The sequence below is a fragment of the Neobacillus sp. 19 genome (assembly GCF_049463095.1).
Lineage (GTDB): Bacteria > Bacillota > Bacilli > Bacillales > Cytobacillaceae > Neobacillus.
Window position 1 is genome coordinate 1 of sequence record NZ_JBMPZU010000070.1, and the last position, 57,671, is coordinate 57,671.

Here is a 57,671-nt window from a genome sequence, read left to right on the forward strand (position 1 = left end):
AATATGGAAGAAAATAGTATTTCTATCTTTGACTTTCTCACAAAACATGAAACCATTATTAAATTTGACAACCCGGTCGGCGGACATGGCGGCGGCGATAACGGCATTATGAGAACGTTCCTTCGCGAAATTCAATTTGGAAATAGCGGGCACGGCGTTTCTTCTGCGTCTGCATCGGTAAGAAGCCATCTCATGGCATTTGCAGCGGAAGATTCAAGGCTTCAGCAGGGAAAATCAATTAATATTGACGATTACTATGAAATATTGGTAGAAAATTTCAAAGGATAAACGGCGGGGTTGAAAGCTATCTTCTTGGCAGTAATCAGGGGTTATTAACTCTTTATGGAAAGGATTATATAATAGGTTGATGGGTTGACAGGTTATCCCGTTGCCTTTATATTCGAATTAGTTAGAATTCTCTGTGTAGAACTAGCGCTGTACAGGGATAATAATGAAGGGTCCTTTTTTTATCGCTGAATGGAAAACGTTTGGATGTTATTATGAAAACACTCTCATGGATACTTGAGCAAAAGTTATAATAGCCAGCGTTCTATTAGTAGATGCGGACCTTTTCCGGCCATCGCATGGGAGCATCGACAGGTAAAAAAAAACCAAGCAGAACAAAGGTTATGAGTGACATCTAGAAAGGGAGAATACTAAATGGGAAATAGAGGATTTATTGGGGGATTCTATCAACTGGCTGAGAAAGTCATGAGAATTGCACAATTCCAATTGCTTTGGATAGGGTTAACATTTTGCGGAGGGATTGTGCTGGGGGTTATGCCCGCAACTGTTGGTCTCTATACGGTGATGCGTAAATGGATCGTGGGGAATGAAGATAACCAGTCATATGTCCGCTTGTATTGGACTGCATTTCGGAAGGAGTTTTGGAAGGCAAATGCTTTAGGGCTTATTTTGACCATTGCGGGCTTTCTGATTTACTTAAACTTTTCCCTCATCCGTTTCTCTCATGGATTTATGTATTGGTTTCTATTACTCTTTGTTTTCATGCTAAGTATTTTGTTTTTAATTATTCTACTATATCTCTTTCCTGTTTTTGTCCATTTTGAAGGTACATTCACTCGATATATTAGTATTGCATTATTACTGGGCCTATCATTCCCATTTCATACCCTGCTGCTGATCATTGGGTATTATGTGCTGTATCTATTATTTTTTACTGTACCTGGAATGATTCCATTCTTTAGTGTAGCGCTGTTCTCCTGCTTGTCCATGTGGGTATCTTTGAAGGTATTTCAACGTGTGGAAGGGAGAGAGGGAGACGGTGCTGTCAAAAGACAGGTAAGATTCAATGCATTATTTCAGAGAAATTCAACCCCTGCTATAAATAATAAAGGCGATTTTGGATCAAGTACTTAAGCAAGAATAGCCCATAGAAGGATGTGATAATGAGATGGAAAATTTACAAGGAACAACAGAAATAACAGGAAATCTAAAGGGACAAGTAGATGTAAACATCACACCCAAAAAGAGTATGATAAAAAGATTGTGGAAAGAGCGATACCTCTATCTTTTGTTACTGCCGGGACTCCTTTATTTTATTATCTATCGGTATATCCCGATGGCTGGAAATATCATTGCTTTTCAAGATTATAGCGCATTTCAAGGTTTTCTTCATAGTGAATGGGTGGGATTGAAACACTTTAAAACGATTTTTGAGGATCAAGAAGTCATTCGAGTATTGTGGAATACCTTATACCTGTCTTTTCTTCAAATCGTCTTTGCTTTCCCAATCTCTATTATTCTAGCAATCATGCTGAATGAAGTGAGATCAAGCTTATATAAACGAGTGATCCAATCCATCGTTTATGTTCCCCATTTCTTATCATGGGTGGTTGTTATCGGGATTGTCACGATTTTACTAAAATCAGATGGAATTTTGAACAAATTACTTGGAAGTGTTTTTGGGATGGACACAGTTCCTTTTTTACAAGACCCGCATTGGTTTATGCCGTTAGTGGTTCTAGAAGTTATTTGGAAGGAATCTGGATGGGGGACCATTATTTTCCTTGCTGCGTTATCTGGGATTAGCCCTAGCTTATATGAGGCTGCCGCTGTTGATGGTGCCAATCGTTGGCAACAGATATGGCATATTACATTACCTGCCCTAAAAAGTACCATTGTTATCCTATTAATTTTACGACTAGGCAGTGTGTTGGATGTTGGTTTTGAACAAATTTACTTAATGTTAACACCGTTCACGATGGAAGTTGGAAACGTACTTGACACGTTTGTCTACCTGAAAGGGATTCAAAACTCTGATTTTAGTTTCGCAACAGCGGTTGGGTTGTTTAAGTCTGTAATTGGACTGATCTTAATCGTTGCGGCCAACCGATTAGCGAAACGCTTCGGAGACGGGGGAGTCTATTAAGAAAGGAGTGGCTATACGTGCTAAAGAGTAGAACAGCATCAGAAAAAATAGTAGATACGACCAATATCATTCTTCTTGCGCTGATTGCACTGACCATGTTGTTTCCGTTTTATTATATGTTTGTTGTATCGTTTGCAACGTACGAAGAATTTGTCAAGACAGATTTATTGCTATTTCCGAAAACATGGGTGTTAGATGCATACGAGTATATTTTAGGCTCTAAAGAATTCGTCCGGTCACTTGGAGTTACCATTTATGTAACCGTAGTAGGTACATTAGTTAGTTTAATGTTGACGGCGATGATGGCCTATTCCTTATCAAGAAATATAATCGGTCAAAAATTTTATGTATTTCTCGTATTATTTACATTTGTATTCGGTGCGGGAATGATCCCAACCTATATGATTGTTCAGGCAACAGGGTTAATGGATTCTCTTTGGGCTTTAATTATTCCAGGTGCCATAAGCTCGTTTAATTTAATTGTCATGAGGCAGTTTTTTATGGCATTGCCAGTAGACCTGACAGAGGCTGCCATCATTGATGGAGCAAATGATTTGCAAATTTTCGCAAAAATCATTCTCCCACTATCGAAGCCAGCATTAGCGGCCTTTGGCTTGTTTTATGCAGTTGGTATATGGAATTCTTATTTTTCAGCATTACTTTATTTGAGTGATCCAGCAAAGTGGACAGTGCAGGTTGTTCTAAGGCAGCTGGTCATTCTAAACAAGGGCGATTTACTAGATGTTGGGATGCAGGCAGGAATGGATAATCCGCCGCCAGCTGAAACGGTTGGAATGGCAGCAATCCTCATTGCGACCGTTCCTATTCTGATCGTCTACCCATTCTTACAAAAACACTTTGCGAAAGGAGTGATGCTAGGATCGGTGAAGGAGTAGCGTTTATGCAGCTTATTAGTAGTAACTAAGTATCATATCAAGGGGGAAAAATTAGATGAAACGTTTTATGTCCATTACATTATCGTCTGTTTTATTGGCGGGTTCACTTGCAGCTTGTTCTCCAGATAGTGAAAAAACTTCATCAAATACCAACAAAAACGAAAAAATGGCCATCACTTGGTTTGATGGTACTTGGGAAAATCCAGTTCCAGAACCAGGTAATGAAGCGGCAAAAGCATTAAATAAAAAGTTTAATATTGACTTTAAACCACAGTACATCCCGTTTGACCTTTATGATGATAAACTGACAGTGAAAATGGCCTCCGGTGATATCCCGGATGTAATCGGGACAGAAGGCGCAGATACAAATTATATTAAGTGGGCGAAACAAGGTGCATTTTTACCATTAAATGATTATGTAAAGAAGTATGAAAACTTTAAAGATATCCCACAGTCTGTTTGGGATGCGGTAAGTTTAGATGGGAAAATATATGGAATTCCTCTTTTCTTCCCGGCTTCTGGCGGAAAGAAACCTATCATTCGTCAGGATTGGCTTGATAAATTAGGTTTAGAAATGCCTACAAACTATGAGGAGTTAGAGAAAGTCGCAATTGCATTTGCAAAAGAGGATCCGGACGGTAATGGCAAAGATGACACTATTGGTTTAGGACTTGCTAAAGGAATTGTGTATGACCCTGCATTCGGTGCATATTGGGGCAATAGCTGGTATCATAAAAATAAGGATGGCCAACTAATTCCAGGGCAAATTTCTGAAGGAAAAACAAAGAGAAAATTACTTCTCTAAGTGAATTGTTTAAAGCAGGTGCGCTGGATAAAGACTGGCCTGTTAAAGAATATAATGAAGTCTTTAAAGATTTTAATGCCGGTAAAGTAGGAATTTGGTATGAGCAGCCAGGAACCCAAAAGGGTGCACAACCTAATAACCTTGACTTGTCTACCTTAAGAAAGAACGCACCTGAGGCAAAAATTACAGCTATTCCTGCCTTCGAGCAGCCTGACGGCAAATCTGGTTATGTATACGGTAGTGGTTATTATCGAATTTGGATGTTAAGTTCAAAATTAAAAAATGATTCGAAAAAGGTTGAAAAGATTTTAGAAATGATGGACTATATGGCCAAGTATGTACCTGCAAGTGACCAAAAGCCAGATAATGAATATTTTGATTGGACAATGGGCGGCGAAGGCAAAGGATATACGATCGTTGATGGGCAGCCGGAAAAGTCGGCAGACTATAGTAAATATGCTCCATTGGCACTGTTTAACGAGAAACTTGGTGGATTTGCTGTCGGTGAAAAAGTCATGGAGGATTATGCAAAACAATCCAAGGCACCTGAATCAAAAGAATTTAATAGTGTAATGTATGATATGCTTTCAAAATCTAATTATTATATCAGCCCTGTTGGACGTATTCACTCAGATGTTTATAACGAAAAGATGGCTGCTTTAAACCAGTATGCAGCGAATGAATTAACTAAGATGATTGCAGGTCAAAGACCAATTTCTGAGTGGGATAAATTTGTAGATGAGTTTATGTCCAAAGGCGGAAAAGAAGTCATTACTGATGTTAACAAACTATTAGATGAAAGTAAGATTGAAGGAGAATGGCTTAGATAATAAGTAAGAAAATACGATCCTCTGGGAATCTTCGGAGGATTGTTTTTTTATAAAAAGGTGAGGAAAATGAATATACGACAACGAATAAAAGAACTTGACAACATTTGGTATCATTATAAAACTCACATTCTTATTGGAATTCTAATAATAGCTGCATTGGTTCCTCTTGCTTTTTTTGACAAGCATGAAAAGCCCACAGCATTAAATGTTACGTTTGTTGGTAATACAATAGAAGATAAGCAACAGCAGGCCCTTCAGAAGAAAGCTAATTTCCAAATGTTAAAGCCAGATTCGAAGTCTGAAATTAAGTTGAATTTTTGGAGAATAAATGGGAATTTAACCACCACACAGGATAATATGGATTTATATCAAAAATTGCTTACCCAAATTGCAGCAAAAGACATTGATATACTTGTTCTTGATAAAAGTGACTTTCTAGTCTTGTCACAACAAGGGGCATTTAAAGATTTGGATTTTATAAATAAAGTTAACCATGACAAAAAAAGCAATAAAAACGCAATTGATTTAACTGAACATGCGCTCCTCCGCCAAGCCGGATTTAATTCGGACAATAAGGTGATGGCCATCCTATCCAATACGAAAAAGGAAGAAACGGCGATAAAATTTGTTCAATGGTTTATGAAGCAGACAAATTAACATGCTCTCAGAGGTTCAGCTTGCTGCTAGGCTATAAACTGTTACCAAGATTTTTTAGGGCATTAGAATTTTGGAGGGAAATCATGATTACATATGATAAGAAAAGTTGGAAGATTAATAATGAACGAGTCTTTATTCTATCAGCAGCGATCCACTATTTTCGCCTGCCTAGAGCAGAGTGGGAGGAAGTGTTAGAGAAGGCGAAGGCTGGGGGATGTAATACAATTGAAACCTACATTCCATGGAATTTCCATGAAATGAAGGAAGGCGAGTGGGATTTCACGGGTGATAAGGATTTAGCCTATTTTCTGCAATTATGCGCTGACAAAGGATTATATGTGATTGCACGGCCAGGACCTTATATTTGTGCGGAATGGGATTTTGGCGGACTGCCTTGGTGGCTCTCTACGAAAACGGATATTCAATACCGTTCTCAGGATCCGCTATTTTTACAGTATGTCGATCAGTATTTTGATCAGGTCATTCCAATCATTGATGACTACCAACTGACAAAAAAGGGTACCGTTATCATGGTTCAAATTGAAAATGAATTTCAAGCATATGGAAAACCGGATAAAGCGTATATGGAATATTTACGGGACGGAATGACAGCAAGAGGGATTGAGGTTCCTTTTGTTACATGTTATGGAGGCGTAGATGGGGCTGTAGAGTTCCTTAATTTCTGGTCGAATGCCAAACATGCAGCCAAAACGTTGGATGAGCGTTTTGAAAATCAGCCAAAAGGAGTTATGGAGTTTTGGATTGGCTGGTTTGAACGATGGGGTGGAAATAGAGCAGATCAAAAAACCCCTGAGCAGCTTGAACGTGAGTGTTATCAGCTATTAATCAATGGTTATTCGGCGATCAATTATTATATGTATTTTGGCGGTACTAATTTCGATCATTGGGGCGGCCGGACGTCGGGTGAACAAACCTTTTCTACGACATCCTATGATTATGATGTGGCAATCAATGAGTATCTGCAGCCAACGAGAAAATTTGAAGTGTTAAAACGAGTACATGCCCTGATTAATTGGTTAGAACCGCTCTTTACCAATGCGGAACAAGCGAGTACCGATGTGAATCTCCCAGGTCACTTGACATCCCAGCGGATTGTCAGTCCCTTCGGTGAGGTCCTCTTTATCGAGAATAAACGAAATGAACGGGTCCAATCCCACCTTTTTCATCAGCATGAGAGAATTCCGTTTACGGTTGAAGCAAATGCGATTTTACCGATTGTCCGGAATGTAGTGGTGAGGGATGGCATTACCATCAAAGCGCTTACGGGCCAGACAACAGGTTTTGAGTCAACGAATGCGGTAATTTATCACGAGGAGGGCCAATGTTCTACTTTATTATTACAGCTAGATCAAAAAATCAGTGTCCATTGTCCACTGCCCAATCGTTATGAATGGGTTGAGGATGATCTTTTGCTATTTACCTTCTACCACGGAAACCAGCCGCAAACCGTTCAGCTTTCCTTTGAGGATGGTTCCGCCTATTCGCTTGACATTGTATCAAGATGTTCGTTGGAAGAACATGTAACTGAATTGGAGCAGGGTGCACCCCTTTCTCCGTTAAAATGGGAATGTGCTGATGAGCCTCTTTGTTTTTTAGCAGATGATGTGAAAATGGCTGAGAAGCCGCTTGATTTCAGTAGCTTTGGGCAATTTAGCGGCTATTTAGGGTATGAGAGTGAGTTTACGGCCCAAGAGGCGAAAAACACAACGATGGTCTTTCCGCGGATTGAAGATCCTGTGATGGTCTTTTGTAATGATACCTATGTCGGTAAGCTTAGTAAGATAGGGGCAGCAGCCATCGAGGTTACCGTTAAGGCAGGGAAGAATAAGTTAACCTGTCTCGTTCAAAATATGGGGCGTTTCAACTTCACTCAAGCGCTTGGTGAGCCAAAAGGCATAAGTGATGCACCTGCCCAAAATGCAAAGTATCTTTCATTGCTTGCAGGCTGGCAGGTGGAAGGGTGTGGCCGGCACCATCATTTATCGCAGATTCCATCCATTGGCGGGCGTATTGGTTTTTTACGATCTTTCCAAAATCTTGGGTATGACCGGGCAATTCTTGTCGGGGATGGAGTTTCTCTTGTAAGGGTAAATGGAAAACCAGTCAAGATGTTGATGGACAGCCAGACTGGCTGGTCGAGAGGCAGTGCGGTCTATGGAGTTGCGGATCTTAGCGATGTCCTTATACAGGGGGAAAATCTGTTGGATTTAGATGTTCAACATGTGTCGAGTATTCGCCGGTTTGACCTTTATTTATTTAACGAGAAGGAACAAATACTTGATTGGAAAATGAAATCCTTTGCCCAAATTGAGGAACAGAAGGATTGGGACGAACAGAATGATCCTCCAAAGGAATCTATTGCACCACGCTGGTACCGCAGCCGTTTTTCTTGGGATCCAGTGAATGGCTCTGTAGTGAAAGTCCGGTTTAACCACATGAGTAAAGGGTGCTTCTGGGTGAATGGCCATTGTTTAGGAAGGTATTGGAATATTGGGCCTCAGGAGGATTATAAAATCCCGGCATCCCTGCTCGCTGAAGAGAATGAACTGGTCATTTTTGATGAAGACGGTGTGACGCCGGCGGATGTGGTGATTCATTGTTATACACCATCCGTAAGGATATCAAAAGGCAACAGTCAGCAGCCAGTCTTGATGCTGGAAAATTAGGAAGGTTGGTACAATTTGATGAAACCGAATATCTTATTATTGATGGTTGATCAAATGCGCGGAGATTGTTTAAGTGTGCTGGATCATCCTGTCGTTGATACGCCCAATCTTGATCAACTGGCACGCAACGGGGTTCTTTTTCAACAGGCTTATACAGCTACACCCTCCTGTGTTCCGGCGCGGGCATCGGTATTAACGGGAATGTCGCAAACGGGAACAGGCCGTGTCGGCTATCAGGATAAAGTACCGTGGAATTATGAACATACGTTGGCAGGAGAGTTGACGAAAGCAGGGTACCATACACAAGCGATCGGAAAAATGCATGTCTATCCGGCAAGGAATTTACTCGGTTTTCATAACGTAGTCTTGCATGACGGCTACCTGCACTACAACCGTTTTAAACATCAAAATCTTGAAATAGAGTCCTATAATTACAGCGGTGATGATTACCTTCCGTGGCTGAAGCAGCAGGCGGGAGCACAGGCTGATTTGAATGACTTAGGATTGGATTGCAATGCCTCTACGGTAGCAAGACCGTGGCATTTGCCTGAGTCGATGCATCCCACGAATTGGGTCGTCACGCAATCGATCGATTTCTTAAGAAGACGGGATCCGTCCAAGCCTTTCTTTTTAAAGATGTCCTTTGTCAGACCGCATCCGCCGTTTGATCCGCCGCAGGCCTTTTTTGATATGTATAAGGATCTAGACCTTCCGGATTCACCGGTAGGCGATTGGGCAGAAACAGAGGATCCGGGGAAACAGGGATACAATCCGGTTACCTCGAAAGGAATTGTGCCGAAGAATCGCTTAAAGCGGGCACAAGCTGCCTACTATGCCTTAATCACCCATATCGATTATCAGATTGGCCGGTTTTTAATGGCGATGGAGGAGCATGGTGTGCTCAATAATACGGTTATTCTCTTTTGTTCGGATCACGGGGAATTGCTGGGAGACCACCATTTATTTCGTAAATCCTTAGCTTATGAAGGAAGTGCCAAAGTTCCCTTTATTCTCTCGGATCCTGGCAATCTCTTAAAGCTTCAGAAAAACCAGAAGGTGGATCGTGTAGTGGAGCTAAGGGATATTATGCCGACTTTATTAGATGCTGCAAAGGTGGATATTCCAGATAGTGTGGAAGGCAGGAGTGTATTACCCCTTTGCCGGGAGCAGCAGCCGGAAGTGGAGTGGCGTGAATATATTCACGGTGAACATACATTGGGAGAAAGCTCTCATCACTACCTGACAAATGGGAAGGAAAAGTATATTTGGTACTCTCAGACAGGAGAAGAACAGCTGTTTCATTTGGAACAGGACCCGCAGGAATTGGTCAACCTTTCAGCCAAAGCTGAATGTGCAGATCGCTTGCATTTTTGGAGAGAACGGCTCATAAAGGAGCTTGAGGGAAGGGAAGAAGGATTTACTGATGGGAAGAAGCTAGTTGTCGGTAGAAAAACAAAAGCATGCCTTGCTCATATCTCTAGCGAAAAGAAACCAAGTGTCTAATGGAAGGTAGATTACGATAAATTTCACATGCGTAATCATAACTATAAGGATAAAACGAAAACCGATCTTTCACGAGAGTTGTAAAGGCAGAAAAGAGAGAGTGCTTGTACGAAACAGCACTCTCTTTATTTATTGTTTAGGTAACCAAGAAATTTATAAAAAATGAACCTATGGATCACTTGGTATTAGTTGTCTGAATCCGGTTCCAGCGTCTTTTGTTCTGATCGTATCAACTTACTGTTTGTCGATTTTAATTTCAGAAATCGTCGGTGTTTTGCCTTCTGGCCATTCAATTTTTACATCCAAAATCTCCGGTAATTGTTTGGTATCAAAGGATTGATAGCCCGATTCGATGGTTCCGAGATGTCTCCAGCCCGTAACCGTTCTGACGGAAACCTTGCTGCCGGATAAGGTAGTTGGATCTTCTAAAATGGTAATTCCTGTTACACTTGCTCCCGCTTCACCGACATGATAGAGAATTTCCCCAGCTTCAGTTCCTGCCGGCATGAACTTCGTATTTAGTTTACCATCAATGAGATGATCCTTCACAAAGCCTATTTTAACGGCGGCATTCGTGGTAATCGTAGGATCATTGCTTTCAGGGTAGTACTTGCCATCGTTGATGACGATTTCCTGCATGCGAACCCACTTATCTGAGCCAACCTTTGTTCTTGTTAACTTAAAGCGCAAATACTTGGCTTTTTGATCTAAATCACGGACTTCTTTTGAACGATAAGGTGCTTCATATTGATCAAAAATCGCATCGCTTTGGTCTTCATTCGCCGCTTCGCCCTCGTTGGCACCGTCCTGGTTTCCGAAAGTCATCACGGACGTCCACTCGTTTCCATCTAAAGAGGCCTCAAGAATGGCATGTCTTGGAAAGTCATGTTCTCCTTCTGTAATTACTGCTTTCAGACTGTTCAGCGTGATTTCTTGACCCAAATCAAACGTCATATATTTCCCGCTTATTTGACTGTTTTTTAACCAGCCTGGTGTAGTAAGGTCGCCATCAAACAGTCCCAGCGGATTCTCCATGCTGGTGTAATTCGTTTCTTTCACAGATTTTGCTTCAACCTCAAACGAAGTCACTTTGAAACTGTCTAACGTAAATTCAACCGGCTTTGCCTGTTTGTTCAAAAGCCTTACATATCTGGCATCCGCTGGGCCGGTGTCACTTTCTACCTTTTTCCACTTAATACCGTTTAAGGAGGACTCCAATGTTAAACCCTTGACAGAAGGCGCCACAATCTCGGTCACATCTTTAATCCGGCTTAATTTTACCCCGAAATATTCACCTTTTTTGAGCGTAAACTTACCTGCATCGGTAATCGAGGTCACAGATTTCTCTTCATTTAATGATACATTTTTATAAGCGTCGACATTTGTAAAAATGCTTGCCTTTGTCACCGGTTTCTCAAGGTCTAGCAACGCTGCCACCTTTGGTGAAATTTTGCTCTCTAGGTTCGTAGTAAATGGCTGCAGCCGTTTTTTTGCTGGCTTTGTTTTCATTGTGCCGTTTAAGAGCGGACGGTCATAGTTTAAGCTTTGCTGGCGTAAAGCCGTTGCTTTGGCAAAATGATCCCATGTTTCTGCTTTATTGCCCGCTTCAATGGCCAAGTCTGTTTGAATAAACTCAATATCCGCCAGAACCATGTCTCGTAATGCGTTAACAAATGGTGCTAATTCTTCTTTTAACTTTTCGTTTTTCGTTTTTTCTAAAAATCCATCTGCGGCATCGGCAATTTTTTGCAGTTCTGCAATGGCTTCCGGTGCAGCATTTTTTAATGATTCCCCGTTATTCACCTTCGCAGTGACGGAATCTAATAAACTTTTAATCTCTTCACTTTCGGACAATTTAAGACCGTTCGGATCAGCATCGGACATATGTTTTGCTAAAGTATGAAGCTCTGCCGCTGCATCTGACTCGATGTAGTTAAAGCTGTCTTCCCAGCTTTTTTGCGCATTGAACGTTTCCGTGTTCCACGCATAATCGGCCACAGCGAAAATAGCAATCTTTGAAGCTTCTGCTTCCTGCATCGGGTTTGTTACGGCCCCGGCTAGATTTTTGATGCCAGGCTGGAGCATTTCGCCTTTTCCTAAGAATACGCGTGACATATCGACATCATTCACTGGCCAGTTTAGCCAGAATAATGGATCCCTTCTTTCGACGCCGCCATTGCTTCTAGTTTTAAACGTATCAATGGTCGACTGGACAATTGGTGCACAAGTAGTCGAGCCCGTCCAGAAAATTTGAATGTTTTTATCGAAGCCTTTTTCATAGTCGTTTAATTCGTTTGGATTCCACGCCCAGCTGGAATTGTAGCTCGCAGGACAGTACAAGATATCATAGACATCGCCCTTTGCCTTTGCCCATTCCGAAACTGAATGCATCAAGGCGACTACATAATTACGCGGCAGGCTGCCGACATCATCGCCTAACACACCGAACTGCCGCACGCCAACATCGTATAATTGGTCGAATTTGGCCAGCATCTTATCGGTGTTTTCTTGAAGTTTCAGCATCGGGTCGCCGCCGGTTTGCGAGATTCGTGCTACTTCTGCTAGTGGCGAAATCGTCCAAACGAAGCGGGTTTTATTCTCATTCCCAACTTGAGCCATTTCTTTAATTTCTGCTAGTTTCTCAGGTGGATAGAGTTCAGCCCACTTTTCACGGTGATACGGGTCGTCTTTTGGTGCAAATACATAAGAGGTCGCTTTAAATTGACCGGCAAAGCGCATCAGTGACATCCGATCCTCATTGCTCCAAGGAATACCGTAGTAGCCTTCAATAAATCCTCGGATTTTTGTATTGGCATAGTCATTAATCGTTAAATGCCGGACTTCTTTGTCAGGAGCTTGTGCCAGAATGGCATTTAACGTAACGACACCATAGAAGCTGGCATCTGTATCTTTTCCAACAATCGTCACTGCATTTTTTTGAATGTCTAATTGATAGGCATCAATTTTTGAAAAATCCATACCTTCGCTGTTTACGTTCGCAGCAGCATAGGTATCCACCGGGCCGTTCGAGCCTTTCGTACCTACTAAAATATTAATTTTGTCTGCTGAAGGCTGGGTTCCAATGTTCGGAGCCGGGTAGCCATTTTGTTTCAACGTGTTTTCTACTTTTTTCTTTGTTACGGAATCAATGGTGTCGTCGTAGATGACTTGAAGCGGTTTGTCTAATTTTAGTGCCCCTTCATGATAGGTGACATGATGTGGTACAGGGTAGATTTCATATTCGATTGGTGAATTTGTTTGTGCGGAAGCAGTAGGTGTAATCATCCCAATAACTGTAGTAAATACCATAGTAAAAATAATTCCTAGTTTAAGCCAAAGTTTTGTGTTCAATACCTTCCCTTCTTTCTGCAAAATTTGATGTGGCGGTATTTTTCTATCCTCCTTTCTCGTTATCTATAATTGGTTCTCTATTGAAAAATAAAAAGGCATGGAAAACAACCGAGAATGCTCTCGTTCTGTTTTCCATGCCTAGTATGATCTAGTCACATGAAACCAATTATATACCCTGATTGTAAATCGCTTACATTTCCAGCGTCAATACGATTCTGGGTTTTCAGTAAAATTTTACTAGAGGGAATTTACGAGTTAGGTATAAAGTAGCAAGAGGATAGTCCGATTGCTTCATTTCGCAAAAAAGTGAAGATTATCGCAAAAAAATGCTGGTAAATATGACTATTTTTTTGAATATTCATGATAATCTATAGATGAAGGGGTTTCCAAAATGTGAGAAAGTGGGAGGGTTGGCTGTTTTATTACTAAAAAATTTACTAAAAGGGAAGGTGTGTAAATGAACAAGACAATCAGCCGGATTTTTCTAATTATGGCACTGATACTTTCAAGCTTTCAAGTCCCAACCTACGGACAAGCAGCGGAAAAGACAAAGGCAACGACGGAAAATAGTGTGAAGTATGAGGGGGAGAGACGGATTAATTTTAACGGCAATTGGCGTTTTCAACGAGAAACTACTGGCAGTATCGCCGGAGCACAGAATCCCGGCTTTGATGATTCCTCCTGGCGGCAATTGAATCTGCCGCATGATTGGGGTATCGAATTAGATTTTAATAAAAATTCATTGGCGACGCACGAGGGCGGTTACTTGGACGGCGGTATCGGCTGGTACCGAAAAACATTCACCGTTCCGGAATCGATGAAGGGAAAGCGAATTTCCATTGATTTTGATGGGGTTTACATGAACAGCACCACCTATCTAAATGGGCAATTGTTAGGGACTTATCCGTTTGGCTATAATGCCTTTTCTTATGATATTACCGATAAACTCTATAGTGATGGCAGGGAGAATGTCCTTGTGGTTAAGGTCAATAACACCCAGCCGAGCAGCCGCTGGTATTCGGGGAGCGGGATTTACCGAAATGTGTATCTCACGGTGACAAATCCGGTTCATGTGGCAAGATACGGAACGTTTGTGACGACACCCAATTTGGAAACGGCATATGCAGCAGGCAAAGCTGATGTAAATATTAAGACGAAGGTCAGCAATGATTCGGGTGAAGCCGTGCAGGTTAAGGTGAAGTCGACAATTTATGACGCAGCTGGGAAAGCCGTGGCGACGGTGGAGTCTGAGGAAAAAACAGCAGCAGCGGGTGCGGAGACTCAGTTTGAAAATAACACAATCATCGAGCAGCCAAAGCTTTGGGATATCGACAACCCGTACAGATATAAGCTTGTCACTGAAGTAATCGCCCGCGGTCAAAGCGTTGATACATATGAAACACGCTTTGGTGCCAGGTATTTTAAATTTGATGAAAACGAAGGCTTCTCGCTAAATGGGAAGTATATGAAACTGCATGGCGTTTCGATGCACCATGATTTGGGGGCGTTAGGTGCGGCAACAAATGCGCGCGGAGTGGAAAGGCAAATGCAAATCATGAAGGATATGGGTGTTAATGCGATCCGAGTTACCCATAATCCGGCGTCACCGGAACTGCTTGAGGCAGCCAATAAATTAGGGCTATTCATTGTGGAAGAGGCTTTTGACAGCTGGGCCCAGTCGAAGAAGACCTATGACTATGGCCGGTTTTTCACAACATGGGCCGAGCATGACATTAAAGAGATGGTTGACCGAGGCAAGAACGAGCCTGCGATTATCATGTGGTCGATCGGAAATGAGATCTATGATACAACAAATGCTGCCGGGGTGGAAACGGCGCGTAATTTAGTCCGCTGGGTCAAAGAAATTGACACAACAAGGCCGACGACAATTGGCGAGGATAAGACCCGGGGCGATAAAGTGAATGTCACACCGATTAATAGTTATATTAAGGAAATTTTTAATATAGTCGATATCGTCGGACTGAACTACAGCGAGAACAATTATGCGGGATACCATCAGCAGAATCCGAACTGGAAGCTGTATGGCTCAGAGACGTCTTCGGCGACCCGTTCGCGTGGAGTCTACACCCACCCGTATCAGTATAATCAGAGCACCAAGTATGCGGATTTGCAGCAATCCTCTTATGATAATGATTATGTTGGCTGGGGCAGAACGGCGGAAGATGCCTGGAAATACGACCGCGACTTAAAGCATATCGCTGGGCAATTTATTTGGACGGGCTTTGATTATATTGGCGAGCCGACACCTTACTATAATGCCTATCCGGCCAAAAGCTCTTATTTTGGCGCAGTTGATACGGCTGGTTTTCCGAAAGATATTTTTTACTATTACCAGAGCCAATGGAAAAAGGAACCAATGGTGCACCTCTTGCCGCATTGGAACTGGACTGAAGGGGAAACGGTCCGTGTCCTAGCCTATACGAACGCTTATCAGGTGGAACTTTTTCTAAATGGCGAATCGTTAGGTGTGAGGAGCTATGAGAATAAAAAGACTTCATGGGGTGCTCCATATAAAGAAACGAAGGATGGAAGAACCTATCTTGAATGGGCAGTACCATTCAAAGCCGGCACATTAGAAGCTGTGGCCAAGGACGAAAGCGGCAAAGAAATTGCCCGCGATCAAGTGGTGACCGCCGGGGAACCGGCTGCTGTAAAATTAACGGCTGATCACAAGGTGATCACGGCAGACGGGGCCGATCTATCGTTTATTACGGCAGAAATCGTTGACAGTAAAGGGATTGTCGTCCCGAATGCCGATCATTTGATCAAGTTCAATGTATCAGGGCAAGGGGAATTGGCTGGTGTTGATAACGGAAACGCGTCCAGCGTGGAACGCTATAAGGACAACAAGCGCAAGGCATTTAGCGGAAAAGCGTTAGCGATTATTCAATCGGGCAAGTTATCTGGAGAAATCACCGTAACAGCTTCAGTTGCAGGACTTTCCGGCGATACCACGAGCCTATTTACCGTAGCGCCTGCAGATAGCGATAAAAAGACTGTCGTTGGGATGGATACTGTCCATTTGACGATTGATGTCGATCAAGAGCCAAAGCTGCCGACTGAGATTAAGGTTTATTACAGTGATGCTACAGTTGATGTGAAAAATGTGACATGGGATCCTATTGATCCGAAACTTTATAACTCTGTCGGGACATTTACGGTCGAGGGCAGTGTGGATGGAACCTCGCTTAAGGCCAAAGCAGTTGTGACCGTCAAAGGAATTGTCGCCGTGAAGCCGGTTTCTACGGCAACAAAGGTTGGCGTCCGTCCGCTGCTCCCGGATAAAGCGACTCTTCTCTACAGTGATGAAACGACCAAGGATGTGAATGTGTCGTGGGAAGAGATTCATGCAGACAAATTCGCGAAAGAAGGCCGTTTTGTCGTCGAGGGCAGTGTGGAAGAGACAGACTTGAAGGCAAATGCCTTTGTCAGGGTAACAAACGAAAGTAAGCCGGTTAATATAATGCTTCCGGCACAGGGTTCAACTTATCCGCAGCTGGAAGCCACTTTTACCAATCCGGCTGACAATCTGCAGCATTTGAACGATGGGATTAAGAGTTATACCAATAGCCCGGTCAATCGCTGGACGAACTGGACGAGAACGCCGCGTGACGCCGGTGACTCGATAACGGTTAATTTTGGCAAGCAGCATGTGATCAATAACTTAGATTTGTTTGTTTTTACCGACAGTGGCACGGTCGTTCCGGACACGGCAACTGTTCAATATTGGGACGGAACCGCATGGAAAGATGTTGAAAATCTAACGCAACCATCGCCATATGTTGTCGAGAAAAATGAAATCCGATTTGATGCAGTGACGACAGACAAGTTGAAATTCCATCTGATCCCATCTGTAAAAGGAAAATTCCTGGCCCTGACAGAGGCAGAAATTTATGCAGACCAGATTGTGATGAGTTCGACGGCTTCACTAAGCAGTATTACCGTCAATGGGAAACCGTTAGCAGGTTTTGATGCGGCTAAAAAGACATATGATCTTGTCTTGCCGTATGGAAGCGATCTACCGAAAATTGAGGCAGAGGCTGCGGACAATGCCACGGTTACAATTTTGCCGGCATTCACTTATCCGGGAACGGCTAAATTATTTGTGACCTCAGAAGATGGGAAGGTCACTTCAGAATACAGTATTCAAGTATCAATGGAAGAGCCGAAACTGGTAGCGGCGAAACTATCGGTGAATCAAACAAAGATTGTCGAGGACGATATCATCGACCTCAAGGTAGAGGGCACGCTTGAAAGCGGGAAAGTGATTGATTTGACCGACAGTGAGCCGACTTACGAATTTGACAATCAGAATATTAAAATTGAAGGGAACAAGCTGTACGCTCTTGAGACTGGTCAGGTTAAGGTGAAAGCGTTGGTGAATTATAAAGATGTGACCGTTACGACGCCTGAAATGACGATTTCCATCGCCAAAAATCCAGCACCCAAATACATTGAGCGCCTCGATCCGGTCAAGGTGACCGTAGAAAAAGGAGAATCTCCTAAACTTCCTGCAACGGTTGTGGCCCATTATAACAGGGGGATTCCGCGGGATGTTAAGGTGAAGTGGGATCGAATCAATCCGTCTCTTTATCAAAAGCTTGGTGAGTTTACCGTTTCTGGCAGTGTAGAAGGGACAGACATCAAAGCGCAGGCAACGGTTGTAGTGAAGGGTGCCGTTGCGATTGAGAATATAACGATGGCTGTATTGCCAAAGCAAACACCTGAACTTCCGGCAAAAGTTACGGTTTATTACAGTGATGGTACGGAAGAACTGGCAGCAGTGAAGTGGGAGGAAATCCCGGCAGATGAACTTGAAAGTGTCGGTGAATTTAAGGTTAAAGGCTCTGTGAAGGGTGTGAAGTTGAAAGCAACTGCTACGATTAGGGTCACCGATGAAGTCGGGGGCGAGCAGAATATCAGCCGGGCGAAAAACGGCTACGAATATCCGAAAGCAGAGGCTTCCTTCACGAATAATGGTCCGGGGTCGAGTGACAGAATTGAAGCCATCAATGATGATGTTATTTCGTACGATGCGGTGCCGCATAATCGCTGGACGAATTGGCAGCCAGTGCCACGTTCAGGTGACTGGGTTTCTATTACCTTTGGAGACTTTGAACCTACGGAATATGATGTCGATAACATGGAGATTCATTGGTTCGCCGATCATGGTACATCGTATCCGAGTGACTTTAAAATCCAATATAAATCCGGTGATAGCTGGAAGGACGTCACTAACCTAAAAAGTGATCCAGCGACTCCAGTTGTGGGGCAGGCGAACGCATATACCTTTGATAAGGTGAAAACCTCCGCCATAAGAGTCGTAATGACGGCCCAAACCGGCAAAAGTTTGGCCATCACCGAGATTAAGGTATTTTCGAAATGGGCTAAGGCAAGTACCGAGCCGAAGGTTAGCGATATTAAAGTTGGCGGAAAAAATGTTCTCAATGACTTTGAACAAAAAGGCGATAACTATGAATTAACTATTGATGTGGACGACACGAAAGAATTGCCGAAAATCAACGCCAAAGGCAAGGATCATACAAGCATTACGGTTGTGCCAGTGGTTTCTGTTCCATCCACGGCAAAAATCATCGCCAAATCAGAAGATGGCAAGAAAGTAAGCGTGTATACCATTCATTATAAATGAAGCGTGGGGGCGGTTTAAACCGTCCCCATGTCTTTTTAATACACTTTGATTAATTGACTAATCAGATAGGTAAATTCTTTAACTGCTTCATCGGGTGAAAATTTTGAACGATTATTAAACAGGGTAATGAGCATGCCTTTCCACATTAAAATCGTGGTTCGTAACAAATAATCAATGTTTTCTTCAGAAATATAGCCTTCATCTGCTAGGCCTTGGACAATTTTGTAGTTACGTTTGTACAAATCATGCTCCAACACAATGATTTTGATTTCTTCCGGCAGTTTGACCAAATCGTTATGGTAGAGGTCATAATATCGATCAATTAAAAGGTTCGGATCTGTTCCTAAATCAGAGATAAAGATGGCATGAAAGATTTGTGGATTTTTAAAAGAGTGCTTACAAAAGCATTCCCACGTATTGATATAGCGTTCCACAGCATTTTTTGACGCATGCATCACGTTGGACAAATCCTCATTATAATCATTGAGAAAGCGCATTGAGGCAAAGAATATCAAGTGTGACAGTTCATCAAAATAATTGTAGATGGTTGAACTTGTATAGCCTGCAATGTCTCCAATTTTCCTGGCGGTAACCTTCTCTATTCCTTCATTTTCAATAATGCTCGCAGTTGCATCTATAAAAAAATTATACATTCTGATCGTTTGCATTTCTTTTCTGCTACTCACACGTACCCACTCCGTTCCAGCTTAACCTATTCTCTCTTGTAAGTATAACAAGAACAGGAGTCTATTTGTAAATAAACTCCCACTCTGGTGATAGATTTCTACGGTTGATTCAGTAATGGGGCCGCCTGATTATTCCTTACTGTCCTTCATCATAGGCTACAGCATCTACCTCTACTAATATATCTTCTTGGAAGGCGCCTATTTGGACAGTTGTTCGAACGGGTTTAGCTTGATGATTGATTCGTGTTAGATAGACTTCATTGAATTCATCCAATTGATTAATGTCACGTACAAAAGCAGATAGTTTAATAATCGAATGTAAACTGCCTCCAGCGGTTTTTAGCGCTTTTTCAAGGTTATCAAATGCTAAACGTACTTGTTCTTTAAACGAATGACCGAGATTTCCATCTTGATCCGTTCCTAATTGGCCGCAGGTCCAGATCAGGTTATTATATTTAACAGCTTGGCTATAAGGAAATGGGGCATCTCCGTCAAGCGGAAAATAGACTGGTTTGTTTACTGTTGTTTCTGCGCTCATACGATTCTCCTATTATCTGCATTTTCCGTTGCATGATTACCAAGTTCTTTTAAGATACGGTTTGCGGCAATTTCACCCGTTTCAATTGCTGTATCTGTATAGAAAGTTCCTAAAAAATCCCCCGCTAAATAGACCCTTCCTGATGGACGAGTAAGATGCTGCTGCACTTTACCTCTTCCAGGGAAGCAATAAGCTAAGCCCAATGGCCATTTTTGTATATGTGCTTCCACGACATGTTTACTAAAGTTAGGGAAGATTTCATCTAAATCTCGTAAATATATATTTTTGATTTCTTCCTCGGATTTATTAATTAACTTTTTTGCCAATGTGGCCGGTGAAAAGGTCATGAAACTGCTGCCTTGTTTTCTCTGTGTCTCTTTGCTCCTCACGATATTGGACATATTAAAGGCGACATTAAATGACCGTTTTGGAGTGGCAATCGCGTATGCATCATCCCATACTTGCTTTCCTGTCTCATTTGTAAGGAATGCAGCGCTTACATATGGACCATAGACGATTTTACCCAAAGCTTCTTTCATTTCGTCATCAATATCGACAGCAATCTTCTTTGTGATTGGGGCAGGGGTTGTAATCACCACATATCTTGCTTCTTCCTCGAAGGTCTTTCCGTCTTTTGAATAAATGACAACAACAGAATCCTTCTTATGGTAGACTGTTTCTACTTTAGTCCCAAGGGATACGCGCCCGTTTAGTAGTTCGGTGATTTTTTCTGCTAGTACAGAAGGGCCGCCGATAATATTTCGGGACAGGCCTTCAGAATCTCCTTTACTCCATACAAGATTAAAGTAGCCGACACCCGCACCCGCCGAAACATCTTCGGGGTCGCCGGCGGAACGACTAACGGTTGGTCTGAAAAGGGCATCTGCGTCATCTGGTAAATTGCCGACAAAATCAGTGAAGCTTTGATCATTCATGAAATCATAGACACGCTGCTGCAATGTCCAATAATCTTCATTTGGCTTACGAGTGACCATTTCGCCATATTTACCAACAGCACTCATGACTTTTATGCCTGCCTTCATTAATGCGAAGCGAGAATTCCAGGACATCGGAACACGGAATGGGTAGGTTTCCACGCGTCCTTTTAATAGCAGCTTTCCATTCATCGCTAAACCTGTTAATGTTCCTGGTACAGGCTCTGCTGCTACTTCGACATCCTTTAATAATCTGCCTGTTGCGGAGCTTGGGCCAGCGTACACATGGCCGCCCCAATTAAGCCAATAAGGTCCGCGTTTTTCCGAACGAATCCGACCGCCAACACGATCGTTGGATTCTAATACAAGGATATTTTGTTCACGCAAGCGCCAGGCAGCAGACAATCCGGCAATGCCGGCACCAATAATAATTGCATCTTTCATAGATAAAACCTCCAAGTGGTTATTATGTTCATTAAGTGAACATGTTCATAGGTAAAACATAACATACAAAAATCAAGAAGACAATAAATGTATTTAATTTTCATAAAATTTTAAATTATCCCATTTACAAAGAAAGCGTTTTCCACTATTATAGGAATATGTTAATTATATGAACATGTTCATGAAAAAGGAGGAATGATGATGGGGAAAATGTCAAAGGTAGATCGATTTCAGTGGCGCGTTACAGCGATAGCCTCAGGTGGTTATATCCTAGATGGCTATATATTAGGGATCATTGGACCTGTATTGGGCTTAATGAATAAAGAATTTACCTTAACAGCGGTAGATAATGGTTTGCTGGCAAGTTCGATTTTGGTCGGAATTCTATTGGGGGCAATGGTATTCGGATATGTAACCGATTTGGTAGGTCGTCATAAGTTGATGGTGTTAGATTTAATCGCTTTTATTACCATATCCGTGCTTCAATTTTTTGTAAGTAGTGCGGAACAATTAATTATTCTTCGCTTTTTAATGGGGATTGCGATTGGAGCAGATTATGCGATTGCCTCCCCATTGGTAGCTGAGTTTGCTAGTAAAAAGAACCGCGGTCCTATGTTAGCTTCTGTTTTAACCTCATTTTATATTGGTTATTTAGGTGCTGTCGTTGTCAGTATGTTTATGGTGAACCTTGGTGCTGACGCATGGAGATATATGTTGATTTCAAGTGCTGTCCCAGCGCTGCTGATTTTTATTATGCGACTTGGTATGCCAGAATCGCCTAGATGGCTCATAAGTAAAGGGCGAATAGAAGAAGAAAAGAAAATTATGGCAGACTATTTAGATGAACATTTAGATGTTTCAAAAATTAATATGGAAGTACCGAAAACGAAATATAGCACTATTTTTAATAAAAATTACCGAAAGAGAACGGCGTTTGCAGCGATTTTTTGGGCGTGTCAAGTGGCCCCATATTTTGCGATTTTTAGCTTTGCCCCAACCGTTCTTGAAGGGTTAAAAATTAAGGATCCACTTATTGGTGAAATAGTATTAAACTTCCTTGTATTAGGGGGAGCGATTCTTGGCTGTTTGATTATAAATAAAGTAACGAGACGGAAATTGGTGATCATTCCATTTGTGATAGCGATTATTCCTTTTCTAATGTTGGGATTTTTCCCGAATATGAATAGTACGCTAGTCATCCTTTGGTTCAGTGTCTATGCAATCGCCTACTCGATTTCGAGTATCTTGCAATCAGTGTATCCTCCAGAAATGTTTCCAACCGAGATTCGAGCCACCGCAATGGGCTTTGCAAGCGGCGGCAGCCGTGTCGGTGCCGCAATCGGAACCTTCTTGTTGCCGATTGGAATTGCCAATATTGGGATGGGGCCAACGATGCTATTTGGTGCCGGAGTTTGTTTAATAGGTGCTATCGTATCTTTCCTCTGGGCGCCTGAAACCGGCCACCTGACCATCGATGAGGCAAGTTTATCGGATATTAAGATTGATGATTTAAAAACAAATAATGATTTTGCGGCGCCAGTTGCGCGAAGAAAAGTCTAAGGGAATTCGAGCCAGGCATGGGCATTATGCCTGGCTTTGTTGATTTTAGGGACAAGGGGGAGTTAAGGTGGCGAGAAAAATGAGGAGCGTGACGGGGAAATAAGCCTGTTTGAAAGATTTTTAGTGTGCTAACGCGATGAAACCCGCTTGGATATCCATTTCTTCCAAGCGGGCTTCATTTTCTCATGTTCGCTCCTTCATCCGTTCCGGAAGAGTCTGGATTGATTGAACCACTAAATCCAGCTTCGATTCAATACGGTAAAGCAAATAAAGAGTTACAACAATCGGGAATCCTACCTGACTAATGATGGGAATGAGCTGTTCCACACTTTTCACCTCCTTTCCCGTTTTTTTTAAAAGAGGCCGGTTTCATAGGGAACCCGGCCTCTCTCACTTATTACGCAAGCTCGTAATCTGTTACATTACGTTCAATCACTCGAACCCCTTTGGGTGCAACAAACCGGCCACTTGCCGATGTGAAAATGTCAGATGCAATAATCTGCTCCATTGATAGCTTCACAAGAGCTTCATCAATCGGCTCTTTCGGATTCTCCAGAGAAATACGAGCAGTCTTCCCAAACTCCGTACCAAATTGCAATTCCAACGCCTTAGCCATACCAATCACCTCCTCGTTTTAGATTGTCCTATTCAGGTGTTGCTAAGGGTGTCAGGCACCATTCGTGGACACTGTCCATGTGGGGCGGACACTTCTGGTTTTACTTGATGGTTAAGCTAGGATTTCGGAGCTGTCGTTGCGCTCTATTTTGCTTAGTTCGTCTTTGCATAGTGCAACAACTGCTAGTGCTACCTGCGACAATTGATCTGGGGTCGCAGATTTTGTGACGTTGCTAAATGTTTTTGCTTTGAAGATCGGGTTTCCTTCTTCGTCATTCCCGGCCTTAAATACCAAGCGGAGCTTCGTTTCTTCTAATAATGCCTGTGCCATGTCTCTCACCACCTTTCACCTTCTATATAGATAAAAGTTGATAAAAAGGACAGGCCCTTTAATGTTTCTTTGACCAGTATTTGTCCGTGTGACTCTGATATGTTGTGAAAATGGATGGGGGGGGACTGCTTTTTTTTTAGTATTGTAATATTTTGAATTCCGTGATAACCTTGTTGCGGTATTATTTTGATTGAGGTGAGGGGAATTGAACAGCAAGACTTTTATCATGGCATCCATCACTGTTATCATTTGGGGATCCACCTTTGCCGCAATCCGGGTAGGCTTACAAGGAGGCTATTCCGCGGGTCACTTAATTCTCAGCCGTTATTTGATTGCATCGGCTATTTTTGCTGTGTATGCGTTATGGCCGGGCGTGAAATTTCGACTGCCGAAAAAAGAGGACCTGCTGCGCATATCCATTCTTGGCTGGGTCGGCATCAGCATCTATCATATTGGGGTAACGTTCGGTGAACAAACCGTGTCGGCGGCGACGGCCGGGATGCTTGTATCATCTGCACCTATTTTTACCGCCCTTATTTCCGTATTTATTTTAAAAGAACGAATGGGTTTGTTTGGTTGGATTGGATTAGCGTTAGGGTTTATCGGTATTGCCATTATTACAATCGGATCAGCAGGCCCGTCCTTACAATTATCGAAAGGGGCATTCTTAGTGCTCATGTCCGCTGTGGCCACATCGGTTTTGTTTGCTTATCAAAAACCGCTTTTGAGCCGCTATTCATCGATTGAATTAACAGCCTATTTCACGTGGGTCGGAATGCTGCCATTTTTTATTTTTTCACCGGGGCTCATTTCAGATATCCAACATGCGACCATGGAGGCCAATTTATCTGCCCTGTATATTGGTATTTTTCCAACGGCCATCGGCTATGTAACATGGGCGCTGGCACTCTCCTCCGGAAAGGCAAGCTCTGTTACGAGCATGTTATATATCGAACCGGTATTTGCCATTTTAGCAGCCGGAATTTGGCTAAATGAATGGCCAACACTACTTTCAATTAATGGCGGCGCGATTGCGATTGCCGGAGTCATTGTTGTCAACTTGCTAGGGTCGAAGCAGCCCGCCTCACGGAGGAAAGAGCATAAGGTGGAAGTAACTTAATCACGGGGCTGCCGATAAAGCTGTCTTCATAATATTAAACCAATAGAACCATGGGCTAACTTTGGTTCTATTGGTTTATCTGAAAAAGGGGAAATTGTTCCCCATAGCGAAAACAACCTTCTCCGGTGAAAAATCCTAGCTCCCTTAGTGACGCGGTGCGAATAACATCACTGTCACACCGACTAAACAGATCCCTGCACCGACCCAATCATATAAATCTGGAGTTTTTTTATCTATTCCCCAGCCCCATAAGACAGATAGAAAGATAAATACCCCTCCATAGGCGGCATAAACTCTGCCGAATGATGGAAACGCTTGGAATGTAGCAATAACACCGTATAATGCTAATGTTAATCCTCCAAAGAGACCCCAATAAGATGGCTTTCCTTCTCTTAGCCATAACCAAATGAGATAGCCGCCGCCAATTTCGGCTATTCCTGCAAGTATAAATAAAACAATTGCTTTAATAATTGAAAACACTCCTTAAATCTTTTTTCTGTATCGATATTATACCGTATCGTTGTTAAACAATCCGGCCATATTAACTTTACCGTGTCCGAAAAGTAGAGTCGTTTTTCTTATGCTTGACTATTTCAAAAATACCGACTATAATTTAGTAAATTTTCAAACTAAAAGCGTTGAAGAGGGAAAGTACGATTCAGTTATTTTTTAAAGAGAGCTTCGGTTGCTGAAAAGAAGCAAAAATACGAATCCGAACAATGGCCTCAGAGCTGCGTGCTGAAACAATCCGGTCCGATTGGAGTAGGTTCCGACGAGATTTGGTACTCGTTATCCATACCACAGTATATAGAGCAGCATTCATGCTCGCGTACTTGCAGAGGCTGTTTTGTGTGAGCAAACAGTAAATTAAGGTGGTACCACGTGGATCTAAACCACGTCCTTATCTATTTTTTCTAATAATAGATAAGGGCGTGGTTTTTTTATTTTTTCCAAATGGAACCCAAGCAAACATTTAAAAGACTGGAGGAAAATATAATGAATAACAATCTCGTGTTGCAAACTGATTTTGGTACAAGTGATGGTGCTGTTAGTGCGATGTACGGTGTGGCGATTTCCGTTAATCCGGCGATCCGGATTTTCGATTTAACTCATGACATTCCCCAGTATCATATTTGGGAAGGGTCCTACCGCTTATATCAGACGGTTTCTTACTGGCCGGAAGGAACGGTGTTTGTTTCCGTTGTCGATCCGGGTGTTGGTTCGGAGCGCAGAAGTATTGCCGTGAAAACGGCTTTAGGTCAATATATTATTACTCCGGATAATGGGACGCTGACCCATATTAAAAACTGCATTGGCATTCAAGAGGCGAGAATTATTGATGAGACGGTCAACCGCCTGCCGCATTCCGGAGAATCCTATACATTCCATGGCCGTGATGTCTATGCCTATACTGGGGCAAGGCTCGCATCCAACCACATTACGTTTGAACAAGTGGGTCCGGAGGTGCCGGTGGATTCCCTTATCGAGCTGCCAAAGGCGGAGCCGAGTATTACCAACCAAATACTCACAGGCCATATCGACATCCTTGATATTCGCTTCGGGAATCTATGGACAAATATTGACCGCGTGTTGTTTAAAGATTTCTCGGCAGAATATGGCGATTCCTTTGAAGTGACGATTGAAAATGATACCCGCCAGGTTTATAAAAATATTATGACCTATGGCCGGACATTTGCTGATATTCATTTAGGCGAGCCGCTGTTATATGTGAATTCGCTCGATAAAATTGGCGTGGCCATTAACCAAGGTTCTTTTGCTAAGGCGTACCATATTGAAACAGGGGCTTCCTGGAAAATATCTATTCGCAAAATACCAAAAATTGTTTACAATTGATTTAATAAAATACATCTTTTGGGGGTTGAGGAAGTGAAAGGAAATCAGTTATCTATTAAAACCATCGTGGCGATTGGGATTGGATCAGCTGTATTTGTCATTTTAGGGAGATTCGCGGTTATTCCAACAGGGGTGCCCAATACGAATTTTGACACGTCGTACGGCTTTTTAGCATTAATGGCTGTGATTTTCGGACCTGTTGCCGGCGGCTTGATTGGCTTAATCGGCCATGCCTTAAAGGATTTCATTTTCTACGGCTCGCCGTGGTGGAGCTGGGTGGTCGTCTCCGGAATCGTCGGGTTTTTAATCGGCCTTGTTTCCAAGAAAATCGATATCGAATCAGGCGTATTTACAGCGAAAAAAATCATTTTGTTTAACGTAACGCAAATCATCGTTCAGGCAATCGGCTGGTTCGCGATTGCGCCAAGCTTGGATGTCCTCATTTATGCCGAGCCAGTGAATAAGGTTTATCTGCAAGGTCTTGTCGCCGGCGGGTTAAACATGGCAACCGTCGCAATTCTTGGCACCTTGCTACTCAGCATCTATGCAAAAAGCCGGAGCCAAAGCGGCAGTTTGACGAAGGATGTTTAATGAGAAGGAGAAGTTTTTTCTTAAAAAGAAGAGCACTGTTTTACTAGGAGAAATGATATGAAAAAGCCGGTTATTCAATTTGAAAACTACAGCTTTCAGTACCGAAGCCAGACGGAACCGACGTTACATGAGATCACTCTTACGATCTATGAAGGGGAAAAGGTTCTCATCGTGGGTCCCTCTGGTTCGGGGAAAAGTACACTAGGCCATTGTCTCAATGGCCTTGTTCCCTTTTCTTATAAAGGGAAGGTGTCAGGTACGTTGAACATCTGCGACGAAAATGTGCAGAAGTTGAACATCTGCGACGAAAATGTGCAGAAGTTGGACATTTTCTCGCTGTCCAAAAAAGTTGGTACCGTCCTCCAGGATCCCGATGGACAATTTATCGGGTTAACGGTTGCCGAGGATATCGCATTTGCCCTCGAAAACGATGCCGCCCCGCAAACACAGATGATTGATAAAGTGGCGGAAGTCTCAAAAATGGTCGGAATGGAAGGATATTTAGACTCCTCGCTGCACCATCTTTCCGGGGGGCAAAAGCAGCGGGTCTCACTCGCTGGTGTTATGGTCGACGATGTGGAGATCCTTTTGTTTGATGAACCGCTGGCCAACCTTGATCCGGCCACAGGAAAATATGCCATTGAGCTGATCGACCGGATCCACGAGGAAACGAACAAAACGGTCGTTATCATCGAGCACCGCTTGGAGGATGTCCTGCATCGCCCTGTTGACCGCATCATTGTTGTGGATGACGGCAGAATCATCAGTGACATGACTCCGGATGAACTTTTAGCTTCGCCTATTTTAGAGCAATGCTCCATCCGTGAGCCGCTTTATGTGAAAGCCGCCAAATATGCCGGCTGTACGATTACACCGGAAATGCGGCCGGCTCATCCTGATACTTTCCGAGTCGAAAGCTGCAATGACCAGTTCATCAACTGGTTTACGAATGTCGAGCTCCAGAAGCCGAGGGAGAAGACAGAACCGATTTTGGAGTTAAAAGCGATTCATTTTGGTTACACTCCGGGGCAGCGAACAATCCAGGATATTTCTTTTTCGATTGAAAAAGGGGAAATGGTCAGCATTGTTGGCAAAAATGGCGCCGGCAAGTCGACGCTGTCTAAATTAATTTGCGGTTTTGAGAAACCGGACTCCGGCACCATCTATTATCACGGTCAGGATATAAGCGGTGATACGATTAAAGAGCGTGCCGGGAGAATTGGCATGGTGATGCAAAACCCGAACCAAATGATTTCAAAGCAGATGATTTATGACGAAGTGGCCCTTGGTTTGGTGATCCGCGGTGTGCCTGAACCGGAGATTAAGGAGCGCGTCTTAAAGACATTGAAAATTTGCGGTTTGTACCCATTCCGCAACTGGCCGATTTCGGCGTTAAGTTTTGGGCAGAAAAAACGGGTGACGATTGCGTCGATTTTACTACTGGAGCCAGAGGTCATCATTCTTGATGAGCCGACCGCGGGCCAGGATTTCCGCCACTATACCGAAATTATGGAGTTTTTGGTGGAGCTGAACCGCCAAGGGGTAACGATTATCATGATTACCCATGATATGCACCTCATGCTCGAATACACGCCGCGGGCGATTGTCATTGCCGGCGGGCGGAAAATCGCTGATAACACGGCGGTCAATGTGCTCGCGGATTCCCGAGTCATTAGCGAGGCAAACTTAAAGGAAACCTCCTTATTTGCTTTGGCCGAACGGGCGGGATTTAGTGACCCGAAGCAGTTTGTCAATCGGTTTATTGCTTATGATCGCGAGGTGAGACAAAGGTGGCAGTAGAAATGCTTTCTTATATTCAGCGGGAGTCACCGGTCCACCGGCTGACAGGTGTCACTAAGCTGGTTTGCTTTATGATCTGGTCGTCCATCGCGATGCTGACGTATGATACGCGCGTGTTGTTTTTTCTTTTCTTATTTAGTATCTATGTATTTATCATTTCGAAGGTTAAGCTGAAGGAAGTAGCCTTTGTCCTGCTATTTATTTTGTTTTTTTTGCTCATTAATAATCTTGCAATCTATGCTTTTTCGCCGCAAGAGGGTGTGGAAATTTATGGGACAAGCCATGTGCTGCTTGATCTTGACAGCGGGCGCTATTCGCTGACGCTTGAGCAGCTGTTCTATCAATTGAATGTGACCCTAAAGTATTTCACGGTCATTCCGGCGGCGCTGCTGTTTATCGTCACAACTAACCCGAGTGAATTTGCCGCATCATTAAACCGGATTGGGATCAGCTACCGCATTTCGTACGCTGTCGCGCTGGCGCTGCGCTACATTCCCGATGTTCAACGCGATTTTCGGACGATCTCACTCTCCCAGCAAGCGCGCGGGATTGATATGTCGCGCAAAGAAAAGCTGCCGAAGCGGATCAAGAATGCTGCATCGATCATCATCCCGCTCATCCTGTCCAGTCTCGATAAGATTGAGATTATTAGCAATGCAATGGAGCTGCGCGGTTTTGGAAAAAACAAAAAGCGCACCTGGTACCGGGCGCGCCCCTTTCAAACGATTGACATCATTACAATCAGCTTATTTGTTGTTATTCTAGTAGTATCGTTAGTCGTGACCTTCCATGACGGGAATCGATTTTATAATCCTTTTTGAAGCAGGGGGACATGGTTCCCTTGCTTCTTTTTAAATACTTTTCCGAATATCCTGGAGATTTTGAACAGCGGTATCAATCATTCTTCCATAAAGATCTAAGATTAATTGCCCATAGTTGTTCCCAGGAACAGCCCATTTTCCGTTTAAGGCAGTCCAGGTGGGGGCAGACCCTCTTGTTACGAGCTGAAAGCGAGGATCGACTAAAGGATATTTTGTTGGCAGCGGGTCAACTGCAGCGTATGCGTATAAATGCTGAAGGTGGGCAAGGACACCTTCCTCAGGCGTTTTAAAGCTGGCTCCTGAATTCCCTGGGCCAGTTGCACCCACTCCAGCAAAGTTATTTTGCTCTGGTTTGACGATTCCGGTAAAACGGAAATAGTCCGTTTCATGTATCGCTTGTGCAAAAGCGACATCACCTCTAATGCCATAATACTCTCCAAAGGTGAGATAGTAGTTTGCTACATCTACGGCGTTCGGATTGACTTTTTTCACAAAGCGGCGCATCTGTTCAGGGGAAAGGAAGGTTGGACCTAAAATGGATATTCCGGTTGAGGAAGTGACAGGAGGTGCATTGTCTTTTCCCCCTGGTGAACTGACGCTTTCACCTGAATTCGCAGGTGTGATTTCACTTGAATTCTCAGCCACGATAAAGGCATCGGGAAAGCCTGCATTTTTTAGCTCAGTCAATCTTTGCTCTGCATTTTCGCGTTTGGCAAAGGCGCCGACTTGAACACGGTACCAGGTTACACCAGAGATGCTGGTCGAAACAACGAATGAATCGATTCCTTTTGCTTTCAATTGGGCTACACAATCGTCTGCATTTTGTCTTGATTGAAACGATCCGGCGTACACCTTGTAAAGTATGCCAGGAGCGGGTGCTGCTTCTTTCGTTTTAAGGCCAAATGCCTTGGCAAGCCCGTTTACATGTCCTTCCGCCACACGCTGGCGCCATGAAGCCTGTTTCATCAAGGCCGCATCCTCCGCCCGGTCGATAAAGCCGTTTTCCGACAAGAAGGCAGGCATGGCGGATTCACGCAGAACATGAAAATTCGCTTTTTTCATCCCGCGGTCGAGCAGCTGATTGGATTTTATGACTTCCGCATGAATGATGGCCCGATAGGTTGCAGTGGCGGAAGAATCGGATAAGCCGCTGTATATATAGTCCTCGTAGCCTGTTCCTCCTCCAGCATTAATATGAATCGCCATATAATAATCGGCGCCCCACGCATTTGCTTCATTTGTCCGTTGGCTTAAACTCTTTGTTGTATCACCTGTCCGGCTCATTTTTACTTCAATATTTTCATAGCGTTGATTCAATAGGGAATTGATTTTCAGGGCAATATCTACTGTCAGATCTTTTTCCTTAAGACCATTGCCAGATGCACCGGTATCCGTGCCGCCGTGGCCGGGATCTAAATAAAGTTTCATAGAATCTCCTCCATTTATTTATTCTATTTTTTATTCTATGAAAAGAATCCCCGATTGATTGGATACTGGTCTAAAATTGAGGATATTTCGTATAAAAAAACGAGAATGGAAGAATTCCGTCCTCGTTTTTGCTCATTTCTTAATGGATGGATCCAGTCTGTGGCTTGCTCTTGAACATTTATTCTTATACATTTCCTGATCAGCGATTTCAAGAATTTCTTCGAGTGTAACCGGTGTTTCAGGGCGATAGTCATAGAATCCATCCATGGCTGGCAGAAAGGTGATAGGGTTTTTCGCGCCGCTCATTGATGGTTTTGAATGCCGTTTCGAGATTGGCCCACACCTGTTCCACTGCAATCAGTGGTTTTTGGAAAAAAAGCACGATAAACTCGTCCCCGCCCAGCCGAATCAGCACATCACTGTCATCAATTTGGTGGTGAATCGTCTCGCAGATGGTCTTAATCAGGTCATCACCTGTGGCATGGCCGAATTGATCATTCACTATTTTAAGATTGTTAATATCGATATAGCAGAGAATAAACGGTTTAGCATTGGGCCCGGTTTGTAAATGCTCACGGATAAGCTCGAGCCCTCTTCTTCGATTGAACGCCCCTGTAAGTGCATCAATGGAAGCATGGTGCAAAAGCTCAGCTTCTTTCTGCTTCAAATCGGTAATATCGGTGATGCCCATTAACATGCATGGGTGATCCAAGTAATCAACCAGTTCAAAATGCAGCAGCACCCATCTTTTTAACACTGGTGTCTCCATCACATAGTTCTTAATACTTTGCAGTTCTGTTAATCTGTCGATGATCTCTTGTTTTTCCTGTACATTCGGAAAAAGGAAGTGGAGATCCAGCTCCTCCAGTTTCCTTCCATCCAGGTGATAGTATTCAGCTGCTTGTTTATTCATCAGGACAATCTCTTCATCTTCCAGTCTAACCAGAATGAGGGGGTTAGGGCTCATATTGAATAAGCTTCGAAAACTCTCCTCATTTTTGCGAAGTTTCCTTTTATTTAAAAAATCATTTTTCTGAAACGAATAAAAAGCCAGCGTAAGGGTAAATGAAATCGCGGCCGCCCCAGTGGAATTAATCAGCTTGAGAATAAAGGAGTAATAATGCCGATCCAACAAATATAGACCAGTAATAAAAATAATCTGTATACCAAGGTACAAAACAAACATCGTTCTTGGATGTGCAGGGAAGACCATAGCCGCTGCTAATAAAATGATGATATACACATACATATTTCCCGTATACAATTGGCTGTTCAGCGAAGAGGCCGCGCCAATCAATAGGTAGAGCAGGATATAGGTATTAACAATCGATACTTTGGAGCGATTGTCCCGGCATCGATAAATAATGATAAATATTAGAGAGATGACTAGGCAAATAAGGTGAATGCTGATAAGCCCGGTCCTAAATGCAAGATGTTCCAGTTTTTTTAAAAAAATGAAATCGACAACGATAAAACAAGGATAGGTGAAAATTAACATATAAGAAATAAATTTAAGTCTGTCCCATAAAATGTTATAGAAATCGGAAAGGAACTCTTGATCCGAAACAGATTTGGGCTGAAAACGATTAAAGAGGTTGTCCATTCAAGTGTATCCTCCTTCATCCAGTATCGTCCGTATTTTAGCACAATTTAGGATCGTAAGCGAGGGGCTTCCAATCCACTTTCGGATAAGTATTTTTTCAAAATGAAAGTGATAGGTAAAAGTTAGAATGTGGTTGTTTTTTTTTAATTGGGATTTTCAGGAATATACTATTGGTACCGTGTCATATTGTTTGTTATGATTCGCTTGTAAGCGATTTCACCTCGAAGGGGAGAGGATTAAAATGATTTCGAATTTCTTACCATCAGTAGATTTTGCAAAACAATTAGATAAGGAAGATACTCTTTCACGTTTTCGCGAAGAGTTTTATTTAAAGCCAGGTTCTATTTATATGGATGGAAACTCATTAGGACTTCTTTCGAAAAGGGCGGAAAGGACTCTCTTAGAATCCTTGGACGATTGGAAACAATATGGTATAGATGGCTGGACAATGGGGAATAACCCATGGTTCTTTATGGCCGAAAAACTGGGAGAACAGCTTGCGCCGTTAGTAGGAGCTGCTGCTGAAGAAGTCATCGTAACGGGTTCTACTACCGTTAATCTGCATCAGCTTGTCTCAACGTTTTATAAACCAGAAGGAACACGTACCAAAATTTTAGCGGATGAACTAACGTTTCCTTCCGATATTTATGCGCTGCAATGCCAGCTTAGAAATCATGGTTATGATCCCGGCACACATCTCATAAGTGTGAAAAGCCGCGATGGCCGTTTTTTAGAAGAAGAGGATATGATTGACGCGATGAACGAAGAAATTGCATTAATTGTCTTACCGACTGTTCTCTATCGGAGCGGCCAACTATTAGATATGAAACGATTAACGGATGAGGCACATAAACGGGGGATTTTAATCGGTTTTGACGGGTGCCACTCTGTTGGTTCGATTCCACATTCCTTCAGTGAATGGGATGTCGATTTTGCGTTCTGGTGCAATTATAAACATTTAAACGGCGGGCCTGGCGGAGTAGGCGGTTTATTTGTGAACCGCAAGCATTTTGGAAAAATGCCTGGTCTTGCCGGTTGGTTTAGTTCGAAGAAAGAGAAACAATTTGATATGGAGCACATACTGACACCGGCAGATTCTGCAGGAGCGTTCCAAATTGGTACACCACATGTGCTAAGCATGGCACCATTAATCGGTTCGTTAGAAATTTTTACAGAAGCAGGTATTGAAAATATCCGGAACAAATCTCTTAAAATCAATCAATATTTAATAAATTTAATTGAGCATGAATTAGCCGATATGGGATTTTTCATTGGGACACCAAGAGAGGATGCACGGCGCGGCGGGCATCTGAGCTTAGAGCATAGTGAAGCAGCCCGAATTTGTAAGGCATTGAAGGAGAACGGAATTATTCCGGATTTCCGCGCACCTAACATCATTCGTCTCGCACCAGTTGCCCTTTATACGTCCTACAAGGAAGTTTGGGAAGTCGTTCAAATTCTTAAAAAGATTATTACCGAAAAGCAATACGAAAAATATAAAAATGAACGTGAAATAGTCGCTTAAGAGGCGAAGCGAGACCGAGGGGACGGTTCTAGTGGCTCTTTCTCTCAAACTATTTGATAGAAATACAACATTTTTGGGGATGGATATTGATACAGCTGAAGCTTGTGTAGAAATATCACCAATGGCCGACGGGGGAGAGGGACAATTGATGCCCTTCTCCATATCTCCGTTGTTTTTTTAGGGTTAGTAATTTTGTGAATTATTGTTTATTCATTTCCTTTTATCAGTATAATGATGATGATTTTAGCTGAAGGGAAGTTAGAAGATGCCGACTCGAAAAAAACGGTGTGAATTGGTGATTATCGAAACGAGTGATATTCATGGAAATGTTCTCCCGATTAACTATGGGAATAATCAAGAAACAAACGCAGGAATCGCTAAGCTTGCCCATCTAATTAAAGTGGAGAAACAAAAGTATGATTACAATGTACTGATTGATAATGGTGATGTTATTCAAGGTACACCCTTAACCTATCAGTATGCCAAATTCCTTCATGACAAAAAAAATCCAATGATCAGCATTCTAAATAGCTTGGATTATGATGCTGCAATTATTGGAAACCATGAGTTTAACTATGGGATGGGGTTGTTAAAAAAAGCAGTAAGGGAATCCAATTTTCCCTGGCTTTCCGCCAATATTTTTAGTAAAGAAACGAACCAGCCTTTTTTGGGAAGGCCTTATTTGATCAAGGAATTTGATAATGGACTTGAGGTGGCTGTTCTGGGTGTAACAACCCATTACATTCCAAATTGGGAGAATCCAAGCCATATTGAAGAATTACGTTTTGAAGATGTGCTGGAGACAACAAGGAAATGGGTCCAGTATTTGCAAGAACATGAGACATATGATCTGCTAATTGTTTCCTATCATGGAGGTTTTGAACGCGATTTGTCATCAGGAGAGTCAACCGAGCCGTTAACCGGTGAAAACCAAGGATATCGGCTGTGCCATGAAGTAAAAGGTATTGATGTTTTGTTAACAGGCCATCAGCATCGGCGGCTTACGGGAAATGTCAATGGCGTAACCGTCATTCAGCCGGGATTTAATGGGCAGGCATTAGGTAAGGCTGTGATCCAATTTCAATATCAGGATGGTAAGTGGAAGGTTATAGAAAAATTTGCTGAGATCGTATCTGTAGACGATACAACTGAACCTGAAAAAAATATCTTAGAGCTGGCTGAAGAATTTGAAAGACTTACACAGAAATGGCTTGATCAGCCAATTGGGGAAATTGAAGGAGATATGACGGTTGATGATGCCTTTGAAGTAAGGTTAAAGGATCATCCATTAATTGAATTCATGAATAAGGTCCAGATGGATGCAGCAGGTGTGGATATATCAAGCACTGCTCTGTTTCACAACGAATCGCCGGGGTTCGCTCAACATGTCACAATGAGAGATATCGTCTCGAATTATATTTATCCTAATACCTTAAAGGTAGTCCGTATTTCCGGGCAGGATATTAAGGATGCTTTGGAAAAATGCGCCACTTATTTCATAGTGGATGAAAATCATGAAATAAAAGTAAATCCTGCGTTTGTTGAGCCGAAGCCCCAACACTACAATTATGATATGTGGGAAGGAATTGAATACGAATTAAATATCTCAAAGCCAATCGGAGCTCGCGTCACAAAACTTAACTATCATGGGAAGCCGATCAACCACTCAAATCAATACGATGTCGTGATGAATAACTATCGGGCCGGAGGCGGAGGAGACTACGAAATGTTCAAAGGTAAACCAGTAACGAAAGAAATTCAGACAGACATGACCGAACTAATAGTCAACTATATTTTAAAGAGAAAAACAATATCAGCAAACTGTAATAATAATTGGAAAGTAATCTTCTAAGGGACGAGGGGACTGGAACCTCGTCCTTTTTATTTTCCTTCCCTTCTTTTCGATGAAAAATTAGGGAATCTCTCCTACAGGTACATAGCAATTGGTACATTTCCCCCAATATCGCATTTTTCTCAAAATGTCCACATCGTCAGTTACAAAAAATTATGTTCCCCTCCAAATAATAAAAAAGGAATTCTTCGCTTTCACTTGAATACTATAATAAATAGCATTTGGGGGTATAATATGAATGAAAATAAGCTGAAACATCTCGAATTTATTCAGGGAGTCATCAATCGAATGGGGCAAAATTCCTTTTTATTGAAGGGGTGGACAGTTACTCTTGTTGCTGGACTTTTTGTTTTTGCGAATATCCAAGAGATGGACTATCGATTTATTTCAATTGCATTAATACCGACTATTTTCTTTTGGCTTTTAGATGGCTATTTTCTTTGGCAGGAAAAGCTGTTCAGAAAACTTTATGATCACGTTAGAATAAAAGCTGAAGGAGAGGTTATCGATTTTTCCATGAATGTGAAACCTTTCGCACCCGAAATAAGCTCATGGATGCGGATTTGTCTTTCTAATACATTGGGCCTATTTTATCTTCCAATAATTGTTATTATCGTAATTACAATGGCGTTTGTTTATAAATATTGATTTCTGTGGTTAAATATCCCAAATAAGGGTGATATAATAAGAGTAAATACATTGTGAAATAACACTTTTTTGGAGGAGAAATGACCCAAATCAAGCCAAGATTATTTATTGGTTCTGCCAGAGAATCAGCTGACTATGTTGATGCCATTCATGAAGCACTTACACATGTTGCTGAGGTGACTCCTTGGACAGCAGGTGCATTTCGCCCACTCGAATATAATATGGAAAGTCTGGAACGACAATTAGATGAAAATGATTTTGCTGTATTTGTATTCTCACCGGATGATGTTGTAAATATACGAGGTACCATTACATTTACAACAAGAGACAATACTCTGTTTGAAATGGGGCTATTCTGGGGAAGGTTAAGAAGAGGACGAGTATTTTATATCATTCCCAGTGTCACGCCTGAAAGTGAGGAAGCCAAAGGTTTTCGTTTACCTTCCGATTTAGACGGACTTACCGTATTAAGGTATGAAATGCGTGGAGATCATAATCACGATGCGGCTGTAAATTTAGCTTGCAGGGCGATAAAAAGAAAAATTAGAGAGTTGGGCGTCTTTCAGGATCCGGCAAAGCGTTTAGCTGAAGCACAAGCAAACATGGACAAGGACTATGCCCTCATTCGCATACTCCGAACCTTATCAAAACGACTCTTGGCAGACCCGGCTAAGAAGTTTGAATATCTCCAAGAAGCGGTCAGGAATGCTTATCAAGCGCCCTATTCTTATTACGTGGAAGGAATCGGGGTTTGGCAAGCGGAGGGGATTGAAGGTCTGAAACAAGTAGCCGGAAACGATGGCCAAGGAAAGTTTTACCCGTTTGACGTGAATGAAAACAGGCGAAAATCAGATAGAATCATCGTGATGGATTGTTTTTTGCAAAGCAACGAGCTGGTTTTTCAAAAGAGTAGTACAGCCTTTGATAATACGTATGTTTTATGCTATCCTATAGGGAACCAATTGGTTTTGACGGTGGAAATAACGGGAAGAAAGACATTAAGTCAAGAAGAGATTGACCATATCTTTCTTGCTAATTACAACCTGTTAAGCACGATTAATAATATCTTTGGAGGTGCATCTTTATGAATAGAGCAGTGGTATCAAAAGTAGACAAAAAATCGTATAAACTTGGAGAAACTGTTAAGGGTGTAAGAGCGCTTATTACCTCCATTCACGGAAAAGAAGAATCAGGAAAAGTTATTTATAAACGAAAAGCGGACTATCGGGAAGACCCGTATAAAAAGCGGGCTTAGGAATCAATTAGAAATATACGAATGAAAAAACTGTAGAAAACACTCTACAGTTTTTTATTATGATAAAATTCAGACGTAAAATACATCTCTTTTTCCATCAATTTCGAAAACTTGTAAACGCTCTCGAGTCAATGTATAATTTTTCGGGGAATACTAAATATTTTGTCGAAGGTGGTTTAATAGTGAAAGTTTTTCTGACTGCTATTTTAATAGCTTTTCTTGTTGCTGGATCAGTGCAAGGTTTCTTTCCTGCTGGGGTAAAAGCAGCTAGTGAAGCTGGTACAGGGAATACGGCAGAGCTACGTATCTTAGAAACTACGGATCTTCATTCAAATGTTATGCCGTATGATTATTATCAAGGTACAGATCAAGGAATTAAATATGGTTTGGCTAAGACCGCAACGCTTATCAAGGGGGCTAGAGCGGAAAAGACAAACACTATGCTCTTTGATGCCGGAGATTCGATTCAAGGGAATCCATTGGCAACGTATGCGGCCAAGAATCTGAAGGAAGGCGAAGTCCATCCATTGTTTAAAGCAATGAACACCCTTGACTATGATGCAGCGATTGTCGGGAACCATGAGTTTAATTATGGCCTGCCGTTTCTCGATCGTGTCTTAAAAGGTGTGAACTTCGATGTGATAAACGCGAACGTTTATCGTGCTGACAATGGAGAAAACTATTTTAAGCCATTTGTTATTAAAGAAAAAACCATTATCGACGATGCCGGCAAGGAATCTACGATTAAAGTTGGCGTCATTGGTTTTGTACCGCCACAAATATTGAATTGGGATAAGTTCCATCTGGATGGAAAAGTGACGGTAGAAGGGATTACGAAGTCTGCAAGAAAATTCATCCCTCAAATGAAAGCGGAAGGCGCCGACATTATTGTTGCGATTGCCCACTCCGGCTGTGACATTCAAGAGGAAGACCAAGAAGAAGCCGAGAACGCTGTTTATGAATTAACGAAGGTTCCGGGGATCGATGTCATGTTATTCGGACATGCACACTCAACCTTCCCAGGAGCAAAAGGCTTTGACGGTAAAGAAGGAATTGATAATAAAACGGGACATATTCATGGCGTTCCTGCAGTTGAAGCAGGAAAATGGGGCGACAACTTAGGCGTCATGGATTTAAAACTTGTTCAAGATGAAAATGGTAAGTGGACTGTCGATAAGCAAGCTTCAAATTCAAAGAACCGCCCGGTTTCCGTGGATACTCCATTGGATCAAGAAATTGTCGCTGGAGTTAAAGACATGCACGAGGCAACCATTCGTTATGTGAATGAAAAAATTGGCGAAACGAAGCAGCCGCTGTTCAGCTTTTTCTCTAGAGTAGCAGACGATGCCAGTTTACACCTTGTGAACCTGGCGCAAATCGATTATGCAGAAAAATGGATTCCAGTAAATAAGCCGGAATTAAAGGGTATTCCAGTTGTTTCGGCGATGGCACCTTTTAAAAATAATACAAACGTTGCGGTTGGCGATCTTTCAATCAAAAGTGCAACAGATTTGTACAACTTTGACAATACGATCAAAGCGGTAAAAATGACCGGGGCTCAAGTGAGAGAGTGGCTTGAATTTTCGGCTTCATCTTTTAAACAGATTGATCCAGCTAAAGAGGAACCACAAAATTTACTTGATAACTCTTTCCCTGGCTACTTATATGATGTAATTGATGGTGTGAAATACCAAGTGGATGTCACCAAGCCTAGAAGATATGACTGGAGCAAGGGTGTCCTTGAGAATGCGGATTCACACAGAATCATCAATTTTAAGATGATGGATGGTACGCCGATTAAGGATGATCAAGAGTTTATCGTTGTCACCAATAACTACCGTGCCGGCGGAGGCGGGCAGTTTCCGGGCCTAGTTGACGGAACTGCTGAGCTAGTGCTTGATTCTACTGATGAGATTCGTGATATTTTGATGGATTATATTAGAGATAGAAAAGTCATTGACCTGAAGGCGGATCACAACTGGTCGATTGCACCGGTTGATGGAAATGTAACGATGACATTTACAGCTTCCGCGGCTGCAAATCAATATCTGGACTTAGTGCCAAACATTAAAACGCTTGGTGAAGAAAACGGGGGCAGCCAAACCTATCAATTAGTTTCTAGTGCCGATGAAGAACAACCGGTGAAGGAAGGCTGGCAAATCGAAGACGGCCATTGGTATTTCTATAAAGATGGCGCTGCTCAAACTGGCTGGTTAAAAGATAAAGAAAACTGGTATTACCTTGGTACTGATGGCAAAATGCTTGAAAATAACTGGGTATTGTACAAAAATACTTGGTACTACTTGGGCAAATCAGGTAAAATGCTTGAAAATGGCTGGGTGCAGTACAAAAATGTATGGTACTACTTAGGCAAAGAAGGCAAAATGCTTGAAAATGGCTGGGTGCAGTACAAAAATGTATGGTACTACTTAGGTAAAGAAGGCAAAATGCTTGAAAATGGCTGGGTGCAGTACAAAAATGCATGGTACTACTTAGGCAAAGAAGGCAAGATGCTTGAAAATGGCTGGGTACAGTACAAAAATGCATGGTACTACTTAGGCAAAGAAGGCAAGATGCTTGAAAATAACTGGGTGCAATACAAAAACAAATGGTACTACCTCAAAAACGACGGCACCATGGCAGTAAGCACAACAGTCCAAGGATACAAGGTCGGTAATGATGGAGCATGGATTAAATAAGAAGTATTGAAACCGTCCTAACGGTTTTAACGGTGCAAATAAAAAAGGCGTGTGAGCTGGCAACAGCTCGACACGCCTTTTTTTAATTCTTAAAGATTATACAAGAGAAATTTCTAAAATACTGTTCTGAATACACAGGGTACACAGAAGCAGAATGTGTGGAATAGTTGGGGGAGAAATCGTTTATGCGTATTTTTGGCCGAGTGCGACGTAAAAGAAGAATCTAGAATTACCCTACTTGGAGTTTTGAGGGGATTTTGGGCATTAACATCGAAGTAGAACCCGTCTATTTGGACGTTTGAGTGAATTTTTAGTCCAAATCCCGATGTAGAGAAGGTCTACCTAGGTGTTTGGCGAGTTTTTAAGCTCAAATCCCGATGTAGAAGCCGTCTACGTAGGTGTTTCGTGAATTATTATTCAGCCCAACTCCCGATGTAGAATTATTCTACGTTGCCCTTCCCTCCAATTACGACCTATTATTAAAATACTGCCGCAATAAATAGGAAATCCATTTACAATGCGGGTGATTGCGAATATTTCCGAGCAATCCTTTTACAACTGCTGGCGGCTGTTTCGGTTCTAGCAGTTCTTCGCGCAGCAGGATTAATGATTCCTTTTCAATCGATTCTTCCATTTCCGCTATTTTTTGTTTGATGATGTCGAGAAGCTGTTCCCTTGTCACCTCCTCTTTCATCGGCTGCTTTAACAATTGAGAAAGTCCTTGGGTAACAAACGGTATAGTCGTATACCGAGCGAGGACAGATGTTTTTTCTACGAGTGACTCCGACAGCAACTTCAAATCTAACGGAACGTTATAAAAGACAAATAACTGTGAATACATATTCATAAAGCCTTTAATGCTATAGATTAAATCATATTTTTTCTCATTCACTTCGTCGCCGTATAAGCGCTCAATCATCGTTAAGATGATGTCCTCGATTAATTTATCGTAGTATTGCATTTTGACAATAAGCTCTTTATTAAAGGTTTGCGACTGCTCTTTCATGAGAACTTTAGCGAAATCGGAATGCTTCTGAAAACCATGGTAGATGGCATAATAAAATTCATATAAAAGCTGCTCGTCCTTCGTGTTTTTGACTATGTAGTCAATATCAGAGGTGATTTGCATCATAAAGTGGTCAATTAATGCAATAATTAATTCGTCCTTTGATTTGAAGGATAAGTAAAATGCCCCTTTAGAAATACCGCAATGCTCAGTTATTTGCTGGACGGATGTGGCTTCGAATCCCTGCTTTGCAAACAGCTCCAGCGCCTTCTCCATAATTAATTGTTTTTTCACCATTTTACTTAATCGCTCCTATGGTCTTTGATTGACAAATGACTAATTGGTCATTATTATAAGAAATTGAGTGTGATAAGTCAATTTAGGGTAGGTGTAATAGTGAAAGGGTTAGTCAATTTTGTGTTGAAAAATAAGTTAGCGGTATGGCTGCTTACGATTATTATAACCGTATCGGGTATTTATTCTGGTACACGGATGAATATGGAGACGATTCCGAATATCTCGATACCATACTTAATGGTCATGGACGTCTATCCCGGAGCCACACCTGAAAAGGTGATGGAAGATGTCTCGATGCCGATTGAAAAAGCGGTCGAAGGTCTTGATCATGTGAAGGCCGTTTATTCCAATTCCTATGCGAACATGTCTAGTATTCAAGTTGAATACGAATACGGCATCGATATGGATGAGGCGAAGCGCGAATTAAAATCGGCATTAGATTCCTTGAAATTGCCGGAAGGAGCACAGAAGCCGACAACAACAGCTATCAGCATGAACATGATGCCGGTTGTTGCCTTAAGTGTCAGCAGTTCAAAAGAGGATATTGTTGAATTAACCTCAACAGTTGAGGAAAGCTTACTTCCAAAAATCGAAAAAATCGAAGGTGTAGCGTCGGCAACGATTACCGGCCAGCATATTGAAGAAGTGGACCTGACGTATAATAAAGCAAAAATGGTGGAGTTTGGCTTAACAGAAGATAAAGTCAAGCAGATGATTCAAGCCAGCAACATGGCAGTTTCGTTAGGACTTTACGAGTTTAAAGCAGGGGAGCAGGCCGTTGCGATTGACGGCAAGTTCATGACCGCGGATGAATTAAAGAATATGCTGATTCCTGTTACACCATCAGCAACAAATCCATCCCCATTTGTGAAGCTTAGCGACATTGCAACCATTGATACAGTTGGTAAAGTACAATCGATCTCCCGAACAAACGGAAAAGACGCGATTGCCATCCAAATTGTCAAAGGCCAGCAGGCAAACACGGTTGATGTAGTAAATAAAGTGAAAAAGTTAATTAAAGAGGAAAAGAAAAAGGTCGATGGTCTTGTTATTGATGTGACACTTGACCAAGGGAAACCGATTGAAGAATCGGTGGCGACGATGATTGAAAAAGCAGTGTTTGGCGGACTCATTGCCGTGTTAATCATTCTTCTTTTTCTACGGGATTTTAAATCGACGATTATTTCAATCATATCGATTCCCGTTTCCATCTTCATGGCATTATTGCTCTTACACTGGATGGATATCACACTGAATATCATGACGCTTGGGGCGATTACCGTTGCCATCGGGCGGGTCATCGATGACTCGATTGTCGTCGTGGAGAATATTTACCGAAGACTGCATTTGAAAGAAGAAAAATTAACGGGCCGCGCCCTTATTCGTGAAGCGACAATCGAAATGTTCAAACCGATTATGTCCTCGACTTTGGTCACTGTTGCGGTATTTGCGCCGCTGATTTTTGTTGGCGGAATGGTCGGCGAGCTGTTCGCACCGTTCGCTTTAACAATGGCATTTGCCCTTGGTGCATCGTTACTTGTAGCGATTACCATTGTTCCGGCACTGTCACACTTCCTATTTCGGAAAAAATTATATAGTGAAAAAACCACCAAACGTCATAAAGAAGCTGGCGAACTTGCCCAATGGTATAAATGGTTCCTTGAAAAGACCCTTAACCATAAAGTGATTGCCTCAATCTTAGCGGTTGTTTTATTAGCCGGAAGTTTGGCGTTAACACCATTAATCGGCTTTAGCTTCATGGGCAGTGAAGAAGATAAAGTCATGTATTTAACCTATACGCCAAAAGCAGGCGAGCTTAAAGACGAAACAGTAGAAAACGTTCGAGCAGTCGAAGAGAAGATGCTGAAACGAGATGATATTGATATTGTTCAAGTGTCCGTAACTGAAGAAGGCGACCAAATGGCTGCGATGATGGGCGGAGGCGGAGGCGGTGCCTTAATGTACCTCATCTTCGACCCGGATATGAAGAACTTCCCGGAAGTAAAAGAAAAAGTTGAAAAATATGTCACCGGCCTTGATCAATCAGGCAAATGGAAAAGCCAGAACTTCTCTTCAATGTCAGGGGCGCAAAATGAAATCAGCTACTCCCTTTACAGTGAAGACATTAACAAGCTGAATCAATCGGTTAAAAAGGTTGAAGCTGTACTGAAGAAACATGATGACTTAAAGGATGTCACTTCAAGTGCAGAGGATGCTTTCGTCGAGTATACCTTCAGGGTGGATCAAGCGAACTTGCTGCAATACGGGTTAACTACCGGCCAGCTTGTGATGATGTTAAGCCCGCAAAAAACAAAAGATGTGTTAACAACGGTTGAAAAAGACGGTGACTCCTTAGAGGTGATCGTGCAGCAGGAACAGGCCGCCCAGCCGGAGTCTATCGATGAATTGTTAGCGAAACAGGTGCTGACAGCACTCGGGACAACTATGCCGCTTTCTGAACTTGTCACCGTTAAGAAAGGGACAACATTAAATACACTGGCACGCAGTAAAGGCGAGTACTTCGCCACCGTTTCCGGAAAAATTAAAGCAGAAGATATTTCTAAAGTAACAGCTAAGGTAGGTAAAGAAGTAGATAAATTGGATTTACCGAAAGGGGTAACTGTCAGCGTTGCCGGGGTACAGGCAGATATGACAGAAACCTTTACGCAGCTTGGCATTGCGATGGCTGCAGCAGTTGCAATTGTGTACTTCATTCTAGTGGTTACCTTCCGTGAAGGTGTCGCGCCGTTTGCGATTCTGTTCTCGTTACCGTTTGCGGTTATTGGGTCATTTGTCGGCCTGTTAATCGCCGGCGAAACGATATCGGTTTCGGTTATGATGGGACTGTTGATGTTGATTGGAATTGTCGTTACGAATGCCATCGTTCTCGTAGACCGGATCATTCATATGGAACGTGACGGGCTGAAAATGCGCGATGCCGTATTAGAGGCAGGTGCCACACGTTTGCGGCCAATCCTGATGACGGCCATCGCCACAATTGGTGCATTAATTCCGTTGGCACTTGGCGCAGGCGGCGGAGGCGGTTTAATCTCCAAAGGTCTTGCGATTACTGTTATCGGCGGTCTGACAAGCTCAACGTTATTAACATTGATCATCGTACCGATTGTTTATGAAATCTTATCAAAAATATTTAAGAAAAATCGTCGAGAAATCGAAGAGAATTAATATTTATGCCCGGCAAGGTAAAAGATACTCTTGCCGGGCTTTTTTTATTCGCTTCTGAATGTACCACATATTTCCACTGATTTTCTGCAAACCCTTTCTTGCATTTTGAAAAATAATATTTTATACTAGCACATGAAAATAATTTTCATATTGGAGGTTAATTTGATGAATAGTTTCTTCGAGAAGGCGCAACAGTTTGGTAAGTCGTTCATGCTTCCAATTGCAGTCCTCCCAGCAGCGGGATTGCTGCTCGGAATTGGCGGTGCATTGTCCAATCCGAATACGGTGAAGGCGTATCCGTTTTTAGATATTTCTTGGCTTCAAAATATTTTCGCAATCATGTCAAGTGCGGGCGCTGTCGTGTTTGCTAACTTGGCACTATTGTTTGCCGTTGGTATTTCCGTCGGCCTTGCGAAATCAGATAAAGGAACAGCAGGACTTGCTGGTGTCCTAGCATTCCTAGTTATGAACGCAACGATTTCATCTTTATTAACAATTACCGGCAAAATGAACGTCGAGAATCCGGCGGCTGTCGGTCAAGGGATGACGCTTGGGATTCAAACACTTGAAACAGGTGTTTTCGGTGGTGTAGTTGTCGGGATTTTGACTTCATGGCTCCATAATCGCTATAACAAAAAACAATTACCACAGTTTCTCGGGTTTTTCAGCGGTTCACGGTTTGTGCCGATTATTGCTTCATTTGCGGCGATTTTCCTTGGTGTAGTAGTATTCTTTGTGTGGCCATTTATTCAAAAGGGAATCTTTCAAATGGGCGGCTTGGTTGAAGCAACCGGCTACATTGGAACATTTATTTATGGATTTGTTCTTAGAATGCTTGGACCCTTCGGTCTGCACCATATCTTCTATATGCCATTTTGGACAACCAGTCTTGGAGGAGCGCTAACTATCGATGGCAAACTTATCGAAGGAACACAGCGGATTTTCTTCGCCCAGCTGGCTGATCCTGAGACACATAAGTTCTATATCGGTACAGCACGGTTTATGTCCGGCCGTTTTATTACGATGATGTTTGGTTTAGTCGGTGCCTGCTTGGCCATGTACCATACAGCTAAACCAGAAAATAAAAAGAAAGTTGCCGGCCTGCTTGCGTCAGCCGCGCTTACTTCATTCTTAACAGGTATCACAGAACCAATTGAATTTTCATTCTTATTTGTTGCTCCAGCTCTTTATGTCTTGCATGCGTTCTTAGATGGTTTGGCATTTATGCTTGCCCATATTTTCCAAATCACGATTGGTCAAACGTTCTCTGGCGGATTTATTGATTTCGTTTTATTCGGTATCTTACAAGGTCAGGCAAAAACGAATTGGCTAATGGTACCTGTGATTGGAATTCCATGGTTCTTTGTCTACTATTTCTCATTTAAGTTCATGATTAAGAAATTCAAATTCAAGACACCAGGCCGCGAAGAAGAAGGCGAGGCAGTTGTGAATGTAACGAATAAAAGTGAACGGGCTCAAGCGATTGTTGATGGTCTTGGCGGAAAAGAAAATCTGCAAGATGTTGACTGTTGTGCTACCCGATTACGTGTGACAGTTACAGATGTGGAACGAGTCAATGATGATATTTTGAAAAAAACTGGCGCAAGAGGTGTCGTGAAAAAAGGCAATGGCGTCCAAGTTATTTATGGACCAGAAGTGACAATTATTAAAAATGAAGTTGAAGAATTGGTGGGTGAGTAACATGCTTGAAAGAATTAAACATGGTCTTGTTGTTTCCTGTCAGGCATTGGATCAGGAGCCGCTTCACAGCTCTTATATCATGTCCAAAATGGCCCTTGCAGCGAAAGAAGGCGGTGCTGTCGGAATCCGTGCGAACTCTAAAGAGGATATTATCGCGATTAAACAAGAGGTTACGCTGCCGGTGATTGGCATCGTGAAGCGGGATTACGAGGATAGTGAAGTCTTCATTACCGCTACGAAAAAGGAAATAGAGGAATTAATCGAAAGCGGCTGCGAAATGATCGCTATGGATGCAACGTTAAGAAGCAGACCGAATGGTTTATCACTTGAAGAACTTGTTTCCTTTGCCCGTGAAAAAAATCCAGCTGTCCAGCTAATGGCCGATACGTCATCCGTTGAGGAAGCCATCCATGCGGAAAAGTTAGGATTTGATTGTGTCGGTACGACCCTTTACGGTTATACAAATGAATCAAATGGTAGTAAACTATATGAGAATGACTTTGCTTTTTTAAAAAATGTCGTTAAAGCAGTAAGCATTCCTGTCATCGCGGAAGGAAATATTATGACCCCTGAAATGATGAAACGGGCGTTTGAAATTGGGGTATATTCTGTAGTTGTTGGCGGTGCGATTACGCGTCCGCAGCAAATTACAGCCCGATTTGCCGCGCAAATTCCAAAGTAAAAAGGATGTTTTATCATGTCTTCGGTGTTGAATGAGATCCAAAGTATTTACTCTTCCTTATCTGATAAAGAAAGAAATATTGCAAACTATATTCTAGCCAACCCGGAAGAGGTTTCCCACAGTCATATCCAAGAGCTTGCGGATGCGACAGGCGTCTCCCTCAGTACGATCACCCGTTTTGCCAAAAAGGTTTCCTGCCGAAATTTCGTAGAGATGAAGGTGAAGCTTGCGGGGGGTACTGAAGCAAAGGAAACGGAAGGGATTGAACAAACCTTGTTCGCTTCCTACCATGAGATGCTGGCAGATGTTCAGTCGTTAATCGATCCGGAGCCATTTTCTAGGGCGCTAAAGGATATGAAAGAAGCCAAACGAATTTTCATTTACGGCTTAGGCAGCTCGGGTTTGGCCGCGCAGGAATTGAATTATCGCCTCAGCCGGATGGGATTTATTTCAGAGGCAGTTACGGATCCGCATCTGATGATTATCAGAAGTACGCTGCTAAAGCCGGGAGATTTGATTTTAGCCTTTTCACGGTCCGGTCAAACGGCCGATTTACTGCAATCAGTCAGACTGGGAACGAGCAAAGGGGCAAAACTGATTGCCTTTACCGCTTTTGGGCAAACCCCGCTGACTAAAATTTCCGATGAGGTATTGTGGACAGTGCACCCGCTGAGAAACAACTTTCTATTAACGGGGCTTGACATGAGTACCCTCTACCTGATTGACAGAATCAGTTTACATTTTCTTTCAGATAAAGAACGAGAAGCGATGTATCTCCAAACAGTTGAAGCCATTAGAAATAGAGGGTGAAGCGCAGGAACATTTCCGCTGCTTCATTATTCCGTCAAAAACCGAAGGGGCCAGCCTCTCGCTGCTGTTATGCAGCGGGAGGCTGGCCCCTTTTGTTTTTATACCGATCACACTTCCTCACGTCGTTTCTTAGTTCGTATGGATAATAAAAAGAAAGGAAATGAAAAAAAGTTGACTGAAAGCGTTTTTAGTATTAAGATGTAATCAAAGGTTACCAAGAGATAACCAAAACATGATAAAAAGATTTAATTAAAGCATAAATTCCGTAGGGTTATCGATCTAAAAGTGCATCATGAAATACACTTCAAACTAGAATAGTCCAAAACCTATTAAAAAGAACCACGATTAAGGAGGAACAAGATATGTCTGAAGTAATGGTACAAGTTAGAAAACTAAAAAACTATATAAATGGTGAGTGGGTAGAAAGCAAAACTACTCAATACGAAGATGTATATAACCCAGCGACAAAAGAGGTTATTGCTCAAGTTCCGATCTCGACAAAAGAAGATCTTGATTATGCGGTAATTGTCGCAGCAAAGGCATTTGAAGAGTGGAGAAACGTCCCTGTTCAAAAACGGGCTAGAATTCTATTTAACTTCCAACAGTTATTACAAAAAAATACAGATGAGTTAGCAAGGATAATTACGATTGAAAATGGTAAAAACCTTACTGAAGCATTAGGTGAAGTCGGACGAGGAATTGAGAATGTTGAGTTTGCGGCAGGTGCTCCTACACTCATGATGGGTGATTCATTGACAACTATCGCAAAGGACGTAGAAGTAACAAACTACCGTTATCCAATTGGGGTTGTCGGCGGTATCACACCATTTAACTTCCCGATGATGGTCCCTTGCTGGATGTTCCCAATGGCGATTGCCGTAGGTAATACATTTGTCCTGAAACCATCTGAAAGAACACCGTTGTTAGCGCAAAGATTAGCAGAACTATTAGAGGAAGCCGGTCTTCCTAAAGGTGTATTCAATATTGTCCACGGTGCACACGATGTGGTAAACGGACTTCTTGATCATCCACAAGTGAAAGCTATTTCATTTGTTGGTTCACAGCCGGTCGGTGAATATGTATACAAACGAGGAAGCGAGAACCTAAAACGTGTTCAAGCCTTAACAGGTGCAAAAAACCACTCCATCGTATTAAATGATGCTGATCTGGATCATGCGACAACAAACGTAATTGCTTCTGCATTCGGATCTGCTGGCGAACGCTGCATGGCTTGCTCTGTTGTAACAGTGGAAGAAGGCGTTGCAGATGCATTCCTTGAAAACCTAATTGAAAAAGCAAAAGAAGTACAAATCGGTAACGGCCTTGATGAAGGGGTGTTCTTAGGTCCGGTTATTCGGGAACAAAATCACCAACGAACATTGGGCTATATCCAAAAGGGTATTGAAGAAGGCGCCAAATTGGTTTGCGACGGCCGCGATAGACAACCCGAAGAGGGATACTTTGTTGGACCAACCATTTTTGACGGTGTGACAACTGATATGCAGATTTGGAAAGATGAAATCTTTGCTCCCGTATTATCAATCGTACGTGTGAAAAACTTAAAAGAAGCTGTTGAAACAGCTAATAAATCAGAATTTGCTAATGGGGCCTGTATTTATACGTCAAATGCTTCATCTATCCGTTACTTCCGTGAAAATATCGATGCAGGTATGTTAGGAATTAACTTAGGTGTTCCAGCGCCAATGGCCTTCTTCCCATTCTCCGGCTGGAAATCTTCATTCTATGGCACATTGCCTGCAAACGGAAAAGATGGCGTTGAGTTCTATACTCGCAAGAAAGTCGTAACAGCAAACTATAAAGCACCATCATTTGAATAAGATTTCGATGATATTATCCCAACTCTTATTAGTTGGGATAATATCCTATACATAAATGAGGAGTTGAAAACCGTGAGTAAATTACTCCGAAAACCAAATGTAATAGAAACATCACCGGGTGTTAAGCTCGTACATGAAGTAACAAGTGAAAATTCTTCATTAGAATATGTTGCTATGAAAGTGATAGATTTAGCTCCGGGAGCTAGCTACCGAGAAGAATTAGAAAAAGTAGAATGCTGCATTGTTGCCTTAACAGGGAAAATAAATGTTTCAGACAAACAAGAAATATTTAGAAACATCGGTACCCGAGAAAGCGTTTTTGAAAAGAAACCTACTGATAGTGTCTATGTGTCAAACGGCCGCGCTTTTGCCATAGAAGCAGTTACAGAGGCACGGATTATACTTTGTTATTCTCCATCTGAAAAACAATTACCAACAAGGCTGATTAAAGCTGAAGATAACAGCATTGAACATAGAGGGAAATATAATAATAAACGACTGGTACACAATATTCTGCCTGACTCGGATCCGTCTGCAAATAGTTTACTAGTGGTAGAGGTCTTTACAGAAAGCGGCAACTGGTCAAGTTATCCGCCACATAAACATGATCAAGACAACTTGCCGCATGAGTCATTTTTAGAAGAAACGTACTACCATGAAATGAACCCAAGACAGGGCTTTGTTTTCCAACGCGTGTATACAGATGACCGTTCTATCGATGAAACGATGGCTGTTGAAAACGGAGATGTTGTCCTCGTTCCGGCAGGCTATCACCCTGTAGCGGTTCCTGATGGGTATGAATCCTATTATTTAAACATCATGGCGGGACCGAAAACGCATTTGGAAGTTCCACAACGAACCTGCACACGAATGGATCCTAGAACGAAAATAAGGTATGAGGGGTGCTATAACAACATGAAGATTGAATTTAATTCTGAAAAAGAATTTGACCTAATCGCTATTGGTCGTGCATGCATCGATTTAAACGCTGTAGAATATAACCGTCCAATGGAAGAAACGATGACTTTTAAAAAATATGTCGGCGGTTCTCCGGCTAATATTGCGATTGGATCATCCAAGCTTGGCTTAAACGCAGGCTTTATCGGTAAACTGGCAGATGACCAGCATGGCCGTTTTATTAAACACTATATGGCTGGTGTCGGCGTAGATACATCCAATATGGTAACAGACAAAGAAGGGCATAAAACAGGCTTAGCTTTTACAGAAATCAAAAGCCCTGAAGAGTGCAGCATCTTAATGTACCGTGATGAAGTCGCAGACCTTTACTTAGATCCTTCAGAAGTAAATGAAGACTACATTAAACAATCAAAAATCCTTTTAGTTTCTGGAACAGCTCTTGCAAAAAGCCCATCCCGTGAAGCGGTACTAAAGGCCGTGCAGCTGGCGAAGAAAAATAATGTGAAGGTTATGTTTGAATTAGACTACCGTGGTTATACATGGACATCTAAAGAGGAAACTTCTGTCTATTATACAATGGTGGCACAGCAGGCGGATATTGTCGTTGGTACACGTGATGAGTTCGATGTCATGGAAAATGTAGAAGTTGGCAGCAATGAAGCAACGATTTCTGCTTTATTCAAACATTCTCCGGAATTAGTGGTCATTAAGCATGGTGAAGAAGGCTCCTATGCATATACAAGATCAGGGGAAACGTTCAGAGGCCATGCTTATTTAACGAAAGTATTAAAAACATTCGGTGCTGGTGATTCATACGCATCCGCTTTTCTTTATGCGCTAATCTCAGGTAAAGATATTGAAACAGCCCTAAAATACGGCAGTGCCTCTGCAGCCATTGTTGTAAGTAAACACAGTTCTTCTGAAGCGATGCCAACAGTAGAAGAAATAGAGCAATTAATTGCTGACCGATCCAAAGAAGCAGTGACAAATCAGTAAGAGGTGAAAATGTCCATGGGGAAAATAAGATTAACCACCGCACAAGCCTTAATCAAATTTTTGAATCAGCAATATATCCATGTTGACGGTGAAGAATTTCCGTTCGTTGAAGGTATCTTTACTATATTCGGTCACGGAAATGTATTAGGAATTGGGCAGGCTTTGGAACAGGATCCAGGTCGCTTAAAGGTCTTCCAAGGTAAAAACGAACAAGGAATGGCCCTGGCTGCGATGGCGTACAGCAAACAAATGCTTCGTCAAAAAATCTATGCTGTCACAACATCTGTAGGACCTGGTGCTGCTAATCTAGTTACGGCTGCAGCAACAGCGCTGGCAAATAATATTCCGATGTTGCTTTTACCAGGGGATACATTTGCAACAAGACAGCCCGATCCAGTATTGCAGCAAGTGGAGCAGGAATACAGCTTAGCGGTTACAACGAATGATGCCTTAAAACCTGTCTCCAGATATTGGGATCGTATTACCCGTCCTGAGCAGTTAATGTCAAGTCTTATTCGTGCCTTTGAAGTGATGACAGACCCAGGGAAAGCTGGCCCTGTAACGATTGCCCTTGCACAGGATGTTGAAGGGGAAGCATATGATTACGATGAGAAATTCTTTGAAAAGCGCGTCCACTATTTAGACCGTAAAGCACCGGTAGAGCGTGAACTAAAAGGTGCAGCTGAGCTGATCAAAGCAAGCAAAAGGCCACTAATCCTAGTAGGCGGCGGGGCTAAATATTCAGGAGCACGCGACATCTTAACGGCTCTATCTGAAAAACATAATATTCCATTAGTAGAAACTCAAGCAGGTAAAGCAACGGTAGAATCTACTTTTAAAAATAACTTAGGCGGTATGGGTGTTACTGGTACGCTGGCAGCAAATAAAGCAGCCCGTCAGGCAGACCTCGTGATCGGAATCGGTACCCGTTATACAGATTTCGCCACTTCCTCTAAAACAGCATTTGACTTTGATCATGCTGAGTTCTTAAATATTAACGTCAGCCGCATGCAGGCATATAAATTGGATGCCTTCCAGGTTGTGGCAGATGCGAAAACGGCATTAGAGCAATTGGCACCGTTATTAGAAGGATATGAAAGTGAATTTGGCGAAACAATTGCTGAATTGAAGCAGGAGTGGAACGCTGAACGCGACCGCTTAAGTAAAGTAACCTTTACCCGTGAAAACTTCGAACCGGAAATTAGAAGCCACTTCACACAGGAAATTCTTAATGAATATGCCGATGCATTAAACACGGAATTGGCGCAAACGACAGCGTTAATCGCTGTAAATGATACGATTGCCCCAGACAGTACGATTGTTACTTCTGCAGGGTCGTTACCTGGTGATGTACAGCGTATCTGGAATCCAACAGTTTCAAATACGTATAACGTAGAATACGGTTATTCCTGTATGGGGTATGAAGTATCAGGTGCGCTGGGAGTTAAATTAGCTAACCCAGATAAGGAAGTATATTCTCTTGTAGGTGACGGGTCTTTCTTAATGCTGCACTCTGAGCTGATCACAGCGATTCAATATGGCAAAAAAATCAATGTTGTGTTGTTTGATAACTCTGGTTTCGGCTGCATTAATAACCTGCAAATGGGCAACGGCATGGGAACGTATTTCACAGAGTTCAGAACACATAACAATACCATTCTAAATGTTGATTATGCCAAGGTAGCAGAAGGGTATGGTGCGAAAACATACCGCGTAAACACCATTGAACAATTGAAAGCCGCTTTAGAGGATGCGAAGAGGCAGGAAGTTTCAACTCTAATCGAGATTAAGGTACTGCCAAAAACCATGACAGAAGGCTATGACAGCTGGTGGAATGTCGGAGTGGCAGAAGTAGCCAATAAAGAAAGCATCCAAAAGGTATATGAATTAAGAAAGCAAAAATTAGAAACGGCAAAACAATACTAAGAACGGATGGCATATTGGTTGATGAAGAGAGGTGAGATTCTAGTGACTAAAGTAGCAACAAGATTAGTTTCGATGAAAGAAATGCTGTTAAAGGCGAAACAAGAAAAATATGCAGTTGCGCAAATCAATATTAATAATTTTCAATGGGCTGAAGCGATCTTAGAAGCGGCCCAAGAAGAACAATCTCCTGTTATTGTAGCATCCTCTGATAGACTTGTGGATTACTTAGGTGGATTTAAAACGATTGCAACAATGATTAATAGTATTATAGAAGAAAAGAATATTACCGTACCAGTCGCTTTACACCTAGACCATGGCAATAGTGTGGAACGCTGTAAAGAGGCGATTGATGCGGGATATACTTCCGTCATGATTGACGGCTCCCATCATCCAATTGATAAAAATATTGAAATGACCAAGCAAGTCACTGAATATGCAAGACTTCATGGTGTTTCGGTTGAAGCAGAAGTTGGAACCGTAGGCGGTAATGAAGACGGACTTATTGGCGGTATTCAATATGCGGATCCAGAGGAATGTGTACGGATTGCAAAAGAAACAGGAATTGATGCATTAGCAGCAGCTCTTGGTTCTGTTCATGGTCCCTACCAAGGTGAACCGAAGTTAGGATTCGCTGAAATGAAGGAGATTTCAGGGTTGACCAATGTGCCTCTGGTGTTACACGGCGGATCAGGTATTCCGAATTATCAAATCCAACAGGCAATCGAACTTGGTCATGCGAAGATTAACGTGAATACAGAATGTTTGCAAGCCTGGGCTAAAGCTGTTCGTGAAGTATTGGATAAGGACAAAGAAATATACGACGCACGTACCATCCTTTCTCCAGGTAAAGAAGCGGTAAAGCAAACAGTAAAAGCCAAACTGAATGAATTCAAATCAAGTAATAAAGCGTAATAAACGGGGATGTCTTTATATTTACAAAGACATCCTTTTATCATTAAATTTCTTAAAGTTTTAACCGGTTTTCAAGTAAAGTGGAGAATTGAGATTCCAAAGGAGGAAGAAAATGTCGTTATCATTGATATTTGACATGGATGGTACCCTGTTTCAAACAGATAAGATTTTAGCGTTATCCCTTGAAGAAACGTTTGAGCATTTGAGGTTTTTGAACTTATGGGAGGGGGAAACGCCAATCGGAAAGTATCGTGAAATTATGGGCGTCCCCCTGCCAGTCGTGTGGGAAACGTTATTACCAAACCATTCACATGAGATTCGTGAACGAACCAATGAAATTTTTCATGAAAAATCAATCGCGAATATTAACGCCGGTCATGGTTCTTTATATCCGAATGTGACAGAAGTTCTTAGCTATCTAAAAGAAAATAACTTCTCCCTTTACATAGCAAGTAATGGGCAAATTGAATACTTGAATGCTATTGTGAAATATTACAAGTTGGATAATTGGGTAACAGAAGTTTTCAGCATCCAACAAATAGACTCGCTCAATAAAGCGGATCTAATCCGTACGATCATAACCAAATATGATATTGAACAGGGCGCGGTGGTTGGCGACCGATTATCAGATATTAACGGGGCAAAAAGCAATGGCTTAATTGCGATTGGCTGTAATTTTGATTTTGCCAAAGAAGATGAACTTGCTCAAGCAGATATAACGATCGACAACTTTCTTGAATTAAAAACTGCTGTAGTAAAATGAAACTTCGAAGGTTGAATTCTTCTGTGGCAGCAGGTGTTTAATTTAAAATCCGCAATCTAGTAATAGGTAAAAAAAGACAAGCGAGTTTCGGAGTTTCGCAATGTCTTTTTTTTTTGTCAAATTATTTTAAAAATTATTTGAATAGTCTAATTTACAAATGGATCTATTTATAATAATATGAGTTTAAGCCCATTTGATGTTGTGTTGTGTTTGAATTATAGCTATACTTCCGCGAAACAAACATATTCAAATTGTACTTTGTACGTTTCTTACCATTATTTCAAATATTTTCTTACCATTTAGGTAAGCGGTTACAACGGGTTTTATGTGTTGTATAAAGTCGAAAAAGGAGGCTATTTGTGGAGAAAACCTCACTATTAAAAACAACCTTAGGAAACTATTATATTTCAGTAACACCAGAATCCCATCAATCACACATAATTCTTCGCGTGGAAGTACCTAGGACAACCCAAGAAATCGTCATCCAATACTCCTATTCGCCAACGGAAGAAAATGCCGAAGACCGTTTAGATCAATTGTTTTCACGTTATCAAAAGGATAACAACATGGCTGCATCAGATCGGGCACATATCCAATCTGTAAGGAATTTGATTACCGTCTCAGTCAGCTCAAGCCAAGGATATGAAGGAAGTTGTCACCGGTTTGAATCAACAGGAAGAGTCGTTATTAACAATTCCCAGTCCTCACCAGGGATACAAACCAGGGAAGTCTCTCCAGGGTTTTGGGATATATCATTTAATTTCCATGCATTAGTTACAGCAAAAACAGAAATTCATTGCACCATCGATGCTATACATAAAGAAGAAAGGTCCACCACACAGCCCATCGAAATCGCAGCTATCAAAAAAGAGCGGTTTAAGAGGGAGCGCTATTTAAATGCCCAAACTTGCTATAAAAAAGTAGAACTCCATACCCACACGCATCACAGCGATGCAAGGCATACAACGGAAGAGTTAATAAATGATGCTATAAAACAGAAAATCGACTGGCTGGCAATAACAGACCATAATACGATTAGTGCATTTGACAAGATTTCCCCAGAAAATTATCCCTTACAATTCATTAAGGGGTTAGAAATGACAACGCTTCACGGCCACTTCTTAACATTAGGCTATCAGGACAAGCCGCCGATGGATTGGACGTTAATCGACCGGGTGAATATTAACGAGAAATTAGCAGAAATGAAAGAACAGGGATTATTAATTGGGATTGCCCATCCATTCGATGTAGGGAGTCCGTACTGTACGGGATGCCGCTGGCAGTATGCCTTAGAGTCCCTTGAATGGATTGATTTTATTGAAGTGTGGAATTCGGAGGATCCGCATGAATCTCTATCAAATGCAGATGCAATTGCAAAATGGACTCAGTTGCTGAATGCTGGTATTGAAATTCCGGTAACATGCGGCAGGGACTGGCATCATTCGAATACAACAAAACTTCCAGCTTTCTTGTATACAGCCGTTAAGGAAACATCTTCAGGGGATGATATTTTAGAAGCCGTAAAGCTTGGCAGAAGTT

At 42.1% G+C, this 57,671-nt stretch carries 43 protein-coding genes, 2 pseudogenes and 1 other annotated feature (1 of these 46 running past the window's edge); of the genes and pseudogenes, 33 read left to right on the top strand and 12 right to left on the bottom strand.

Features of this window, described 5'->3' with window-relative positions; all coding sequences use genetic code 11:
• From ACO1D1_RS22100 to ACO1D1_RS22140, 9 genes and pseudogenes are all read left to right on the top strand, one after another.
• A pseudogene (locus ACO1D1_RS22100) lies at window positions 1-288 on the top strand (gfo/Idh/MocA family oxidoreductase); the annotation flags it as partial.
• Between the two features lie 372 nt (window positions 289-660).
• The gene (locus ACO1D1_RS22105) at window positions 661-1,380 is read left to right on the top strand and encodes a YesL family protein (RefSeq protein WP_423337127.1); all 720 of its coding nucleotides are present in this window, start codon (window positions 661-663) and stop codon (window positions 1,378-1,380) included.
• A gap of 115 nt (window positions 1,381-1,495) precedes the next feature.
• Window positions 1,496-2,392: an ABC transporter permease gene (locus ACO1D1_RS22110; RefSeq protein ID WP_423337236.1), complete on the top strand. Its 897-nt coding sequence runs from the start codon at window positions 1,496-1,498 to the stop codon at window positions 2,390-2,392.
• 17 nt (window positions 2,393-2,409) lie between these two features.
• Window positions 2,410-3,288 carry a carbohydrate ABC transporter permease gene (locus ACO1D1_RS22115; protein ID WP_423337128.1) on the top strand — a complete coding sequence of 293 codons (879 nt, stop codon included), beginning with the start codon at window positions 2,410-2,412 and terminating at the stop codon, window positions 3,286-3,288.
• Window positions 3,289-3,343: 55 nt separating this feature from the next.
• The gene (locus ACO1D1_RS22120) at window positions 3,344-4,093 is read left to right on the top strand and encodes an extracellular solute-binding protein (protein WP_423337129.1); all 750 of its coding nucleotides are present in this window, start codon (window positions 3,344-3,346) and stop codon (window positions 4,091-4,093) included.
• Between the two features lie 5 nt (window positions 4,094-4,098).
• Window positions 4,099-4,923 (top strand): hypothetical protein, encoded by an 825-nt coding sequence (locus ACO1D1_RS22125; protein WP_423337130.1) that lies wholly within the window; start codon window positions 4,099-4,101, stop codon window positions 4,921-4,923.
• Between the two features lie 66 nt (window positions 4,924-4,989).
• Window positions 4,990-5,580, top strand: coding sequence for a hypothetical protein (locus tag ACO1D1_RS22130; protein WP_423337131.1), 591 nt, complete (start codon window positions 4,990-4,992; stop codon window positions 5,578-5,580).
• Between the two features lie 83 nt (window positions 5,581-5,663).
• The gene (locus ACO1D1_RS22135) at window positions 5,664-8,267 is read left to right on the top strand and encodes a beta-galactosidase (protein ID WP_423337132.1); all 2,604 of its coding nucleotides are present in this window, start codon (window positions 5,664-5,666) and stop codon (window positions 8,265-8,267) included.
• Between the two features lie 18 nt (window positions 8,268-8,285).
• Window positions 8,286-9,770, top strand: a complete 1,485-nt coding sequence (locus ACO1D1_RS22140) for an arylsulfatase (RefSeq protein WP_423337237.1) — start codon at window positions 8,286-8,288, stop codon at window positions 9,768-9,770.
• A 234-nt stretch (window positions 9,771-10,004) separates the two neighbouring features.
• On the opposite strand, the gene ACO1D1_RS22145 is transcribed toward ACO1D1_RS22140, so the two are convergent.
• Entirely contained in the window at window positions 10,005-13,121 is a 3,117-nt protein-coding gene (locus ACO1D1_RS22145; protein ID WP_423337133.1) for a beta-N-acetylglucosaminidase domain-containing protein, read from the bottom strand.
• A gap of 457 nt (window positions 13,122-13,578) precedes the next feature.
• On the opposite strand from ACO1D1_RS22145, the gene ACO1D1_RS22150 reads away from it, so the two are divergent.
• Window positions 13,579-18,792: an Ig-like domain-containing protein gene (locus tag ACO1D1_RS22150; RefSeq protein ID WP_423337134.1), complete on the top strand. Its 5,214-nt coding sequence runs from the start codon at window positions 13,579-13,581 to the stop codon at window positions 18,790-18,792.
• 35 nt (window positions 18,793-18,827) lie between these two features.
• On the opposite strand, the gene ACO1D1_RS22155 is transcribed toward ACO1D1_RS22150, so the two are convergent.
• From ACO1D1_RS22155 to ACO1D1_RS22165, 3 genes are all read right to left on the bottom strand, one after another.
• Window positions 18,828-19,478 (bottom strand): TetR family transcriptional regulator, encoded by a 651-nt coding sequence (locus tag ACO1D1_RS22155; RefSeq protein WP_423337135.1) that lies wholly within the window; start codon window positions 19,476-19,478, stop codon window positions 18,828-18,830.
• Between the two features lie 136 nt (window positions 19,479-19,614).
• Window positions 19,615-20,016, bottom strand: coding sequence for a RidA family protein (locus ACO1D1_RS22160; RefSeq protein WP_423337136.1), 402 nt, complete (start codon window positions 20,014-20,016; stop codon window positions 19,615-19,617).
• On the bottom strand, window positions 20,013-21,395 hold the full coding sequence (locus ACO1D1_RS22165; RefSeq protein WP_423337137.1) for an NAD(P)/FAD-dependent oxidoreductase: 1,383 nt from the start codon (window positions 21,393-21,395) through the stop codon (window positions 20,013-20,015). The genes ACO1D1_RS22160 and ACO1D1_RS22165 overlap by 4 nt, the downstream gene beginning before the upstream one ends.
• 195 nt (window positions 21,396-21,590) lie before the next feature.
• Between ACO1D1_RS22165 and ACO1D1_RS22170 the strand changes: the two genes are divergently transcribed.
• A complete protein-coding gene (locus ACO1D1_RS22170) occupies window positions 21,591-22,955 on the top strand; it encodes an MFS transporter (protein WP_423337138.1) in 1,365 nt (454 codons plus the stop codon).
• A 183-nt stretch (window positions 22,956-23,138) separates the two neighbouring features.
• On the opposite strand, the gene ACO1D1_RS22175 is transcribed toward ACO1D1_RS22170, so the two are convergent.
• The 3 genes from ACO1D1_RS22175 to ACO1D1_RS22185 form a co-directional block, all read right to left on the bottom strand.
• Entirely contained in the window at window positions 23,139-23,282 is a 144-nt protein-coding gene (locus ACO1D1_RS22175) for a YvrJ family protein (RefSeq protein WP_423337139.1), read from the bottom strand.
• A gap of 70 nt (window positions 23,283-23,352) precedes the next feature.
• A complete protein-coding gene (locus ACO1D1_RS22180) occupies window positions 23,353-23,571 on the bottom strand; it encodes a DUF2922 domain-containing protein (RefSeq protein WP_423337140.1) in 219 nt (72 codons plus the stop codon).
• 111 nt (window positions 23,572-23,682) lie between these two features.
• On the bottom strand, window positions 23,683-23,901 hold the full coding sequence (locus tag ACO1D1_RS22185; RefSeq protein ID WP_423337238.1) for a DUF1659 domain-containing protein: 219 nt from the start codon (window positions 23,899-23,901) through the stop codon (window positions 23,683-23,685).
• Between the two features lie 205 nt (window positions 23,902-24,106).
• On the opposite strand from ACO1D1_RS22185, the gene ACO1D1_RS22190 reads away from it, so the two are divergent.
• Entirely contained in the window at window positions 24,107-25,021 is a 915-nt protein-coding gene (locus tag ACO1D1_RS22190) for a DMT family transporter (RefSeq protein WP_423337141.1), read from the top strand.
• A 144-nt stretch (window positions 25,022-25,165) separates the two neighbouring features.
• Here the strand turns inward: ACO1D1_RS22190 and ACO1D1_RS22195 are convergent, their stop codons facing one another.
• Window positions 25,166-25,492 carry a YnfA family protein gene (locus tag ACO1D1_RS22195; protein WP_423337239.1) on the bottom strand — a complete coding sequence of 109 codons (327 nt, stop codon included), beginning with the start codon at window positions 25,490-25,492 and terminating at the stop codon, window positions 25,166-25,168.
• A 158-nt stretch (window positions 25,493-25,650) separates the two neighbouring features.
• Window positions 25,651-25,927, top strand: a binding site (T-box leader).
• 90 nt (window positions 25,928-26,017) lie between these two features.
• Here ACO1D1_RS22195 and ACO1D1_RS22200 point away from each other — a divergent pair.
• From ACO1D1_RS22200 to ACO1D1_RS22215, 4 genes are read left to right on the top strand one after another with little or no spacing between them, the layout of a single operon-like run.
• Complete coding sequence (locus ACO1D1_RS22200; protein ID WP_423337142.1) at window positions 26,018-26,875, top strand: SAM hydrolase/SAM-dependent halogenase family protein; 858 nt, start codon at window positions 26,018-26,020, stop codon at window positions 26,873-26,875.
• A gap of 33 nt (window positions 26,876-26,908) precedes the next feature.
• Window positions 26,909-27,466: an ECF-type riboflavin transporter substrate-binding protein gene (locus tag ACO1D1_RS22205; protein WP_423337143.1), complete on the top strand. Its 558-nt coding sequence runs from the start codon at window positions 26,909-26,911 to the stop codon at window positions 27,464-27,466.
• Between the two features lie 57 nt (window positions 27,467-27,523).
• Window positions 27,524-29,266 carry an ABC transporter ATP-binding protein gene (locus tag ACO1D1_RS22210; RefSeq protein WP_423337144.1) on the top strand — a complete coding sequence of 581 codons (1,743 nt, stop codon included), beginning with the start codon at window positions 27,524-27,526 and terminating at the stop codon, window positions 29,264-29,266.
• Complete coding sequence (locus ACO1D1_RS22215; protein WP_423337145.1) at window positions 29,257-30,087, top strand: energy-coupling factor transporter transmembrane component T family protein; 831 nt, start codon at window positions 29,257-29,259, stop codon at window positions 30,085-30,087. The genes ACO1D1_RS22210 and ACO1D1_RS22215 overlap by 10 nt, the downstream gene beginning before the upstream one ends.
• Window positions 30,088-30,117: 30 nt before the next feature.
• Here the strand turns inward: ACO1D1_RS22215 and ACO1D1_RS22220 are convergent, their stop codons facing one another.
• From ACO1D1_RS22220 to ACO1D1_RS22230, 3 genes are all read right to left on the bottom strand, one after another.
• Window positions 30,118-31,515 (bottom strand): N-acetylmuramoyl-L-alanine amidase, encoded by a 1,398-nt coding sequence (locus ACO1D1_RS22220; RefSeq protein ID WP_423337146.1) that lies wholly within the window; start codon window positions 31,513-31,515, stop codon window positions 30,118-30,120.
• A gap of 132 nt (window positions 31,516-31,647) precedes the next feature.
• The gene (locus tag ACO1D1_RS22225; RefSeq protein WP_423337147.1) at window positions 31,648-31,782 is read right to left on the bottom strand and encodes a hypothetical protein; all 135 of its coding nucleotides are present in this window, start codon (window positions 31,780-31,782) and stop codon (window positions 31,648-31,650) included.
• Window positions 31,766-33,118 carry a diguanylate cyclase domain-containing protein gene (locus ACO1D1_RS22230; protein ID WP_423337148.1) on the bottom strand — a complete coding sequence of 451 codons (1,353 nt, stop codon included), beginning with the start codon at window positions 33,116-33,118 and terminating at the stop codon, window positions 31,766-31,768. Before ACO1D1_RS22230 ends, ACO1D1_RS22225 begins: the two co-directional genes overlap by 17 nt.
• Before the next feature lie 241 nt (window positions 33,119-33,359).
• Between ACO1D1_RS22230 and kynU the strand changes: the two genes are divergently transcribed.
• The 6 genes from kynU (at window position 33,360) to ACO1D1_RS22260 (ending at window position 41,097) form a co-directional block, all read left to right on the top strand.
• Entirely contained in the window at window positions 33,360-34,643 is a 1,284-nt protein-coding gene (gene kynU / locus ACO1D1_RS22235) for a kynureninase (RefSeq protein ID WP_423337149.1), read from the top strand.
• 265 nt (window positions 34,644-34,908) lie between these two features.
• Window positions 34,909-36,495 carry a bifunctional metallophosphatase/5'-nucleotidase gene (locus tag ACO1D1_RS22240; RefSeq protein WP_423337150.1) on the top strand — a complete coding sequence of 529 codons (1,587 nt, stop codon included), beginning with the start codon at window positions 34,909-34,911 and terminating at the stop codon, window positions 36,493-36,495.
• A 234-nt stretch (window positions 36,496-36,729) separates the two neighbouring features.
• Window positions 36,730-37,143: a hypothetical protein gene (locus ACO1D1_RS22245; protein WP_423337151.1), complete on the top strand. Its 414-nt coding sequence runs from the start codon at window positions 36,730-36,732 to the stop codon at window positions 37,141-37,143.
• Between the two features lie 80 nt (window positions 37,144-37,223).
• Window positions 37,224-38,231, top strand: a complete 1,008-nt coding sequence (locus ACO1D1_RS22250; protein WP_149871843.1) for a TIR domain-containing protein — start codon at window positions 37,224-37,226, stop codon at window positions 38,229-38,231.
• Window positions 38,228-38,398: a hypothetical protein gene (locus ACO1D1_RS22255; protein WP_190284726.1), complete on the top strand. Its 171-nt coding sequence runs from the start codon at window positions 38,228-38,230 to the stop codon at window positions 38,396-38,398. The genes ACO1D1_RS22250 and ACO1D1_RS22255 overlap by 4 nt, the downstream gene beginning before the upstream one ends.
• 182 nt (window positions 38,399-38,580) lie before the next feature.
• Window positions 38,581-41,097 (top strand): bifunctional 2',3'-cyclic-nucleotide 2'-phosphodiesterase/3'-nucleotidase, encoded by a 2,517-nt coding sequence (locus ACO1D1_RS22260; RefSeq protein ID WP_423337152.1) that lies wholly within the window; start codon window positions 38,581-38,583, stop codon window positions 41,095-41,097.
• A 466-nt stretch (window positions 41,098-41,563) separates the two neighbouring features.
• Here the strand turns inward: ACO1D1_RS22260 and ACO1D1_RS22265 are convergent, their stop codons facing one another.
• The gene (locus ACO1D1_RS22265) at window positions 41,564-42,400 is read right to left on the bottom strand and encodes a TetR/AcrR family transcriptional regulator (protein ID WP_423337153.1); all 837 of its coding nucleotides are present in this window, start codon (window positions 42,398-42,400) and stop codon (window positions 41,564-41,566) included.
• Window positions 42,401-42,499: 99 nt separating this feature from the next.
• On the opposite strand from ACO1D1_RS22265, the gene ACO1D1_RS22270 reads away from it, so the two are divergent.
• The 11 genes and pseudogenes from ACO1D1_RS22270 to ACO1D1_RS22320 form a co-directional block, all read left to right on the top strand.
• Entirely contained in the window at window positions 42,500-45,586 is a 3,087-nt protein-coding gene (locus tag ACO1D1_RS22270) for an efflux RND transporter permease subunit (protein ID WP_423337154.1), read from the top strand.
• Between the two features lie 165 nt (window positions 45,587-45,751).
• Window positions 45,752-47,287 (top strand): glucose-specific PTS transporter subunit IIBC, encoded by a 1,536-nt coding sequence (gene ptsG / locus ACO1D1_RS22275; protein WP_423337155.1) that lies wholly within the window; start codon window positions 45,752-45,754, stop codon window positions 47,285-47,287.
• A gap of 1 nt (window position 47,288) precedes the next feature.
• Complete coding sequence (locus tag ACO1D1_RS22280) at window positions 47,289-47,969, top strand: N-acetylmannosamine-6-phosphate 2-epimerase (RefSeq protein ID WP_149871837.1); 681 nt, start codon at window positions 47,289-47,291, stop codon at window positions 47,967-47,969.
• Window positions 47,970-47,984: 15 nt separating this feature from the next.
• Window positions 47,985-48,779, top strand: coding sequence for a MurR/RpiR family transcriptional regulator (locus ACO1D1_RS22285; protein ID WP_423337156.1), 795 nt, complete (start codon window positions 47,985-47,987; stop codon window positions 48,777-48,779).
• Between the two features lie 374 nt (window positions 48,780-49,153).
• On the top strand, window positions 49,154-50,617 hold the full coding sequence (locus ACO1D1_RS22290; protein ID WP_149872818.1) for a CoA-acylating methylmalonate-semialdehyde dehydrogenase: 1,464 nt from the start codon (window positions 49,154-49,156) through the stop codon (window positions 50,615-50,617).
• Window positions 50,618-50,689: 72 nt separating this feature from the next.
• Window positions 50,690-51,509, top strand: a pseudogene (iolB, locus tag ACO1D1_RS22295) (5-deoxy-glucuronate isomerase).
• A 23-nt stretch (window positions 51,510-51,532) separates the two neighbouring features.
• Complete coding sequence (gene iolC, locus ACO1D1_RS22300; protein WP_423337157.1) at window positions 51,533-52,531, top strand: 5-dehydro-2-deoxygluconokinase; 999 nt, start codon at window positions 51,533-51,535, stop codon at window positions 52,529-52,531.
• A 15-nt stretch (window positions 52,532-52,546) separates the two neighbouring features.
• The gene (iolD, locus tag ACO1D1_RS22305; RefSeq protein WP_423337158.1) at window positions 52,547-54,457 is read left to right on the top strand and encodes a 3D-(3,5/4)-trihydroxycyclohexane-1,2-dione acylhydrolase (decyclizing); all 1,911 of its coding nucleotides are present in this window, start codon (window positions 52,547-52,549) and stop codon (window positions 54,455-54,457) included.
• Window positions 54,458-54,478: 21 nt separating this feature from the next.
• Complete coding sequence (gene fba / locus ACO1D1_RS22310; RefSeq protein ID WP_423337240.1) at window positions 54,479-55,369, top strand: class II fructose-1,6-bisphosphate aldolase; 891 nt, start codon at window positions 54,479-54,481, stop codon at window positions 55,367-55,369.
• Between the two features lie 112 nt (window positions 55,370-55,481).
• Window positions 55,482-56,132, top strand: coding sequence for an HAD hydrolase-like protein (locus tag ACO1D1_RS22315; protein ID WP_423337159.1), 651 nt, complete (start codon window positions 55,482-55,484; stop codon window positions 56,130-56,132).
• 359 nt (window positions 56,133-56,491) lie between these two features.
• Window positions 56,492-57,671, top strand: the 5' portion of a protein-coding gene (locus ACO1D1_RS22320; protein ID WP_423337160.1) for a CehA/McbA family metallohydrolase. The gene runs 296 nt beyond the window's last position; only the first 1,180 of its 1,476 coding nucleotides appear in the window; it begins with the start codon at window positions 56,492-56,494; its stop codon lies off the right edge, out of view.

Bases quoted from the DNA above. Each gene is read 5' to 3' on its own strand.
- ACO1D1_RS22105 (WP_423337127.1), top strand. From the start codon at position 661: ATGGGAAATAGAGGATTTATTGGGGGATTCTATCAACTGGCTGAGAAA.
- ACO1D1_RS22110 (WP_423337236.1), top strand. From the start codon at position 1,496: ATGATAAAAAGATTGTGGAAAGAGCGATACCTCTATCTTTTGTTACTG.
- ACO1D1_RS22120 (WP_423337129.1), top strand. From the start codon at position 3,344: ATGAAACGTTTTATGTCCATTACATTATCGTCTGTTTTATTGGCGGGT.
- ACO1D1_RS22130 (WP_423337131.1), top strand. From the start codon at position 4,990: ATGAATATACGACAACGAATAAAAGAACTTGACAACATTTGGTATCAT.
- ACO1D1_RS22135 (WP_423337132.1), top strand. From the start codon at position 5,664: ATGATTACATATGATAAGAAAAGTTGGAAGATTAATAATGAACGAGTC.
- ACO1D1_RS22140 (WP_423337237.1), top strand. From the start codon at position 8,286: ATGAAACCGAATATCTTATTATTGATGGTTGATCAAATGCGCGGAGAT.
- ACO1D1_RS22150 (WP_423337134.1), top strand. From the start codon at position 13,579: ATGAACAAGACAATCAGCCGGATTTTTCTAATTATGGCACTGATACTT.
- ACO1D1_RS22160 (WP_423337136.1), bottom strand. From the start codon at position 20,016: ATGAGCGCAGAAACAACAGTAAACAAACCAGTCTATTTTCCGCTTGAC.
- ACO1D1_RS22165 (WP_423337137.1), bottom strand. From the start codon at position 21,395: ATGAAAGATGCAATTATTATTGGTGCCGGCATTGCCGGATTGTCTGCT.
- ACO1D1_RS22170 (WP_423337138.1), top strand. From the start codon at position 21,591: ATGATGATGGGGAAAATGTCAAAGGTAGATCGATTTCAGTGGCGCGTT.
- ACO1D1_RS22180 (WP_423337140.1), bottom strand. From the start codon at position 23,571: ATGGCTAAGGCGTTGGAATTGCAATTTGGTACGGAGTTTGGGAAGACT.
- ACO1D1_RS22185 (WP_423337238.1), bottom strand. From the start codon at position 23,901: ATGGCACAGGCATTATTAGAAGAAACGAAGCTCCGCTTGGTATTTAAG.
- ACO1D1_RS22200 (WP_423337142.1), top strand. From the start codon at position 26,018: ATGAATAACAATCTCGTGTTGCAAACTGATTTTGGTACAAGTGATGGT.
- ACO1D1_RS22210 (WP_423337144.1), top strand. From the start codon at position 27,524: ATGAAAAAGCCGGTTATTCAATTTGAAAACTACAGCTTTCAGTACCGA.
- ACO1D1_RS22220 (WP_423337146.1), bottom strand. From the start codon at position 31,515: ATGAAACTTTATTTAGATCCCGGCCACGGCGGCACGGATACCGGTGCA.
- ACO1D1_RS22225 (WP_423337147.1), bottom strand. From the start codon at position 31,782: ATGGATGGATTCTATGACTATCGCCCTGAAACACCGGTTACACTCGAA.
- ACO1D1_RS22230 (WP_423337148.1), bottom strand. From the start codon at position 33,118: ATGGACAACCTCTTTAATCGTTTTCAGCCCAAATCTGTTTCGGATCAA.
- kynU (WP_423337149.1), top strand. From the start codon at position 33,360: ATGATTTCGAATTTCTTACCATCAGTAGATTTTGCAAAACAATTAGAT.
- ACO1D1_RS22240 (WP_423337150.1), top strand. From the start codon at position 34,909: ATGCCGACTCGAAAAAAACGGTGTGAATTGGTGATTATCGAAACGAGT.
- ACO1D1_RS22245 (WP_423337151.1), top strand. From the start codon at position 36,730: ATGAATGAAAATAAGCTGAAACATCTCGAATTTATTCAGGGAGTCATC.
- ACO1D1_RS22250 (WP_149871843.1), top strand. From the start codon at position 37,224: ATGACCCAAATCAAGCCAAGATTATTTATTGGTTCTGCCAGAGAATCA.
- ACO1D1_RS22255 (WP_190284726.1), top strand. From the start codon at position 38,228: ATGAATAGAGCAGTGGTATCAAAAGTAGACAAAAAATCGTATAAACTT.
- ACO1D1_RS22265 (WP_423337153.1), bottom strand. From the start codon at position 42,400: ATGGTGAAAAAACAATTAATTATGGAGAAGGCGCTGGAGCTGTTTGCA.
- ptsG (WP_423337155.1), top strand. From the start codon at position 45,752: ATGAATAGTTTCTTCGAGAAGGCGCAACAGTTTGGTAAGTCGTTCATG.
- ACO1D1_RS22280 (WP_149871837.1), top strand. From the start codon at position 47,289: ATGCTTGAAAGAATTAAACATGGTCTTGTTGTTTCCTGTCAGGCATTG.
- ACO1D1_RS22285 (WP_423337156.1), top strand. From the start codon at position 47,985: ATGTCTTCGGTGTTGAATGAGATCCAAAGTATTTACTCTTCCTTATCT.
- ACO1D1_RS22290 (WP_149872818.1), top strand. From the start codon at position 49,154: ATGGTACAAGTTAGAAAACTAAAAAACTATATAAATGGTGAGTGGGTA.
- iolC (WP_423337157.1), top strand. From the start codon at position 51,533: ATGAAGATTGAATTTAATTCTGAAAAAGAATTTGACCTAATCGCTATT.
- iolD (WP_423337158.1), top strand. From the start codon at position 52,547: ATGGGGAAAATAAGATTAACCACCGCACAAGCCTTAATCAAATTTTTG.
- fba (WP_423337240.1), top strand. From the start codon at position 54,479: ATGAAGAGAGGTGAGATTCTAGTGACTAAAGTAGCAACAAGATTAGTT.
- ACO1D1_RS22315 (WP_423337159.1), top strand. From the start codon at position 55,482: ATGTCGTTATCATTGATATTTGACATGGATGGTACCCTGTTTCAAACA.